This window comes from Nocardioides nanhaiensis (assembly GCF_039542785.1).
Taxonomy (GTDB): domain Bacteria; phylum Actinomycetota; class Actinomycetes; order Propionibacteriales; family Nocardioidaceae; genus Nocardioides; species Nocardioides nanhaiensis.
In genome coordinates, this window is the sequence record NZ_BAABIM010000001.1 from 1 (window position 1) to 57,072 (window position 57,072).

General features: G+C 73.4%; 52 protein-coding genes (1 of these 52 only partly in view). 26 read left to right on the forward strand and 26 right to left on the reverse strand.

The genetic code is table 11. From position 1 onward, the window contains the following. Positions 1 to 361 precede the first annotated feature (361 nt). Positions 362 to 1,147, reverse strand: coding sequence for a lysophospholipid acyltransferase family protein (locus tag ABD948_RS00005; protein ID WP_345261983.1), 786 nt, complete (start codon positions 1,145 to 1,147; stop codon positions 362 to 364). A 67-nt stretch (positions 1,148 to 1,214) separates the two neighbouring features. Further along, complete coding sequence (locus ABD948_RS00010) at positions 1,215 to 2,429, reverse strand: pyridoxal phosphate-dependent aminotransferase (RefSeq protein WP_345261984.1); 1,215 nt, start codon at positions 2,427 to 2,429, stop codon at positions 1,215 to 1,217. 45 nt (positions 2,430 to 2,474) lie between these two features. Between ABD948_RS00010 and ABD948_RS00015 the strand changes: the two genes are divergently transcribed. After that, positions 2,475 to 3,185, forward strand: coding sequence for a GNAT family N-acetyltransferase (locus ABD948_RS00015; protein ID WP_345261985.1), 711 nt, complete (start codon positions 2,475 to 2,477; stop codon positions 3,183 to 3,185). Here the strand turns inward: ABD948_RS00015 and trxA are convergent. From trxA to ABD948_RS00050, 7 genes are all read right to left on the reverse strand, one after another. Beyond that, entirely contained in the window at positions 3,175 to 3,501 is a 327-nt protein-coding gene (gene trxA, locus ABD948_RS00020; protein ID WP_345261986.1) for a thioredoxin, read from the reverse strand. The two genes, ABD948_RS00015 and trxA, sit on opposite strands and share 11 nt — an antisense overlap. 112 nt (positions 3,502 to 3,613) lie before the next feature. Next, positions 3,614 to 4,657: a thioredoxin-disulfide reductase gene (trxB, locus tag ABD948_RS00025; RefSeq protein WP_345261987.1), complete on the reverse strand. Its 1,044-nt coding sequence runs from the start codon at positions 4,655 to 4,657 to the stop codon at positions 3,614 to 3,616. Between the two features lie 118 nt (positions 4,658 to 4,775). After that, entirely contained in the window at positions 4,776 to 5,738 is a 963-nt protein-coding gene (locus tag ABD948_RS00030) for a hypothetical protein (RefSeq protein WP_345261988.1), read from the reverse strand. Positions 5,739 to 5,792: 54 nt separating this feature from the next. Continuing rightward, positions 5,793 to 6,491 carry an RNA polymerase sigma factor SigM gene (gene sigM / locus ABD948_RS00035; protein ID WP_345261989.1) on the reverse strand — a complete coding sequence of 233 codons (699 nt, stop codon included), beginning with the start codon at positions 6,489 to 6,491 and terminating at the stop codon, positions 5,793 to 5,795. Beyond that, a complete protein-coding gene (locus tag ABD948_RS00040) occupies positions 6,488 to 8,560 on the reverse strand; it encodes a protein kinase family protein (RefSeq protein ID WP_345261990.1) in 2,073 nt (690 codons plus the stop codon). Before ABD948_RS00040 ends, sigM begins: the two co-directional genes overlap by 4 nt. A gap of 79 nt (positions 8,561 to 8,639) precedes the next feature. After that, on the reverse strand, positions 8,640 to 10,367 hold the full coding sequence (gene murJ, locus ABD948_RS00045; protein WP_345261991.1) for a murein biosynthesis integral membrane protein MurJ: 1,728 nt from the start codon (positions 10,365 to 10,367) through the stop codon (positions 8,640 to 8,642). Further along, on the reverse strand, positions 10,364 to 12,808 hold the full coding sequence (locus ABD948_RS00050; protein ID WP_345261992.1) for a DUF6049 family protein: 2,445 nt from the start codon (positions 12,806 to 12,808) through the stop codon (positions 10,364 to 10,366). Before ABD948_RS00050 ends, murJ begins: the two co-directional genes overlap by 4 nt. 67 nt (positions 12,809 to 12,875) lie before the next feature. Between ABD948_RS00050 and ABD948_RS00055 the strand changes: the two genes are divergently transcribed. The 3 genes from ABD948_RS00055 to ABD948_RS00065 are packed head-to-tail and all read left to right on the forward strand — an operon-like array spanning position 12,876 to position 15,835. Further along, a complete protein-coding gene (locus ABD948_RS00055; RefSeq protein ID WP_345264423.1) occupies positions 12,876 to 14,342 on the forward strand; it encodes a CCA tRNA nucleotidyltransferase in 1,467 nt (488 codons plus the stop codon). Next, on the forward strand, positions 14,339 to 15,295 hold the full coding sequence (locus ABD948_RS00060; protein WP_345261993.1) for a 1-aminocyclopropane-1-carboxylate deaminase/D-cysteine desulfhydrase: 957 nt from the start codon (positions 14,339 to 14,341) through the stop codon (positions 15,293 to 15,295). Before ABD948_RS00055 ends, ABD948_RS00060 begins: the two co-directional genes overlap by 4 nt. A gap of 51 nt (positions 15,296 to 15,346) precedes the next feature. Continuing rightward, entirely contained in the window at positions 15,347 to 15,835 is a 489-nt protein-coding gene (locus tag ABD948_RS00065) for an SRPBCC family protein (RefSeq protein ID WP_345261994.1), read from the forward strand. A gap of 14 nt (positions 15,836 to 15,849) precedes the next feature. Here the strand turns inward: ABD948_RS00065 and ABD948_RS00070 are convergent, their stop codons facing one another. The 4 genes from ABD948_RS00070 to ABD948_RS00085 all read right to left on the reverse strand — a co-directional run bounded on the left by ABD948_RS00070 (position 15,850) and on the right by ABD948_RS00085 (position 20,157). Then, complete coding sequence (locus ABD948_RS00070; RefSeq protein ID WP_345261995.1) at positions 15,850 to 16,602, reverse strand: hypothetical protein; 753 nt, start codon at positions 16,600 to 16,602, stop codon at positions 15,850 to 15,852. After that, positions 16,599 to 18,263 carry a hypothetical protein gene (locus ABD948_RS00075; protein ID WP_345261996.1) on the reverse strand — a complete coding sequence of 555 codons (1,665 nt, stop codon included), beginning with the start codon at positions 18,261 to 18,263 and terminating at the stop codon, positions 16,599 to 16,601. Before ABD948_RS00075 ends, ABD948_RS00070 begins: the two co-directional genes overlap by 4 nt. Positions 18,264 to 18,383: 120 nt before the next feature. Continuing rightward, the gene (locus tag ABD948_RS00080; protein WP_345261997.1) at positions 18,384 to 19,469 is read right to left on the reverse strand and encodes an inositol-3-phosphate synthase; all 1,086 of its coding nucleotides are present in this window, start codon (positions 19,467 to 19,469) and stop codon (positions 18,384 to 18,386) included. Positions 19,470 to 19,536: 67 nt separating this feature from the next. Continuing rightward, positions 19,537 to 20,157 (reverse strand): PadR family transcriptional regulator, encoded by a 621-nt coding sequence (locus ABD948_RS00085; protein ID WP_345261998.1) that lies wholly within the window; start codon positions 20,155 to 20,157, stop codon positions 19,537 to 19,539. Positions 20,158 to 20,387: 230 nt separating this feature from the next. Between ABD948_RS00085 and ABD948_RS00090 the strand changes: the two genes are divergently transcribed. Then, positions 20,388 to 22,745 carry a transglycosylase domain-containing protein gene (locus ABD948_RS00090; protein ID WP_345261999.1) on the forward strand — a complete coding sequence of 786 codons (2,358 nt, stop codon included), beginning with the start codon at positions 20,388 to 20,390 and terminating at the stop codon, positions 22,743 to 22,745. Positions 22,746 to 22,749: 4 nt separating this feature from the next. Further along, the gene (locus ABD948_RS00095; RefSeq protein ID WP_345262000.1) at positions 22,750 to 24,231 is read left to right on the forward strand and encodes a glycosyltransferase family 87 protein; all 1,482 of its coding nucleotides are present in this window, start codon (positions 22,750 to 22,752) and stop codon (positions 24,229 to 24,231) included. On the opposite strand, the gene ABD948_RS00100 is transcribed toward ABD948_RS00095, so the two are convergent. From ABD948_RS00100 to ABD948_RS00120, 5 genes are all read right to left on the reverse strand, one after another. Beyond that, positions 24,224 to 25,291: an alanine racemase gene (locus tag ABD948_RS00100; protein ID WP_345262001.1), complete on the reverse strand. Its 1,068-nt coding sequence runs from the start codon at positions 25,289 to 25,291 to the stop codon at positions 24,224 to 24,226. The genes ABD948_RS00095 and ABD948_RS00100 overlap by 8 nt on opposite strands. A 16-nt stretch (positions 25,292 to 25,307) precedes the next feature. Further along, entirely contained in the window at positions 25,308 to 26,459 is a 1,152-nt protein-coding gene (locus ABD948_RS00105; protein WP_425576502.1) for a lipid II:glycine glycyltransferase FemX, read from the reverse strand. A 29-nt stretch (positions 26,460 to 26,488) separates the two neighbouring features. Next, positions 26,489 to 27,694: a bifunctional glycosyltransferase family 2/GtrA family protein gene (locus ABD948_RS00110; protein WP_345262002.1), complete on the reverse strand. Its 1,206-nt coding sequence runs from the start codon at positions 27,692 to 27,694 to the stop codon at positions 26,489 to 26,491. Next, positions 27,691 to 29,793, reverse strand: a complete 2,103-nt coding sequence (locus ABD948_RS00115; protein WP_345262003.1) for an ArnT family glycosyltransferase — start codon at positions 29,791 to 29,793, stop codon at positions 27,691 to 27,693. The genes ABD948_RS00110 and ABD948_RS00115 overlap by 4 nt, the downstream gene beginning before the upstream one ends. A 103-nt stretch (positions 29,794 to 29,896) precedes the next feature. Then, positions 29,897 to 30,703: a deoxyribonuclease IV gene (locus ABD948_RS00120; protein ID WP_345262004.1), complete on the reverse strand. Its 807-nt coding sequence runs from the start codon at positions 30,701 to 30,703 to the stop codon at positions 29,897 to 29,899. Positions 30,704 to 30,972: 269 nt separating this feature from the next. Here ABD948_RS00120 and rpsF point away from each other — a divergent pair, with 269 nt between their 5' ends. The 4 genes from rpsF (at position 30,973) to rplI (ending at position 32,904) form a co-directional block, all read left to right on the forward strand. After that, complete coding sequence (gene rpsF, locus ABD948_RS00125) at positions 30,973 to 31,263, forward strand: 30S ribosomal protein S6 (protein ID WP_345262005.1); 291 nt, start codon at positions 30,973 to 30,975, stop codon at positions 31,261 to 31,263. Positions 31,264 to 31,432: 169 nt separating this feature from the next. After that, a complete protein-coding gene (locus ABD948_RS00130) occupies positions 31,433 to 32,053 on the forward strand; it encodes a single-stranded DNA-binding protein (protein ID WP_345262006.1) in 621 nt (206 codons plus the stop codon). 143 nt (positions 32,054 to 32,196) lie between these two features. Next, positions 32,197 to 32,433: a 30S ribosomal protein S18 gene (gene rpsR, locus ABD948_RS00135; RefSeq protein WP_345262007.1), complete on the forward strand. Its 237-nt coding sequence runs from the start codon at positions 32,197 to 32,199 to the stop codon at positions 32,431 to 32,433. Positions 32,434 to 32,457: 24 nt separating this feature from the next. Continuing rightward, the gene (gene rplI / locus ABD948_RS00140; RefSeq protein WP_345262008.1) at positions 32,458 to 32,904 is read left to right on the forward strand and encodes a 50S ribosomal protein L9; all 447 of its coding nucleotides are present in this window, start codon (positions 32,458 to 32,460) and stop codon (positions 32,902 to 32,904) included. A 93-nt stretch (positions 32,905 to 32,997) separates the two neighbouring features. Here rplI and ABD948_RS00145 read toward each other — a convergent pair whose 3' ends face one another. Then, complete coding sequence (locus ABD948_RS00145; RefSeq protein WP_345262009.1) at positions 32,998 to 33,543, reverse strand: hypothetical protein; 546 nt, start codon at positions 33,541 to 33,543, stop codon at positions 32,998 to 33,000. A gap of 13 nt (positions 33,544 to 33,556) precedes the next feature. Further along, the gene (locus tag ABD948_RS00150; protein WP_345264427.1) at positions 33,557 to 34,861 is read right to left on the reverse strand and encodes an MATE family efflux transporter; all 1,305 of its coding nucleotides are present in this window, start codon (positions 34,859 to 34,861) and stop codon (positions 33,557 to 33,559) included. Positions 34,862 to 35,549: 688 nt separating this feature from the next. On the opposite strand from ABD948_RS00150, the gene ABD948_RS00155 reads away from it, so the two are divergent. Genes ABD948_RS00155 through ABD948_RS00165 form a run of 3 tightly spaced genes read left to right on the forward strand, consistent with a single transcriptional unit; the run spans position 35,550 to position 39,643 of the window. Beyond that, positions 35,550 to 38,273, forward strand: coding sequence for a replicative DNA helicase (locus ABD948_RS00155; RefSeq protein WP_345262010.1), 2,724 nt, complete (start codon positions 35,550 to 35,552; stop codon positions 38,271 to 38,273). A gap of 25 nt (positions 38,274 to 38,298) precedes the next feature. Further along, positions 38,299 to 39,033, forward strand: coding sequence for a sulfotransferase family protein (locus ABD948_RS00160; RefSeq protein WP_345264429.1), 735 nt, complete (start codon positions 38,299 to 38,301; stop codon positions 39,031 to 39,033). A 19-nt stretch (positions 39,034 to 39,052) separates the two neighbouring features. Continuing rightward, entirely contained in the window at positions 39,053 to 39,643 is a 591-nt protein-coding gene (locus ABD948_RS00165) for a hypothetical protein (RefSeq protein WP_345262011.1), read from the forward strand. Positions 39,644 to 39,859: 216 nt separating this feature from the next. Here ABD948_RS00165 and ABD948_RS00170 read toward each other — a convergent pair whose 3' ends face one another. Further along, positions 39,860 to 40,507 carry a TetR family transcriptional regulator gene (locus ABD948_RS00170; protein WP_345262012.1) on the reverse strand — a complete coding sequence of 216 codons (648 nt, stop codon included), beginning with the start codon at positions 40,505 to 40,507 and terminating at the stop codon, positions 39,860 to 39,862. Between the two features lie 141 nt (positions 40,508 to 40,648). Here ABD948_RS00170 and ABD948_RS00175 point away from each other — a divergent pair, with 141 nt between their 5' ends. Continuing rightward, entirely contained in the window at positions 40,649 to 42,139 is a 1,491-nt protein-coding gene (locus ABD948_RS00175; protein ID WP_345262013.1) for a DHA2 family efflux MFS transporter permease subunit, read from the forward strand. 18 nt (positions 42,140 to 42,157) lie between these two features. Here ABD948_RS00175 and ABD948_RS00180 read toward each other — a convergent pair whose 3' ends face one another. Then, positions 42,158 to 43,513, reverse strand: a complete 1,356-nt coding sequence (locus ABD948_RS00180) for an FAD-dependent oxidoreductase (RefSeq protein WP_345262014.1) — start codon at positions 43,511 to 43,513, stop codon at positions 42,158 to 42,160. 110 nt (positions 43,514 to 43,623) lie between these two features. Between ABD948_RS00180 and ABD948_RS00185 the strand changes: the two genes are divergently transcribed. The 7 genes from ABD948_RS00185 to ABD948_RS00215 all read left to right on the forward strand — a co-directional run bounded on the left by ABD948_RS00185 (position 43,624) and on the right by ABD948_RS00215 (position 49,590). Then, the gene (locus ABD948_RS00185) at positions 43,624 to 44,499 is read left to right on the forward strand and encodes a GNAT family N-acetyltransferase (protein ID WP_345262015.1); all 876 of its coding nucleotides are present in this window, start codon (positions 43,624 to 43,626) and stop codon (positions 44,497 to 44,499) included. Between the two features lie 26 nt (positions 44,500 to 44,525). Then, positions 44,526 to 45,626: an ArsO family NAD(P)H-dependent flavin-containing monooxygenase gene (locus ABD948_RS00190; RefSeq protein ID WP_345262016.1), complete on the forward strand. Its 1,101-nt coding sequence runs from the start codon at positions 44,526 to 44,528 to the stop codon at positions 45,624 to 45,626. 8 nt (positions 45,627 to 45,634) lie between these two features. Continuing rightward, positions 45,635 to 46,627, forward strand: a complete 993-nt coding sequence (locus tag ABD948_RS00195; RefSeq protein WP_345262017.1) for an arsenic resistance protein — start codon at positions 45,635 to 45,637, stop codon at positions 46,625 to 46,627. Positions 46,628 to 46,729: 102 nt separating this feature from the next. Next, positions 46,730 to 47,098, forward strand: a complete 369-nt coding sequence (locus ABD948_RS00200) for a metalloregulator ArsR/SmtB family transcription factor (RefSeq protein WP_345262018.1) — start codon at positions 46,730 to 46,732, stop codon at positions 47,096 to 47,098. After that, complete coding sequence (gene arsB / locus ABD948_RS00205) at positions 47,095 to 48,207, forward strand: ACR3 family arsenite efflux transporter (RefSeq protein ID WP_345262019.1); 1,113 nt, start codon at positions 47,095 to 47,097, stop codon at positions 48,205 to 48,207. Before ABD948_RS00200 ends, arsB begins: the two co-directional genes overlap by 4 nt. A 39-nt stretch (positions 48,208 to 48,246) precedes the next feature. Continuing rightward, on the forward strand, positions 48,247 to 48,921 hold the full coding sequence (locus tag ABD948_RS00210; protein WP_345262020.1) for an arsenate reductase ArsC: 675 nt from the start codon (positions 48,247 to 48,249) through the stop codon (positions 48,919 to 48,921). 24 nt (positions 48,922 to 48,945) lie between these two features. Next, a complete protein-coding gene (locus tag ABD948_RS00215; RefSeq protein WP_345262021.1) occupies positions 48,946 to 49,590 on the forward strand; it encodes a SanA/YdcF family protein in 645 nt (214 codons plus the stop codon). Positions 49,591 to 49,593: 3 nt separating this feature from the next. On the opposite strand, the gene ABD948_RS00220 is transcribed toward ABD948_RS00215, so the two are convergent. Then, positions 49,594 to 50,529: a hypothetical protein gene (locus ABD948_RS00220; protein WP_345262022.1), complete on the reverse strand. Its 936-nt coding sequence runs from the start codon at positions 50,527 to 50,529 to the stop codon at positions 49,594 to 49,596. 101 nt (positions 50,530 to 50,630) lie between these two features. Between ABD948_RS00220 and ABD948_RS00225 the strand changes: the two genes are divergently transcribed. After that, a complete protein-coding gene (locus ABD948_RS00225; RefSeq protein ID WP_345262023.1) occupies positions 50,631 to 51,488 on the forward strand; it encodes a sensor histidine kinase in 858 nt (285 codons plus the stop codon). A gap of 33 nt (positions 51,489 to 51,521) precedes the next feature. Here the strand turns inward: ABD948_RS00225 and ABD948_RS00230 are convergent, their stop codons facing one another. After that, positions 51,522 to 51,686 carry a hypothetical protein gene (locus ABD948_RS00230; RefSeq protein ID WP_345262024.1) on the reverse strand — a complete coding sequence of 55 codons (165 nt, stop codon included), beginning with the start codon at positions 51,684 to 51,686 and terminating at the stop codon, positions 51,522 to 51,524. 54 nt (positions 51,687 to 51,740) lie between these two features. Continuing rightward, a complete protein-coding gene (locus tag ABD948_RS00235) occupies positions 51,741 to 53,930 on the reverse strand; it encodes an MMPL family transporter (protein WP_345262025.1) in 2,190 nt (729 codons plus the stop codon). A 163-nt stretch (positions 53,931 to 54,093) separates the two neighbouring features. On the opposite strand from ABD948_RS00235, the gene ABD948_RS00240 reads away from it, so the two are divergent. Beyond that, entirely contained in the window at positions 54,094 to 54,243 is a 150-nt protein-coding gene (locus ABD948_RS00240; RefSeq protein WP_345262026.1) for a hypothetical protein, read from the forward strand. Here ABD948_RS00240 and ABD948_RS00245 read toward each other — a convergent pair. Then, a complete protein-coding gene (locus tag ABD948_RS00245; RefSeq protein WP_345262027.1) occupies positions 54,240 to 55,613 on the reverse strand; it encodes an MBL fold metallo-hydrolase in 1,374 nt (457 codons plus the stop codon). The two genes, ABD948_RS00240 and ABD948_RS00245, sit on opposite strands and share 4 nt — an antisense overlap. A gap of 116 nt (positions 55,614 to 55,729) precedes the next feature. On the opposite strand from ABD948_RS00245, the gene ABD948_RS00250 reads away from it, so the two are divergent. The 3 genes in view from ABD948_RS00250 to ABD948_RS00260 are tightly spaced (each overlapping or abutting the next) and all read left to right on the forward strand, a layout consistent with a single transcriptional unit that may run on beyond the window. Next, positions 55,730 to 56,527, forward strand: a complete 798-nt coding sequence (locus ABD948_RS00250) for a GntR family transcriptional regulator (protein ID WP_345262028.1) — start codon at positions 55,730 to 55,732, stop codon at positions 56,525 to 56,527. Continuing rightward, a complete protein-coding gene (locus ABD948_RS00255; RefSeq protein ID WP_345262029.1) occupies positions 56,524 to 56,889 on the forward strand; it encodes a rhodanese-like domain-containing protein in 366 nt (121 codons plus the stop codon). The genes ABD948_RS00250 and ABD948_RS00255 overlap by 4 nt, the downstream gene beginning before the upstream one ends. Continuing rightward, positions 56,889 to 57,072, forward strand: the 5' portion of a protein-coding gene (locus ABD948_RS00260; protein WP_345262030.1) for a TSUP family transporter. 1,034 nt of this gene lie beyond the right edge of the window; 184 of the gene's 1,218 nt are visible here — the first part of the coding sequence; its start codon is at positions 56,889 to 56,891; the stop codon falls past the right edge of the window. Before ABD948_RS00255 ends, ABD948_RS00260 begins: the two co-directional genes overlap by 1 nt.

Sequence of the window (57,072 nt, forward strand, 5' to 3'; positions counted from 1 at the left end):
CTTCGTGGAAAGGGAAGAGATGACCTTCCAGGTCGGGCGGACAAAACAGTGATGAGACTGTGCAGACCAAGGTCCTATGAGGTCACACCCGCCCGGCCTGGTCATCAGATCGAGCACCCGGTCCAGGAGCCGACAGGTCCCTGTGAAGGACAGCCACCAGGGGTGTCAGTTTCGACATAGGTCAGACCCCTGGACCGGGTGCCTACATCCTCACTGTTTCGACACGGGCTCGCTGGCGCTCGCCCGGCTCAACCAGCGGTGAGGCCGGCCCACCAGCGGTGGTGACGGCTCACCAGCGGATCCACCCGATTGTCGACAAACCGATACCTCGACTCGTCGACAGGTCGATGAACCGACGAATCTACGAGTCGCCGGACGCGCGCTTCTCCTCGGCACGCAGACGACGCCGCTCGGCGCGCTGGCGCTTCTCCTCCTCGTCGAGTCGCTCGGCCTCCTCGGGGGTGGGGGCCGAACCACCGAAGCGCGCGGGGAGCCACCAGGAGCCCGGGGGCTGCTCGGCGGCGGGGTAGGCCGCGATCGTGTCGTCGAGCATCTGCGACATCCGGTCCTTCAACTCGGCGGTCTCGGCCACCGGGTCCGCGCCGGTGGGGTGCAGCGGCTCGCCGACGCGGATGGCGATGGTCTTGCCGCGCGAGAAGTCCTTGGGGTGGTCCTTGGTGAGCATCCGCTGGGTGCCCCACAGGATCACCGGCACCAGCGGGACGCCGGCCTGGGCGGCGATGCGGACGGCCCCGGTCTTGAACTCCTTCAGCTCGAAGGAGCGGGAGATGGTGGCCTCCGGGAAGATGCCGACCGCCTCGCCGCGCCTGAGGTAGTCGATCGCGGTCGCGAAGGAGGCGGTGCCGGCTCCGCGGTCGACCTCGATGTGGTGCAGCGAGCGCATCAGCGGGCCGGAGAGCTGGTGGTCGAACAGCTCCCGCTTGGCCATGAACCGCACCTTGCGACCCGAGGGGTTGGCGGCGAGCCCGCCGTACACGAAGTCGACGTAGCCGATGTGGTTGACGGCGAGCAGGACACCGCCCTTGCGGGGCACGTGCTCGGTGCCCGTCATGTCGAAGCGCTGGCCGAGGGCGCGGAAGCCCAGCTTGGCGGTGACGATGATCGGGGGGTAGGTGAGGTCGAGCATCGTGGGCGTCTCCTGGGAGGGGGCGGACCGTGTCGCTGCCGATCCAACCAGCCGCCCGGGCGGGGCTCTACCGACGGGTGGCCAGGAAGTCCGCGATCCGGCCGATCGCCTCCTCGAGCACGTCGACGTCGGGGAGCGTGACGAGCCGGAAGTGGTCGGGCTCGAACCAATTGAAGCCGGTGCCGTGGGTGACCAGGATCTTCTTGGCGCGGAGCAGGTCGATCACGAACTGCTGGTCGTCGTCGATGGGGTAGATCTCGGGGTCCAGGCGGGGGAAGCAGTACAGCGCGCCACGCGGCTTCACCGAGGAGACGCCGGGGATCTCGTTGAGCAGCCGGTGGGCGAGCATGCTCTGCTCGTAGAACCGACCTCCCGGCACGATCAGCTCGTTGACCGACTGGTAACCGCCGAGCGCGGTCTGGATCGCGTGCTGGGCCGGCACGTTGGCGCACATGCGCATGTTGGCCACCAGGGTGAGCCCCTCGAGGAAGTCGCTGGCGAGCTCCTTGGGACCCGAGATCATCACCCAGCCGGCGCGGTAGCCGCACACGCGGTAGCTCTTGGAGAGCCCGCTGAAGGTCAGGCACAGCACGTCGCTGCCGGCCGCGGCCGCCGCGTGGTGGTGCACGGCGTCGTCGAAGAGGATCTTCTCGTAGATCTCGTCGGCCATGACGACCAGGTCGTGGCGCCGCGCGATGTCGACCAACCCCCGCACGATCTCGGGTGAGTAGACCGCACCCGTGGGGTTGTTGGGGTTGATGATGACGATGGCGTGGGTGTTCTCGGTGATCTTGGCCTCGACGTCGGCCAGGTCGGGGTTCCAGTCGTCGGCCTCGTCGCAGCGGTAGTGCACGGGCACCCCACCCGAGAGCGTGACCGCGCCGGTCCACAGCGGGTAGTCGGGCGCCGGCACCAGGATCTCGTTGCCGTCGTCGACGAAGGCCTGCAGCACCATCGAGATCAGCTCGCTGACCCCGTTGCCGATGAAGACGTCCTCGACGTCGACCTCGCGCAGACCGCGGCCCTGGTAGTACTGCGCGACGGCGGTGCGCGCGGAGTAGATGCCCTGGCTGTCGCTGTAGCCCTGCGAGGCGGGCAGGTGGTGGATGACGTCGGCGAGGATCGCGTCGGGCGCCTCGAAGCCGAACGGCGCCGGGTTGCCGATGTTGAGCTTCAGGATGCGGTGGCCCTCGACCTCCAGCCGCTGGGCCTCCACGAGGATGGGACCCCGCACGTCGTAGCGGACGTCGTGCAGCTTGCGGCTCTGCTTGATCTGGCGCACCCGCCGATCTTCCCAGGTGCGCCCCGGGGCGCGACACTGGATTCCATGGGACGCCGCATCGAGCGGCTCACGCTCGACCACCTCGGTGCGCTGGAGGACGCCCTGCCCGCGTGCCGCAGCTGCCTGTTCTGGGAGCTGGACCCGGTGCGGGCCGGGCGGCTCGCGGAGGACCGAGGGGCCCGTTGCGAGGAGAAGGACGCCTGGCTGAGCGAGGTGCTGCGCGAGTGGGGCTCCTGCGGGAGGGTCGCGCTGGTGGGGGAGAGGCCGGTGGGGTTGGTGGTCTACGCACCGCCGGCGCACGTGCCGGGCGCCGCGGGGTTCGCCACGGCCCCCGTCTCGGGCGACGCGGTGCTGATGACGACGCTGCGTGTCGCGCCCGAGCACGCCGGCGGCGGGCTGGGCCGCATGCTGGTGCAGGGCATGGCCAAGGACCTGATCGGGCGGGGCGGCGTGCGCGCCGTCGAGGCGTTCGGCAGCCGGGGTCCGGGGCGGGCCTGCACGGTCCCCGCGGCGTTCCTGGACGCCGTCGGGTTCCGCACCCAGCGCCCCCATCCCACGACACCGCGGATGCGGATGGACCTGCGGTCGCTGCTGACCTGGCGCGACGAGGTGGAGGCGGCGCTCGAGCGTCTGCTCGGGGTGGTACGACCGAAGCCCGCCCCGGCCCCCGAGACGGGGGTGGGACGGGCTCCAGGGTCTGCGCGGCGGGCCGGCGAGGAGCCGGACGCGCCAGTGGGGTGCTGGGTCAGCCGATGAACTCGGAGAGCTCGTTGAGCAGCGCGGCCTTGGGCTTGGCGCCGACGATCGAGCGGACGACCTCGCCGTTCTGGTAGACGTTGATCGTCGGGATGCCGGTGACCCGGTAGGAGGACGGCGTCACCGGGTTCTCGTCGACGTTCATCTTGACGAAGGTGATCTTGTCGCCGTGGGCGGTGGCGATCTCGTCGAGGATCGGGGCCACCTGGCGGCACGGGCCGCACCACTCGGCCCAGAAGTCCACGAGGACGGGCTTCTCGGACTGGAGGACCGTCGACTCGAACTCGGCGTCGGTGACGGCTGCGATGTTGGCCATGCTGTGCTCCTAGGGGTCTGTTCGCGGATGTCGCGGATGTGCGTGGGTGATGCGCGGGTCGTGGTGGGAGAACACGCCGGGTCGGCGCGGTGTTCCCGCCGGGCCGGCTGCCTCAGGCGACGCCGTCGGCGTGCAGCTGCTCGGCCATCTCGGCGGCCAGCTCGCGGGTCTGCTCCGGGGTGCCCGCGGTCGAGGCGGCGTGGTCCAGCGCCGCGAGGTAGCGCTCGGCGTCGAGGGCGGCCGCGCAGCCGGTGCCCGCGGCGGTGATGGCCTGGCGGTAGTGGTGGTCGACCAGGTCGCCGCAGGCGAAGACGCCGGTGAGGTTCGTGGCCGTCGAGGGGTGCTCGACGAGCACGTAGCCCTCGTCGTCGAGGTCGACCTGGCCCGTGAGCAGCTCCGAGCGGGGGTCGTGGCCGATGGCGATGAACAGGCCGGTGGCGTCCAGCTGGCGGGTCTCGCCGGTGACGGTGTCGCGCAGCGTGACTCCCTCGAGCCGGTCCTCGCCGTTCAGCTCGGCGACCTCGGAGTTCCAGATGATGTCGAGCTTGGGGTCGGCGAGCGCGCGCTCCTGCATGATCTTGGAGGCGCGCAGCTCGTCGCGGCGCACGATCATCGACACCTTCGAGCCGAACCGGGTCAGGAAGGTGGCCTCCTCGACGGCGGAGTCGCCGCCGCCGACCACGGCGATGTGCTGCTCGCGGAAGAAGAAGCCGTCGCAGGTGGCGCACCACGAGACGCCGCGACCCGAGAGCTCCTCCTCGCGGGGCAGGCCCAGCTTGCGGTAGCCGGAGCCCGTGGCCAGGATCACCGCACGCGCGGTGTGGGTGCCGGTGGCGGTCTTCACGACCTTGGTCTCACCGGTCAGGTCGACCTCGACGGCGTCGTCGGGCACCAGCTCGGCGCCGAAGCGCTCGGCCTGGGCGCGCATCTCGTCCATGAGGGCCGGGCCCTGGATGCCGTTCTGGAAGCCGGGGAAGTTCTCGACCTCGGTGGTGTTCATGAGCGCCCCGCCGGCGGTGACGGAGCCCTCGAAGACGAGGGGCTTCAGGCCGGCGCGGGCCGCGTACACGGCGGCGGTGTAGCCGGCCGGGCCGGAGCCGATCACGATGACCTCGCGGGGGTCGCTGCCGGTGGTGCCGGGGCTGTCCTGGGACATGACGCTGTGCCTCGCTCTGCGCCCGTCGCGGGCGCGGTCGGTGGTGGGACTGGTGACGGCGACCTCGCCGTCATCGTGCTCAACCGATCGTAGGGCAGGCGTGTTCCCGCCCCACGGGTCAGGAGCGAGGGGTGGCGAGCGTGGTGGAGCGCAGCGTGCGCCCGGTGCCGCACTGGAGCAGGTCGACGACCTGGGCGTCCTCGCTGGCGGGTCGGAAGACCAGCAGCCCGGGCGTGGAGTCCAGCAGCACCAGCAGCGCGGCGCCCTCGCCGACCACCGTCGCGCGGCACTCCACGACGCGCCGGGCACGCAGCGGAGCCGGCACCGCGGCGCGCGGCAGTCGGGCGCGCGCGACGTCGAGCCGGGGCAGTGAGCGCTGCAGCAGCCGGACGTCGTCGACGAACTGCGCGGAGCGCACCCGCACCTGGGCGACGGGCGCAGCGGCCGCCGTCGGGGGCGGCTGCACGCGGGGACCGTCGGGGACGGCGGTGGGGGAGGGGGCCTGCGGCGGGGGCACGGACTCGGACCCCTCGCCCTGGTCGAGGTCGCCCCCGGAGGCTCCGGGAGCCGACTCGGGGGCCGCCTCCGCCGCGGTGTCACCCTCCTCGGCGCGACGCTGCGCGCCGTCGCCGGAGTCGACGCTCTCGGAGGCGACGCTGCCGGCACCGGTGTCGTCCCCGCGGTCGACGACCTGGCTGACGCCGACGCCCGCGACCACCACGGCGGCCGCGGCCAGCAGCAGCGCCCCGCGGCGGCGTCGCGTGTGGGCGAGGTCCCGCACGGGAGCCACGCTCTCGGCCCCGGACGACGAGGCGGGCTGGCCGGTGGGTCGGCCGGGGGGCTGGCCGGTGGGTTGGCCGGTGGTCTCGTCCGTGCCCCGGTGGGCCACCAGGTCGGCCAGCGTGGCGTCGAGGCGGGAGGCCACCTGCGGCGGCAGCCCCTCGGTGGCCGGGTCGACCCGGGCCTGGCCCAGCAGCCGGCGCACCTGCGCCTCGCGAGCCGGCGCGAGCGGCGCGGGCTCGCCCGGCTCACCGGGCCCGGTGGGCTCGGCTGCGTCGGGCTGGTCGGGCTGGTCGGTCACGAAGGGGCTCCGGTGCGTGGTGGGAGGGGCGGGCGGCGTGCGGGTGAGGGCGGCTCAGCCGGCCGGTGGCCCGCGCGGCGGCGTCGCGGATCCGACGTGCCCGCCCGCCGGGCGGTTCCCCGCCGCGGGTGCGGGGTCCCCGACGTCCTCGCTCTGCATCAGGGGTGCCAGCAGCGGTGCCAGCCGCGCGCGACCGCGCGAGCACCGCGACTTCACCGTGCCCTCGGCGCACTCGAGCACCGCGGCCGCCTCGGCCACCGAGTGCCCCTCCAGGTCGACGAGCACCAGCGCCGCCCGCTGCTCGGGCGGCAGCGTCCGCAGCGCGGCCACCACCTGGTCGCGGCGCTCGCGCCGCACGCTGGCCAGGGCCGGGTCGCCGTCATCGGGGGAGGCATCGGTGCCTGCGGGGCCCACCAGGGTCAGGCCGCGGTCCTCGAGGTCCTCGGGCAGGGCCTCGGCGCGGCGCACCTTCGCGGCCCGCAGCCGGTCCAGGCAGGCGTTGACGACGACGCGGTGCAGCCATGTGGTCACCTGCGCCTCGCCGCGGAAGGAGCCGGCGCGTCGGAACGCCGCGACGAGGGCGTCCTGGAGCCCGTCGGCGGCGTCCTCGGGGTTGCCCATGGTGCGCAGCGCCACCGCCCACAGGCGCTCGCGGTGCCGGGTGAACAACACCCCGAAGGCGGCGGCGTCCCCCGCGACGTGGGCGGCCAGCAGCGCGGCGTCGTCGAGCTCCTCCAGCGGGACCGAGGTCACGGTGCGGTGCTCTCCCCGTCAGCCCCGTCGGCCCCGTCGAGCACCGCCTCGACGGCGACCTCGGCCACGGTGCCGCGCCACCCCGACCCGTCGTTGGGCAGCGACGTCAGCCACACCACGAGGTAGCGGCCGGTCGCAGGCTCCTCGAGCGAGAGCTGCAGCCGCTCGTCCTCTGCGGTGGCGCCGGCCACGGGGGTCAGGCCCTCGACGTCGGTGGGCTCCTCGGAGGTCAGATACAGGGCGACGCCGGTGGGGCTGCCGACCAGGGTCAGGTCGGCGGCGGTGACCTCGCGCTCGGCACCCAGGTCGACCACCAGGCCGACGCCGGTCTTCAACCCGCCCGGACCGAGCTGCTGCTCGTAGGTGGAGGTGGACCAGGAGGTGGTGGGGTCGCCGTCGACGGCCAGCGGTGCGTCGTCACCGTTCTCGTCGCCGTCCTCGCCCTGGGGGTCGAGGTCGGTGGCCACCAGTCCGGTGAGCGGGCCGGTCTCGGGCGGCGCCTCCGGCTGCTCGGTGGCCGAGGCGCTCGACTCCGGTGCGGCCGGCTCGGCCCCCAGGGGGGTGCGACCGCGGCCGAGGTTGTAGGCCACCACGACGGCGACCAGCAGCAGCACGGCGGCGCCGATGATGCCCGCCACCCGCAGCGCGGTGCGCCCGGGCACCTCCTCCTCGGCCGGTACCGCCCGGGTCGAGCCCGTGCCGGTGTGCACCGCAGAGACCCGTGAGTCGCCGGTGGCGCCGGCGCCGGTGGCCTCCCAGGGCCAGTAGCCGTCGGGGTCCCGCTCGGGCGGCGGGGCCGCGCCGGGGCGACGACGGCGGTGGGGCTCGCCGTCGTCGGGCTCCGGGGCGAAGAGCGGGCGCTCCGGCGGCTCCTCGAAGGGCGGCGGCGGGGGCACCGGCTGGCTGCGCTTGGACAACCACGAGACGTCGTCGGGTTCCTCGCCGAAGATCGGCAGGCCGGCCTCGGTGGGCAGCTCGGTCGCGACCTCGGGGGCCGGCACCGGCTCGGTCTCGGGCTCGGTGGCCGGGGTGGGCGGGATGGGCGAGGTGGCCGGCGGCGAGACCGTGCCCACGGTCCGGGTGGGTGCGTCGGGATCCGCCTGCGTGCCGGCGTCGGGCGCGGGCTCCGTGGGGAGGGCCAGGGGGGCGGTGACCGCCTCCGTGGGTGGGAGCTCGGGCTCGGGCGTGGGATCGGGCTCGGCGTCGTGCGGCGCGGGGTCGGGGGGCAGCGGCGGCAGCGCGGTGGTGCGGCTGCCGGGCAGCAGTGCCGGCACGACGGCACGCCAGCTCTCGGCCATCCCGGCGGGGCTGCCCACGTAGTCGGCGAGCAGGTCGGCGATGCCGCGCGCCGAGCCGAGGCCCTCGGCGCGGTGGGTGTGGTGCTGGGCGCGCAGCACCTCGTCGCACAGCGCGTCGAGCTGCCCGGGGATGCCGGCGCGGACCCGGCGCGGGCGCAGCGCGTGGCCGTGGTGCTCGGGTGCCGCGGGCACCGCGGAGCCGCCGCCACCGGGCCAGCGGCCGGTCAGCGCGCAGTAGAGCAGCCCGGCCAGGTCGGCCACGTCGGCCGCGGCGCGGTCGCCGGCGCGACCGTGCATGGCGGCGTCGACGCAGAGCCCGATGATCTTGACCTCGCCGTGCCGGTCGACCAGGACGTTCTCGGGCACCAGCCGGCCGTGCGCCACCCCGGCGGCGTGGGCGGTGGCGATGCCCTCGGCCACCTGCCCCACCAGCCAGGCGCTCTGCCGGGCGGCGACGGGCCCGCGGGAGGCCACCAGGATGTCGAGCGAGACGCCGTCGCCCCACTCGTTGACCACGTAGCAGATCGCCTCGTCCCGCTCGGCGTCGAGCACGCGCAGCAGCCGCGGGTCGAGGACCGTCGCCGAGCGGCGGGCGGCCTCGAGCAGCGCGGAGGAGCGCTCGTCGTCGGCGGGGATCACGTGCAGCGCCACGTAGCGCTGCAGGATCCGGTCGTGCGCGCGCCAGAACCGGGCCCCGCCGCTCTCGTCCAGCAGGTCCACGAGCCGGTAGCGACCGGCCAGCACGTCGCCCGAGCGGGTCGAGTGCGGCACGTCGGGGGACCTCTCTTCCTCTGGCTGGTCTGGCCGGCTGGCCTCGGTTGCGGGAGCGCGGCCCCCATCGTAGGGCGGGTCAGCGCCCCCGCAGGACCGGAACCCGGCGGGCGACCAGCGCGAGGACCGAGGTGACCTCGCGCAGGCGCAGCCAGCGGGCCACGAGCACGAAGACGACGACTCCCACCAGCGCGAGGCCGGCGCCGCGCACGGCGGCCACCGACCAGTGCGGGTCGGGCAGCCAGGTGCCCAGCAGCCAGCCCAGGGGGAGCACGACGGCGGCCGCGGCCGCGGTGCACAGCAGCAGCACGACGCCGAAGCCCACCAGCGCCGGGGTCTCCAGACCCCCGAGGCGGTGGCGCAGCACCTGGTAGGAGATCGCCGACCCGACCACGTAGGAGGTGGTGTAGGCCAGCACCAGGGCCGGGGCGGTGTCGGCCGCGTCGGCCATCGCGACCAGCACCAGCGCGGCCACCACGTTGGTGGTGCTCACCGCGCACTGGATCAGGAACACCGTGCGGGTCTGCTCGAGCGCGTAGAACCCGCGCAGCATCAGGTAGTGGACGGTGAAGAAGACCAGGCCGGCGCCGAACAGCGTCAGGGTCGGCACCGCGTTGCGGTAGGTCTGCGCCGCCGCGCCGTGGCCCCACACCACGTTGGCGATGTCGGGCGCCAGCGCCGGCAGCAGTGCCGCGAACGGCACCACCACCACGAGCGCGGTGCGCAGCGTGCCGGCCAGGTCGCGCGCCAGCGCCGGCAGCTCGTCGGCGGCGGCCCGCCGCGAGAGCTGGGGCAGCACCGCGGTGGTGAGCGAGACGGTGATGATCGAGTGCGGCACCATCACGATGAGGAACGCCGCGGCGTAGACGGCGTAGCCGGTGCCCTCGGTGCCGCCGCCGGTGGTGCCGCTCGAGGCCAGCCGCACCACCACGGTGTAGGCGACCTGGTTGACCACGACGAACAGCAGCGACCACACGCCCAGCCGGGCGGTGTGGCCCAGGCCGGCGCCGCGCAGGTCGAGACGGGGGCGGAAGCGGAACCCGGCGCTGCGCAGGTAGGGCAGCAGGATGAGCAGCTGGGCGGCGATGCCGACGGTGGCACCGAGCCCCAGCAGCGCCTCCTGCCCGGAGGTGAACGCACCCTCGGCGTCCGCGCCCCGTGCCGGTCCGAACACCACCAGGTAGACGACGAGCACGACCACCGAGATCACGTTGTTGGCGATCGGCGCCCACATCATCGGGCCGAACCTGCCCCGGGCGTTGAGGATCTGCCCGACCAGCACGAACATCCCGTAGAAGAAGACCTGGGGCAGGCAGAACCGCGCGAAGTCGATCACCGACTGCCGCTGCTCGGCCAGCGCCGGGTCGTTCCACGACCCGTCGAGGTAGACCGCCATCACCAGCGGTGCCGCGGCCACCAGCAGCACGGTGACCACCAGCAGGAACAGCCCGGCGACGGTGACCACGCGCTGCGTGTAGGCCTCGCCGCCGTCGGGGTCGTTCTTCTGGGCGCGCACCAGCTGGGGCACCAGCACCGCGTTCAGGACGCCGCCGGCCAGCAGGATGTAGAGCATGTTCGGCACGGTGTTGCCGATGTTGAAGATGTCGGCGTGCAGCGAGAGCCCGAGCGCCGCGGCCAGCAGCGCGGAGCGGACGAAGCCGCTCAGCCGCGAGACCACGGTGCCGGCCGCCATCACGGCGCTGTTGGCCAGGATGCCGGCCTGGGTGTCCTCGGGGGGCACCGCCGGGCCGGACGCCGGGGGTGCGGGGTCGGTGGGGGGCCGGTCGGTCAGGGGGCGGTCGGTCACGGGGTGCTCCCCACCGGCCGGCTGTCGGGAGCCGGCTCGACGGTGGGCAGGGCCTGGCCGGTGGCCCGCCGCACGCGGCGCACGAGGCGCACGGCGATCGCCAGGAACAGCAGGCCCAGGCCGGTGCCGATGATCAGCCAGATGACCTCGCTCACCTGCGCCGAGCGCACGGGAAGCCGGTCGGTGGCACCGAGCGGGTTGCCCTCGACGTCGACCAGGCTCAGCGTCACGTTGGTGACGCCGGCGGTCTCGGCGTGCGCGTCGAAGAGCACGGTGGCGCGGCTGCGCGGCCCCATCTCGAGCGGTTCGACCGGGTCGACGCTCACGCCGCCGTCCTCGGAGGTGGTGGTGGCCAGGATGCCGACGGTGATCGGCTGGTCGAGGTCGTTGGTCACCACGGCGTTGAACTGGCCGTCGCTGCCCGAGAGCGTGACCCCCGGGCCGGCGTCGATGCCGACCTGGCCGAGCTCGGCCCGCACCTGGTCGGTCGTCCGCGCCAGCGTGGTGCGAGCGGTGACCGCGGAGGAGCGAGCGCCGTAGGAGAGAGAGGTGAGCCCCTCGTCGGTGACCAGGCTCGCCACCTCGCTGTTGCGGGTCAGGAGGTTCTGCAGCGTCTCCCCGGCGCGCAGCAGATCGGCGAAGGAGGTGAAGACGCTCTCGTCGAGCTCGCGTCGCGCCTGGCGCGCCGGGTAGACCAGCTCGTCGGCCGCCACCTCGCGCCCCTCCCGGTCGGTGGCCGCCTCGAGGTCGCTGAGGTCGAGCCACGGCACGTCGTCGAGGCCGGCGAAGAAGCCGGTCGGGTCCTCACCCGCCCACTGCTGGGGCATGACGACGACCAGCGGCGGGCGGCCTGGCTCCACGGACCGGGCGAGCGCCTCGGCGAGCAGGCGCTGGCGCAGTTGCAGGGAGGTGAAGCGGTCGCCGGGGCCGGGGCCGCCGGCCGCGACCGCGGAGGAGGTGACGACGCCGCGGCGGCCCTCGAGGTCGGCGACGCCGGGAGCCTCCTCGCGGAACGCCTCGTCGGTGACGAGCGCGGTGGCGCCGGGCTCGAGCAGCCGCACCGCGGCGGCGTCGAGGTACCCCGACGGCGCCCCGGCCACGGGCAGCAGCGTCGCGGGCGCCCCCTCGGGCGGGGCGACGGAGGTCTCGGGTGAGGCGTCCCCCTCGTCCCCGGCGTCCCCCTCCTCGGGGTCGACGGCGTCGTCAGGTGTCGTCTCGCGCACGGGGGCGGTGCCGGCCAGCTCGGCGAGCACCCGGCCCGTGCGCGCGCGGGCGAGGTCGTAGGCCAGCGGGTCGTGCGCGGCCGCGGCGGGCAGGTCCAGGTCGCCGTACGGCAGCACCAGCACCTCGCGGTCCTCGACCGCGGCCGCGAACCGGCCCAGCCACGCGGTCGCCGCCTCCGAGGTGGCGCGCTGCTCCTCGGTGAGCTCGGGCGCCTCGCCCGCCTCGCCGGCCTCGTCTCCCCCGCCTGCCTCGTCTCCCTCGTCGGAGGGGGTGGACCCCTCGCCGGCGGTCGGCTCCTCCTGGGGGGCGGCCGTGGGCTCGCCGGACGGCGCGGCGTCCGGGTCGTCGGGGGTGGGGTCGGTGGGCGCCAGGGAGCGTGGCGGGTTGCCACGCGAGAGGCGGCGGACGGCGTCGGGGAGCGCGGGGTCCACCATCACCGAGACCGGCCGGTCGCCGGCGGCTGCGGCGAAGTCGACCAGTGCCCGCAGGCGGCCCTCGGCGCCGAGGGTCTCGCCCAGCTGCTCGGGCTGGTCGAGCGACCCGTCCTCGGCGTAGGCGAGCTCGCGGCGCAGCGGCAGGACCAGCGAGGTCCTGACCGCACCGGCGCCGCCGGTGCTCGCCCCACCCGGGTCGCGGTAGGGCAGGAACGTCCGGGCCCGGCCGTCGGAGAGGTCGTCGCGACCGTCGAGCTCGGTCTCGCCGAGCGCCTGGACGCCGAGCCAGTACGTGCCCGACCCGGCCAGCACGATCCGCTCCCGCGGGAGGCTGAGGGAGTAGGGCTGCGACTCCCCGGGCGCGAGCTCCTCGAGGGTGTCGTAGGGGCCCGGGTCGGTGATGCGCTCGCCCAGGTAGAGCTCGGGGTCCGAGGCGGCGGCCGCGGCCAGCTCGGCCCGGGTCGTCATCGGCGCCTCGGAGACCACCGGGTAGAGGTTGACCCCCCGCCACGGCACGTCGTCGACGTTGGTGACGGTGCCGGTGATCCGCACCGGGGGCGCGCCGCGCGTCTGCGCGGTGAGCGTCGAGGGGCTGAGCGTGTCGATGGTCAGCTCCAGCGCGGGGTCGTAGCGCGCCGCGGCGGGGGCCGCCACGGGTGCGGCCGCGAGGGATGCCGGCGCCGCGCCGGCCGGGGTGGCCGGGGTGCCGAGCACGAGGGTGCCGGCGGCCACCGCCGTCGTCAGGCCCGCCGCGAGGGCAGGCAGGAGACGACGACGGACCACGGCACGAGGGTAACGGTGCCGGGCCCGCCTTCTCGTAGACTCCTCCGCCGTGCCCGCCCCCCTCAACATGGCCTCCGCCCAGCAGGCCGTCGCCGCCGAGCTCGCCCGCATCGAGCCCGTCACCGGCGAGCTCGGCCGCCTCTTCGCCGCGGCCGGCCACGAGCTGGCGCTGGTGGGTGGCCCGGTGCGCGACGCGATGCTCGGCCGCAAGCACAACGACCTCGACCTGACCACCTCGGCCACCCCCGAGGAGACCGAGAGGATCCTCGGGCCCTGGGGCGACGCGCTGTGGGACATGGGCCGCGACTTCGGCACCATCGGCTGCCGCAAGGGCCCGTGGGTCGTGGAGGTCACCACCTACCGCACCGACGCCTACGACCCGTCCTCCCGCAAGCCCGCGGTGGCGTTCGGCGACTCGCTCGAGGGCGACCTGGTGCGGCGCGACTTCACCGTCAACGCGATGGCGGTGCGGCTGCCCGGCCAGGAGCTCGAGGACCCCCACGGCGGTGTCGTCGACCTGGCCCACGGCGTGCTGCGCACCCCCGGGCGCCCCGAGGACTCCTTCTCCGACGACCCGCTGCGGATGATGCGCGCCGCCCGCTTCGCCGCCCAGCTCGACTTCGAGGTCGACGAGGCCGCGGTGGCCGCCATGACGGCGATGGCCGAGCGCATCGACATCATCTCCGCCGAGCGGGTACGCGACGAGCTGGTCAAGCTGGTCTGCGCGCCGCACCCGCGCCGCGGCCTCGCGCTGCTCGTGCAGACCGGCCTGGCCGAGCGGGTGCTGCCCGAGCTGCCGGCGCTCAAGCTCGAGCGCGACGAGCACCACCGCCACAAGGACGTCTACGAGCACACGCTCACCGTGCTCGAGCAGGCCATCGACCTCGAGCCGCGCCTGGGCGGCGAGGGCCCCGACTTCGTCTCGCGGTTCGCGGCGCTGATGCACGACGTCGGCAAGCCCCGCACCCGCCGCTTCGTCGGCGACGGCACGGTCACCTTCCACCACCACGACGTCGTCGGCGCCAAGATCACCCGCAAGCGGATGCAGGCGCTGCGCTTCTCCAAGGACGAGACCGAGGCGGTCTCACAGCTGGTAGCGCTGCACCTGCGCTTCCACGGCTACGGCTCGGGGGAGTGGACCGACTCCGCGGTGCGGCGCTACGTGCGCGACGCCGGCGACCAGCTGGAGCGGCTGCACGTGCTGACCCGCGCCGACTGCACCACCCGCAACCAGCGCAAGGCCGACCGGCTGCGCCGCACCTACGACGACCTCGAGGAGCGGATCGAGCGGCTGCGGGAGGCCGAGGGTCGGGCGGCCGTCCGGCCCGATCTCGACGGCAACCAGATCATGGAGATCCTCGGCATCCCGGCCGGCCGTGAGGTGGGCGAGGCCTACCGGTGGCTGCTGGAGAAGCGGCTGGACGACGGCCCGATGAGCGAGGAGGCCGCGCGCGAGGCGCTGCTGGGGTGGTGGGCCGAGCGGGCCGACGGGGCCGACGGAGCCGAGACGTCCGAGGGGTCCGAGTCCGGGTGAGCGAGCTGGCGTCGCGGACCTCGCTGCCGCACCTGCGGCTGGGCAGCGCCCCGACGCCGGTGCGGCGCCTGGACGCCGACCTCGACCTGCCGGTGGAGACCTGGCTCAAGGACGAGTCGGCCTTCGGCGACGGCGCCTGGGGCGGCAACAAGGTGCGCAAGCTGGAGTGGATCATCCCGGCCGCGCACGCTCGCGGCGCCTCCACGCTCTTCACCGTCGGTGGCATCGGCACGCACTGGGGGCTGGCGTGCGCGCTCTACGGCGCCGAGCACGGGCTGCGCACCGTGCTGGGGCTGGTCGACCAGCCCGTCGACGACCACGTGCGCGCCCAGCTGGCGCGGCTGGAACGGTCCGGGGCGCGGCTGCACCGCTACCCGAGCACGACCCGCCTCAAGCTCGCCGCGCCGTGGCTGCTGGCCCGCTACCACCCCTGGTACCTGCCGGCGGGCGGGTCCAACGCCGTCGGCACGCTGGCCTATGTCGACGTCGCGCTCGAGGTGGCGGCGCAGGTGGCCGCCGGTGAGCTGCCGGCCCCGGCGTCGGTGGTGGTGCCGGTCGGCTCCGGCGGCACGGTGGCCGGCCTGGCGCTGGGCTTCGCGCTCGCCGGCCTGCCGGTGCGGGTGCTCGGCGTCGTCGTCAACGACATGGTCCGGCTCGACGCGCCGACGCTGGTGCGGCTCGCGGGCCGCACCAGCGACCGCCTCGCCGCGCACGGGCTGGCCGACCCGCCGCGGCTCACCGAGCGCGACCTCGACCTGCGCACCGACTGGCTCGGCCGCACCTACGGGGACCCGACGCCGGCCTCGGTGGCCGAGGTGGAGCGGGCCGCGACGGCCGGGCTCGAGCTGGAGCCCGTCTACACCGGCAAGGCGCTGGCCGCGGTGCGCGACCTCGGTGCGCGCGGTGGGCTGGCCGGCCCCGTGCTGTGGCTGCAGACGCACGGCCCGCGGTGATCACCGTCACGCTGCACTGACAAGCCCGATACCCGTCGGTATCGTCCCGGCATGGCCCAGACCCAGCACGCCCAGCTCGAGTCCACCGTCGAGATCGACGCCCCGCCCGCCGAGGTGTGGAAGCTCGTGAGCGACCTGCCGCGGATGGCGCAGTGGAGCCCCCAGGTGGTCCGCTCCAAGGTGAAGGGCGGGCAGGTGCGCCAGGGCGCGAAGTTCAGCAACCTCAACCGCCGCGGTCCGCTGTTCTGGCCCACCAACGGCAAGGTCGTGCGCTTCGAGCCGCACCGCGACCTCGCCTTCCGGATCGCGGAGAACAAGACCATCTGGAGCTTCGAGCTCACCCCGCTCGACGGCGGCACCCGCACCAGGGTCGTGCAGCGCCGCGAGCTGCCCGACGGCATCTCGCAGGTCTCGCTGGTGCTCACCAAGTACGTGCTCGGCGGTACCGACAAGTTCGCCGGGGAGCTGCGCGAGGGCATGGCCCAGACGCTGCAGCGGATCAAGTCCGAGGTCGAGGCCGGCCCCGCCCGAGCCGCCTGACGACGAGCCTCGGCTCAGCCGCCGGTGCCGTCGCGGTAGAACTGCGTGAACCCGCCCGCCTCCATGGCCTCCCACCAGTCGGTGTCGTAGACGTCCTCGGACTGCTCGGCCTCCAGGGTCTGCTCGCCCGAGGGCAGCGCGTAGGAGTACACCGGACCGGCGGCGTCCACGTAGGCGCGCTCCTCGGTGACCGCGAAGACGGTGGGGTCGGACTCCGCGTACACGGCCTCGAGGTCCTGGCCGGCCTCGCCCATGCCGTCGGGGCTGCGCACCACCTCGGTGCCCTCGGTCAGGTCGACCACGACCGCGTCCGCGGGCTCGGCGTACGGGTCCTCGCCGAGGTCGATGAAGCCGAGGTAGCGCCCGTCGGGAGAGGTGCGCAGCGACTCCGGCAGGGGGTGGGCGCCGGTGCCCCCGACGCCGTCGGTGGTGGCCAGCACCAGCTCGGCGAACCGGTCGTCGTCCGCGCCGCCGTCGAGCCCCGGCAGCACCGGCACGGCGTAGACGCCCTCGCCCGCGACGACGAAGGTCTCGGGCGGCTCGCCCAGGTCGACCACGGTGCCGTCGGCGAGCTCGACCTCGGTCCCGTCCAGGCTGGCCTCGCCCATCACGACGTCCTCGTCGAGGGGGTCGGTGGCGATCGCCCAGCCGTCGGGCCCGGTGCCGTCACCCCCGTCACTCCCGTCGGTCGGGTCGTCGCCACACGCTGGCAGCAGCAGCGCGATCAGCAGCGCGGCACCGAGGGGCGCCCTGGTCGGCGGAGTCACGTCAGCCCCAGCAGGTCGGAGAAGTCGTCCTGCGAGCGGTGGTCGCTCTCGTCGTAGCCGGCGGCGGCGGAGAGCAGCCCGTCGACGGTGAGGTGGGCGCTGAGGTGGCCGTTGCGCAGCCACCGGGCCGTCTGGTCCAGGTGACAGTCCAGCTGGGAGGCCACGTGCCCGGCCGAGGGCACCTCGCCCAGGGCGGACGCCGGGAGCGTGAGCGCACGGATGCGCTGCTCGCTCCCCTCCAGTCGCTGCTGCGCCTCTGCGAACCGCTGGGCCGCCTGCTGCAGGGTGTACGTCTCGACCTCGACCTCTCCCGCCGGCCCTTCCGTGCCCAGCTCGGAGTAGGGGGTGACGGTCATCGAGGGGGAGGGGAACAGGTCGCCGAACTCCGCGTCGCCCTGCTGGTCGTACATGTCCGAGCCGGACTCGTAGGTGACCACGATGCCCTGGTCGGTGAGCGCGAGTCCCTCCGCCATGTGCGGCAGCGGCACGGTCTCGAGCGGCTCACCCGTGGTGGCGTCGACGGCGTGCAGGGTGCTGGCACCCGGACTGTTGCCCCGGCCCAGCGAGGAGGTGAAGTACATGGTGTCGCCGTCGACGCCGATCCCCTGCGCGTACCGCGGCGCGGGGATGCGCGGCCCGTTCTCGACCCACTCCCCACCGCGGCGCACGTAGGGCTGCACGAAGCCCTCGCCCTCCTTGTTGTGCGTGCCGACGTAGAGCACCCCGTCGGAGATGGTGGAGTAGGCGCCCGCGTCGAGGCCCTCGGTGACGTGCTGGACCGGCACGGTCTCGCCGGGGGCGGCACCCCGGACGTCGTCGAGCGAGTACTCGTACATCGAGGGGGGCTCGGTGGAGGACATGACGTACACGGTGTCGCCGTCCACCATCACCCCGCCGGCGTGGTCGGGGGCCTGCGTCACCGGCATGCCGTCGTGGAGCACGGTGCCCTCGCCGAGGTTGACGGTGCTGATCACCTCGCCCGTGTCGGTGTCGATCACCGACAGCACCGCCTCGCCGTCGTCGTTGTAGCTGGTCTGCAGCAGGTTGCCGTCACCGTCGACGCCGAGACCCTGCGCGGCGTGCCCACCCTCGTCGTCGCCGCCCAGCAGGGAGTCGGGGATCGGCGGCCCGAGGTTGGTGGGGAACTGCTGGTCGAACTGCATGAGCTTGAGCAGGCCCATCCCGAACCACGCCTCCTGGTACTCGGTGAGCTCGTCGCTGTCGGCGAGCTCCAGCGCGTCCGGCAGGCCCTGGTCGTAGTCGTCCTTGATGTCCCCCAGCGCAGAGATCGCCGCCGTGCGGAGCAGCTGGTAGAGCAGCGGGATCGGCTGGTACTGCGGCTTGAGGGTGCGCCAGGTCGTGATCACCTGCTCCGCCCGCCCGTGGGCGTCCTCCTGCTCGGCGAGCATCCGCTCGACGCCGAGCTTGGCGCGGTCGCAGCGCACCCCCGCCACCTGGGCCGTCGCCTCCGTGGCCCAGCAGCGACGTCCGAACGACTGCGCGCCGAGCCCGAACCACGAGGGCACCTCGGTGGCCTGCACGATGTGGTCCACGCACCAGTCGAGCCCGCGGACGGCGTCGCGCAGGTCGGAGACCAGCGTGCGCAGCGTGCCCGGGTTGCCGCTGATGATCTGCGCGTGCAGCGCCTCGGGCCCGGTCATGGGAGCCAGGTTGCCCGGCACGCCGCGGGCTCAAACGCCGGCTCGAGCGCAGACCGGACGCACGCGACCCCGGGCGGCCTGGCGGCTGCCCGGGGTCGGGTGGGTGGTGCTGGGGTGCGCCTACTCGTCCCCGGCAATGAAGGCCTCGACGCGGCGGTGACCCTCGTCGTCGGGCAGCTGCACCGGCGGGCTCTTCATCAGGTAGGAGGAGGCGGAGATGATCGGGCCGCCCAGGCCGCGGTCCTTGGCGATCTTCGCGGCGCGCACGGCGTCGATGATGATGCCGGCGGAGTTGGGGGAGTCCCAGACCTCGAGCTTGTACTCCAGGTTGAGGGGGACGTCGCCGAACGCGCGACCCTCGAGGCGCACGTAGGCCCACTTGCGGTCGTCGAGCCACGCGACGTGGTCGGAGGGACCGATGTGCACGTTGTGGTCGGAGACCTTGTTGGCCAGCTCGCCCTGCAGGTTGGAGGTGACGGCCTGGGTCTTGGAGATCTTCTTGGACTCCAGGCGCTCGCGCTCGAGCATGTTCTTGAAGTCCATGTTGCCGCCGACGTTGAGCTGGTAGGTGCGGTCCAGCGCGACGCCGCGGTCCTCGAACAGCTTGGCCATCACGCGGTGGGTGATGGTGGCGCCGACCTGGCTCTTGATGTCATCACCGATGATCGGGACGCCGGCGGCGCGGAACTTCTCGGCCCACTCGGGGTCGGAGGCGATGAAGACGGGCAGGGCGTTGACGAAGGCCACGCCGGCGTCGATCGCGCACTGGGCGTAGAACTTGTCGGCCTGCTCCGAGCCCACCGGGAGGTAGGAGACCAGGACGTCGGCCTGGGTCTCCTTGAGCACCTGGACGACGTCGACCGGCTCGGCGGCCGACTCCTCGATCATCTCGCGGTAGTACTTGCCGAGGCCGTCCATGGTCGGGCCGCGCTGCACCTCGATGCCGAGCGTGGGCACGTCGGCGATCTTGATGGTGTTGTTCTGGGAGGCGTTGATGGCCTCGGAGAGGTCCTTGCCGACCTTCTTGTCGTCGACGTCGAACGCGGCGACGAACTCGACGTCACCGACGTGGTACTCGCCGAACGCGACGTGCATCAACCCGGGGACGGTGCCCGCCGGGTCGGCGTCTCGGTAGTACTCGACGCCCTGGATGAGCGACGTGGCGCAGTTGCCGACGCCGACGATTGCTACTCGAACCGAACCCATCGGGGTTTCCTTCCTGCTGGTTCCCCGGGGTGGGGAGCTTCTGTGGTGGTGCGGCGGCGAGCGGGAGCTACGCGCCGCTGGTCTGGCTGGTGGTGCTGGTGCCCTCCTCGCGGGGGGCGGGTGGTACTGGTGGTGTGGGTGCCGCGGGCGCTGCCTGCCGCTCGGAGTTGATCAGGTCCGAGAGCCAGCGGACCTCGCGCTCGACCGACTCCACGCCGTGGCGCTGCAGCTCGGCCGCGTAGCGGTCGACCTCCGCCTCGGTCATGGAGAGCTGGCTCTGCACGCGGTCCAGGCGCTCCTGCAGACGCATCCGACGGCCCTCGAGCACCCGCAGGCGGATCTCCATGTCGGTGCGGCCGAAGAAGGCGAACCGGATGTCGAAGGTGTCGTCCTCCCAGGCGGCCGGGCCGACCTCGGACATCAGCCGCTCGAACTCGGCGGTGCCGGCCTCGGTGACCTGGTAGACGATCTTGGGGCGCCGGGAGACCGGCGTCTTGGTGGGCGCGGTCTCCTCGATGAGCTGCTGGCGCAGCATCTTCTTCAGCGCCGGGTACAGGGAGCCGTAGGAGAGGACCCGGCTCCAGCCGAGCATCAGGTTGAGCCGCTTGCGCAGCTCGTAGCCGTGCATGGGTCCCTCGTGCAGCAGTCCGAGGACTGCCAGCTCGATGGTCTCTCCACGACGTGCCACGCGACCTATCGTAGCGATATATCCGCCGGATCCGAATCGCCGCGCGTGTGACGTGGCGCGCGGGCTGCGGCGGGACGGGGGTCGCGACGGCGTGGCGTCCCGGGTGCCGGTGCGTACCCTGGGGGGTCGCGTGGCGTGCACACCCAGCGGTGTGCCGCGCCCGCACGTGCGCGTCCACCCGGCCTCGGGTGCTCCGCACGGTCCCCGTCCCCGATCCAGGAGCATCCAGGGTGGTAGGCAAGCGCAGGGCGGCCGGTCCGGCCAGCACCAAGACCCCGGCCAAGGGCCCGGGCAAGGGCTCGGGCAAGGGTTCAGGCAAGGGGAAGATCAAGAAGACCCCCAAGCAGCGGGTGCTCGCCCTCCTGAAGTGGAGCACCGTCACCGGCGTCGTGCTCGCGCTGATCGGCGTCGGCGCCTTCGTCGTGGTCTACAACATGGTCGAGATCCCCTCGCCCAACGAGGAGTTCCAGACCGCGCGCACCGAGGTGTACTACGCCGACGGCAAGTCCGAGCTCGGCGGCTTCGCCATCCAGAACCGCGAGCCGCTGGCGCTAGCGGACATGCCGGACTCCATCAAGGACGCCGTCGTCGCCGCGGAGAACCGCTCCTTCTACGAGGACGAGGGCATCGACCCCCGCGGCATCATCCGCGCGGCCTTCAGCAACGCCTCGGGCAACGCCACCCAGGGCGCCAGCACGATCACCCAGCAGTACGTGAAGATCCTCTACCTCACCCAGGAGCGCTCCTACACGCGCAAGATCAAGGAGGCGATCCTCAGCCTCAAGATCCAGCGCAAGCTCAGCAAGGACGAGGTCCTCGAGGGCTACCTCAACACCATCTACTTCGGGCGCGGCGCCTACGGCATCGAGACCGCCGCCCAGGCCTTCTTCTCCAAGCCGGCCGCCCGGCTGGACCTGCGCGAGTCCGCGGTGCTGGCCAGCGTGCTGAACAACCCCAGCGGCTTCGACCCCGCCAACGGCCGCGCCGCGCGGCAGAACCTGCGCGAGCGCTACGACTACGTGCTGCGCAGCATGGCCGAGATCGGGTCGATCACCTCCGAGGAGGCCGAGCAGGCGCAGAAGCGGTTGCCGAAGTTCCCGAAGCCGGACGCCGAGGACGCCTACGGCGGGCAGCGGGGCCACGTGCTCAAGCTGGTGCGCCAGGAGCTCGAGCGCCTGGGCTTCAGCAGCCAGGAGATCGACGGCGGCGGGCTGCAGGTCACCACCACCTTCACCCAGCAGGCCATGGACGCTGCCGAGCAGGGCGTCGTCGAGGGCCGCCCCGAGGGCTTCGGTGACAAGGAGCTGCACGTGGGCGTGGCCAGCGTCGAGCCCGGCACCGGCGCGGTGCGCGGCATGTACGGCGGCCAGGACTACCTGCAGTCGGAGATCAACTGGGCCGTCGCCGGCGGGCTGGCCGGCTCCACGCTCAAGGCCTTCGCGGTGGCCGCGGCACTGAACGCCGGCTTCGAGTTGCGTGACTCCTTCGACGGCGACAGCCCCTACACCATCCCCGGCTCGGACCGCCCGGTCGAGAACCAGGGCAACGAGAGCTACGGCCGCGTCGACATGGTGAAGGCCACCGAGAGCTCCATCAACACCGCCTTCATCGACATGACGCTCGGGATGGGCGACGAGGGCCCCCAGCAGATCGTCGACATGATGAACAAGATGGGCATCCCGCCGGCCGAGGCCCCGGGCCGCAGGGCCCCGGGGTTCCCCAGCAGCACGCCCGGCCTGCAGCCCAACGTCGGCGTCTCGCTGGGCTCGGGCACGGTGAGCCCCATCAACATGGCCAACGCCTACGCGACCATCGCCAACGGCGGGGTCTACATGCGGCCCTACATCATCGAGAAGGTCGTCGACGCCGACGGCGAGGTGCGCTACAACCACAAGGCCGGCAAGGGGGAGCGCGCCGTCAGCGAGGACATCGCGGCCGACACCTCCTACGCGCTGCAGCAGGTGGTCTCCGCCGGCACCGGCACCGGCGCCCTCGCGCTGGGCCGCCCGGCCGCCGGCAAGACCGGCACCGCCACCAACGACGACGGCGACGTCGTCTCGGCGTGGTTCACCGGCTACACCCCGCAGCTCTCGACGTCGGTGATGTACGTGCGCGGCAACGGCACCGGCAAGCTCGACGACTGGCTGCCCTCGTTCTTCGGCAGCGGCTACCCCCTCGACACCTGGCTGCTCACCATGCAGGGCGCGATGGAGGGCCTGCCCGAGGAGGACTTCCCCGAGCCGGTCTTCGTCGACGGCGAGGCGCCCTCCGACGGTTACGAGCCCTACACCCCGCCCCCGCCCCCGCCGCCGCCGAGCTCGCGGCCGCCGCGGCCCAGCGACCCGCCGCCCTCGTTCACCACCGACCCGCCCTCGGCGGAGCCGAGCGAGGAGCCCGAGCCGTCCGAGGAGCCCGAGCCCACGCAGCCGCCTGAGCCGAGCCAGCCGCCGGTGTCCGAGCCGCCCGCGCCCGAGCCGTCCGAGCCCGCGCCCACCGGTGGCGGTGGCGGCGGTGGCGGCGGTGGCGGCGGCCCGGGTGGCGGCGGCATCGTCCCGCCGGGCCGTGAGGCCGGGTCGACCGAGCAGTGAGTCGGTGAGCCGGCCGGGGGCAGGTGACCCCCCCGGGGAGGGCCAGGTCCACCCGACGCTCGACGACCCCGTGGTGGCCTCGCTCAGCGAGGGCGTCGGCGGTCCGATGGGGTCACGCGCCGGGCGGCACCGGTGGTGGACGCCGGCTGCCGTGCTGCTGGTGCTCACCGGCGTCGCGATGGCGCTGGGCATGCTGCAGAAGACGCCCTGCTACACCGACACGTGGTCCGACGGCCAGGTGCGCTACAGCGCCATGTGCTACTCCGACCTGCCCTACCTCTACACCGGGCGCGGCATGGTGGAGCGCACCTGGCCCTACTCCGACGACCCCCAGGTGCGCGACCGCTTCGAGGTGATGGAGTACCCGGTCGGGATCTCCTACTGGGCGTGGGGCACGGCGTGGGTCACCCACGCCCTGGTCGGGATGCCCGACCTGGAGGACCGCTACGACCGCGACCCCGGCGCGCTGTTCAGCGACCCCGCCGTCCAGCGCGAGATCCGCGGCTACGTGATCGTCAACGCGCTCGGCTTCGCGCTGCTGGCGCTGCTCGCGGTGTGGCTGCTGGCGCGGGTCAACCCGGGCCGGCCCTGGGACGCCGCCGCGGTCGCCGTCAGCCCGGCGCTGGTGCTCACCGGGTTGGTCAACTGGGACCTGCTCGCCGTCGCGTGCGTGGCCGGCGCCCTGTGGGCGTGGTCGCGGGACCGGCCGGTGCTCACCGGCGTCCTGATCGGTCTGGGCACCGCCGCCAAGCTGTACCCGCTGTTCCTGCTCGGCGGGGTGCTGGTGCTCTGCGCCCGACGGCGGCGCTGGCGCGAGCTGGCGCTGGCCTCGGCGGCCGCGGCCGTCGCGTGGCTGGTCACCAACGCCCCCGCCTACCTCTCCGGGCGTGACGAGTGGCTGGTCTTCTGGGGATTCAACTCCGACCGCGGCGCCGACCTCGGCTCGATCTGGCTGGTGGTCTCCCAGGCCACCGACACCGTCATCGACCCCGGCACCATCAACGACGTCAGCGCCGTCTTCTTCCTGGCCTGGTGCCTGGGCGTCGCGGTGATCGGGTGGCTCGCGCCCTCACCGCCGCGGCTGGCGCAGCTGGGGTTCCTGGTCGTCGTCGGCTTCCTGCTGGTCAACAAGGTCTACTCGCCGCAGTACGTGCTGTGGCTGCTGCCGCTCGCCGTCCTGGCCCGCCCCCGCTGGCGCGACCAGCTGGTCTGGCAGGGCACCGAGGTGCTGTACGTGGCGAGTGTGTGGTGGTACCTCGGCGGCTACCTGGCCCCCGGCTCCGGCGACGACGCCGGCTTCTACTGGCTGGCCATCGTCGTGCGGATGCTCGGCGAGCTCTACCTCGTCGTCCTCGTGGTCCGCGACGTGCTCCGCCCCGCGCACGACCCCGTGCCCCGGGAGGCGTCGTGGGAGGTGGACCCGGGTCAACCTCGCGGTGCACCGGTACCGCCTGTCGGGGCGACGCCGGGCGGGCGAGTCAGCTGACGACGACGCGGTCCACGACGGTGGTGGTGAACCGGACCCGCACGCCCACCTGCTCGCCCACCTCGGGCACGCGCGCTCCCGCGGGGAGGAAGAGCATCGACGCCTGCATGTGCGGCGGCTCGGCGAAGAGGCGCTGCTTGCCGTCGATGGTGAACGGCGAGCGCACGAACCCGGCGGCGTCGAGGCCGCCGCGGGCGAGGGTGGCGGCGCGGGCGCGCAGCGAGGAGTCACCGGTGGGGGACTCCAGCCCGATGCCGTGCGCGGTGCCGCCGCTCACGATCAGCAGGTGGCCGGCCTTGGGCACGGTGCGCGAGCGGTAGCCGAAGTCGTCGCCGCGCTCGACGGGGTGCACGTCGAGCACGGTCGAGGTCACCTCGAGGGCGTCGCGGTCGCCCAGCCACAGCGCGGTGCCGGTGCGCGGGCGGATGGTGAAGTCGGGGTAGGCGGCGCGCAGGGACGCGAGCTCGCCGCCGGTGAGGTGGCTGACCCACACCGTGAACGGCCGCTCCGCGGTGGGCCCCAGCCCGGCACCGACGACGTCGTTGAGCAGCCGGGTGGCCTCGGCCAGGTGTCCGCCGTGCTGCAGGGGCAGGTGCAGCGCCACCCCCTCGAGCCGGCCGCCGCCCGAGCCCCCGCGCGTGCGGGGAGCGAGGTCCCAGAGCTCGCGCGCGGAGAGACCGTGACGACGCATGCTCGTCATCCGCTCCAGCACGTACCGGGCTCCGGGCTGCTGGGCGAGCAGGCCGGCGAGGTCCTCGGGCCGGCTGACGGTGTGGATCACCCGGTCGCGCAGCGACTCCTCCAGCGGCGGCGTGAACGGCCGCCACGGCGTCAGCACCAGCAGCCGACCGCCGTAGCGGGTGGCCAGCTCGGGCAGCTCGGCGTAGGTGCCCACGGCGATCGTGTCGACGCCGAGCCAGGCGGCCCGCCGGGCGAGTCGGCCCAGGGTGAGGCCGTAGCCGTTGCCCTTGCACACGGGCACCAGCGCGGGCTCGGCGTCCAGGGTGGCGCGCAGGTGACGGCGCCAGCGCTCGCCGTCGACGGTCAGGGTCAGGCTCATCGCGCAGTCACCAGCCTCATCGTCGGGTCATGTAGAGGTCGAAGGCCTTGTACAGCAGCCGGTTGAGCGGCAGGTCCCACTCGCCGGCCAGCTCGACGGCCTCGCCGCCGGTGCCCACCTTGAACTGGATCAGCCCCACGTGGGAGTCCTCGGAGTCGAGGGTGTCGGTGATGCCGCGCAGGTCGTAGACGACGGCGCCCTGCGCCAGCGCGTCGCGCATCATCTCCCACTGGACGGCGTTCGAGCCCCGCACCTCGCGCTTCTCGGTGGAGCTGGCACCGTAGGAGTACCAGGCGTGCTCGCCCACGCGGACGGCGATCGTGCTGGCCACCAGCGTGCCCTCGTGGCGCGCGAACCACAGGGTGATCCGGCCGGGGTCCTCGGCGCCGAGCGCTGCGAGCATGGTGCGGAAGTAGCCGAGCGGACGCGGGGTGAAGTGGTCGCGCTCGGCGGTGTGCACGTACAGGTCGTGGAACTCGCGCAGCGCGGCCTCGTCGACCCCGCCGGCGGCACCGCGGACGGAGGTGACCTCGACGCCCTCCTTGGCGGCCTTCTTGATGTTGCGCCGCCACAGCTGGTTCATCCCCTTGAGCACCGCCTCCTCGGTGAGCGGCTCGCCCGTGGCGCGGTCGGCGAGCGGCACCTGGAAGACGTACTGCGGCTGACCGGCCGCGAAACCGCCCTCGCCGGCGCCCTGCTGCTGCCAGCCGAGCTCGGTCAGCTGGGCGACGACGCGCGCCCCCAGCGGGTCGCGGTCGGTGGGGGGCAGGTCACCCAGGCGTGCGACGGCGTCGTCGGCGATGCCCTCCTTGACCTGCGCTGCGCTCCAGCGGCGGCACACAACCGGCGGGCCCATCCGGACGCCGAACGCGCCCTGCGCCTTGAGGTGGCGGGTCATCGGGGTGAGCCAGTCGGCGAGCCGCTCGGCGTCCCAGTCGATCACCGGACCCTCGGGCAGGTAGGCCAGGTAGCGCTTGACCTTCGGCACCTGGCGGTAGAGCACCAGCGCCGCGCCCACCAGCTGCTCACCCTCGAACCACCCCAGTGACTCGCGGCGCCACTCGCTCTTGACCTGCCCCCACGCCGGGGTCTGCAGGAAGCTCGCCGACGGCTGGCGCTGCAGGTGGGCGAGGTGCTCGGGCTCGGTGATCGGGCGGCAGGTCAGCACCCGCCCACGCTAGCGGCCCGGCCCCCCGCTCACCGCCGCCGGGCGAACACCCAGGTGCGCAGGGCCACGAACCGCAGCACCGTGACGCCGAGGTTGACGCCGGTCAGGACGGCGACCTCCACCCCGCGGTGCCCGGTCCCCGCACCGTCCAGCAGCCACAGCGCCGCCGAGGTGAGCGCCAGCCCGACGGCGAGCACCACCAGCCCCTGGGCCTGGTGGGTGAGCGCCCGCGCCCGGCCGCGCACGCCGAAGGTGAGGCGCCGGTTGGCGGCGGTGTTCGCCACGGTGGTGACCAGCAGCGCCGTCGCGTTGGCCCACAGCGGATCCATCGGCCCGCGCAGCGCGAGGTAGAGCAGGGCGTAGGCCACCGTGGAGCAGACGCCGACGACGGCGAACAGCCCCAGCTGCATGCCCAGGCGCCCACCCCCGGCGTCGGCGGAGGCGCGGCCGAGCCGCTCGCCGACCTCGGTCAGCGGCAGCCGGCCGCTGACCAGGCTGCGGCCCACCCGGGCGAGCCCGCGGACGTCGTCGATCGCAGTCCGCACGATGGCCACCCGGCTGTCGGGGTCGTCGACCCAGTCCACCGGCACCTCGTGGATGCGCAGACCGGCACGCTCGGCGAGCACCAGCAGCTCGGTGTCGAAGAACCACGCCTCGTCCTGCACGTGGGGCAGCAGCTCGCGGGCCACGTCGGCGCGGATCGCCTTGAAGCCGCACTGGGCGTCACTGAACCGTGAGCGCAGTGCCCCCCGCACCAGCAGGTTGTAGCCGCGTGAGATCACCTCCCGCTTCGGGCCACGCTGCACCCGCGCGGCGTGCTGCAGCCGGCTGCCGATCGCCAGGTCGGAGTGCCCCGAGAGCAGCGGTGCCACCAGCGGCAGCAGCGCGTTGAGGTCGGTGGAGAGGTCGACGTCCATGTAGACGAGCACCGCCGAGGCCGACTCGCTCCACGCCCGGCGCAGCGCGCGGCCGCGCCCCTTCTCGGCCAGGTGCACCACCCGGACGCCGGGCAGGCGGTGGGCCAGCCGCCGTGCCACCACCGCGGTGCCGTCGGTGCTGGCGTTGTCGGCGATGGTGATCGTCGCCGACCACGGCAGCCCGGCCAGGTGGGCGTGCACCCGCTCCACCGAGGCCTCGAGCACCGCCTCCTCGTTGTAGACGGGGATGACGACGTCGAGCGTGGTGGCGGTAGCGGGCAGCACCCCCGCCGCGGGCTCCCACGAGGCCGCGCTCATGTGGCGGTCCCGGTCGAGCCGGTGGTGACCGACGTCGGAGCCGTCAGGTCGTAGAGCGTGACGCCGTCGACGGTGGTGGCGGTGAAGTTCTCCGCCACCCAGGCCGCGATCTCGCTGCTGGCGTTGCTCCCGCCGTTCTGGCCCGTCTGGCCGCCGAACCCGCCACCGCCGACGAACCAGTGCACCTCGCCGTCGGCGACGTAGGCCTGGAACTGGGCCAGGGTCGGGGAGGGGTCGGAGCCGTTGAAGCCGCCGATCGCCATCACCGGCTCCTCGGTGGCCAGCTGGTAGCCGCTCGCCTGGTTGGAGCCGACGGCCGCGGCGACCCAGGTGTAGGAGGAGGCGTCGGCCTCCAGCAGCGCCGTCAGCTCCGCCGAGGGCTCGCTGCCGGTGAGCAGGCCACCCATCCCGCCGGTGCCACCCGGCATCCCACCCGGCATCCCGCCCGCTGTCCCGCCCGCTGTCCCGCCCGGTGTCCCACCCGGCATCCCGCCCGGCGGGGCCTGACCGGGCGCGGGCAACCCGCCGGCGCCGGGGAAGCCCTGTCCGGGCCGACCGCCGGGCTGACCACCCGGGACGCCACCGGGGATCCGACCACCCGGCCCACCACCGAGCCCCGTCCCCGTGCTGGGCCCGGCGGTCACGATCGACCCGGTGTGCGGAGTGGCAGCGGTCTGCACGGCGTAGGCGCTCGGCCCGGCCAGCGTGGCGATCAGCGTGGCCGCCGCGACGGCCAGCACCGCGCGGCGGGGCAGCAGCCGCAGCACCGCCCAGGCGAGCGCGGCCCCGAGGCCGAGCACCAGCACGACCCAGCGCAGCCAGGGCAGGAAGTCGGCGCTGCGACCCAGCAGCACGAAGGACCAGGTGGCGGTGACGGCGACCCCGAGCGCGGCCGCGCCGGCGGCGACCGGCGTCGAGCGGTGCTCCCACAGCAGCCAGCCGCCGATGCCCACGAGTGCCGCGACCGCGGGGGCGAGCGCCACGGAGTAGTAGGCGTGGAAGATGCCGGCCATCAGGCTGAAGGTCAGGGCGGTGACGACGAGCCAGCCACCCCAGGCCACCAGCGCGGCCCGGGTGCGGTCGGTGCGGGGGGCGCGGCGGGTGAGCCACACCCCGGCCCCGAGCAGCAGCAGGGCGAGCGGGATCAGCCAGGAGGCCTGTCCGCCGTTCTCGGCGTCGAACAGCCGCAGCAGACCGGTCTCACCCCAGCCGCCACCTCCGCCGACCGAGCCCACCTGCTCGCCGGTCAGCCGACCCAGCCCGTTGTAGCCCAGGGTCAGCTCGAGCACCGAGTTGGTCTGCGAGCCACCGATGTAGGGGCGGTCGGCGGCGGGCCAGAGCTCGACCAGCGCGACCCACCAGCCGGCGCTGGCCACCAGGGCGGCGAGGGCCACGAGCAGGTGTCCCAGCCGGCGCAGCAGCGGGGCGCCGGCGGCCAGCAGGTAGACCAGTGCCAGGGCCGGCACCACCAGGAAGGCCTGCAGCATCTTGGTCAGGAACGCCAGCCCCACCAGCGCACCGGCCAGGGCCAGCCAGCGTACCGGGTGCCGGGTCGGCTCGACGGCGCGCAGGGTCGCCGCGGTGGCGCCCACGAGCAGCAGCACCAGCAGCGCGTCGGGGTTGTCGAAACGGAACATCAGCACCGCGACCGGGGTCAGCGCGAGCACAGCTCCGGCCACCAGCCCGGCGGCCGCCGAGCCGGTGCTGCGCCGCACCGTGCGGTGCAGCAGCGCCACCGTGGCGACACCGATCAGCGCCTGCGGCACCAGCAGGCTCCACGAGGAGAGCCCGAAGACGCGGATCGAGAGCGCCATCGGCCACATCGAGAGGGGGGTCTTGTCGACGGTGATGGCGTTGGCGGCGTCGGAGGAGCCGAACAGGAAGGCCTTCCACGACTCCGAGCCCGCCTGCGCGGCGGCGGCGTAGAAGCTGTTTGCCCAGCCCGACTCGCCCAGGCCCCACAGGTAGAGCAGGGCGGTGGCGCCCAGCAGGACGGCCAGCGCCGGGCGCTCCCAGCGGGGGCGGGCGGGTCGTGGTGGGGGTGCCGTACGGGGGTCGGGGGTGGCGGCGTCGGCCGGTCGGTCGTGCAGCGTCGTCATGCGGGCCACGCTGCGCCGCGACGCCGTCCGTGGGCCGTGGTCGGGCTGTGCGTGACCTGTGGATGCGCGCCGAGCGCCCTCGCGGCCGGCGCCCGCGGTCAGCTCAGAGGCGCTCGCGCAGCCACGCGAAGTCGGCGGTGTGCTCATCGGCCCCGCCGGGGGTCTCGCACACCACCGGGGCGCCTGCCTCGCGCACCACGGCGGCGAGCAGCTCGGGGTCGATCTGGCCGGCGCCGAAGTTGGCGTGCCTGTCGGCGCCGGAGTCGAAGGCGTCGCGGCTGTCGTTGGCGTGCACCAGGTCGATGCGGCCGGTGATGGCGAGCACGTCGCCCACGACCGTCTCCATCGCGTTGCCGCCGGCGTGCGCGTGGCAGGTGTCGAGGCAGAAGCCCACCATGTCGGCCCCCTCGGCGGAGGAGATCGCGTCCCACACCCGCGCGATGCGCTCGAGGTAGCGGGTCATCGCGTTGTCGCCGCCCGCGGTGTTCTCGATCAGCAGCGGCAGCGTCAGGTCGGTGGCCTCGATCGCCTTGCGCCAGTTGTCGAAGCCCTTCTCGGGGTCGTCGGACTTGTTGACATGGCCGCCGTGGACGATCAGGCCCTTGGCACCGATCTCGGTGGCGGCGTCGACGTGCTTCTGCAGCAGCTTGCGGCTCGGGATCCGGATCCGGTTGTTCGTGGTGGCCACGTTGACGATGTACGGCGCGTGGACGTACAGGTCGACGCCGGCCTCCTCGGCGTCGCGACGCAGCGCCTCGGCACCGCCGGCGTAGGCGATCTCGGGGCCCTGGTAGCCCTGCGGGTCGCCGAGGAAGAACTGCATCAGAGGCGCCTGGCGCGCCCTCGCCTCGGCGATCGGGTCGGTCTGGTCGACGTGTGCGCCGATGGCGAGTGCGGTGCCGGTGCTCATGGCCGTCATCGTAGGAGGGGCCGCCGACGGGGCATGTTACTGACCGTTGCGACTAGTTCATGGGGTCTCCGCGACCCCATGAACTAGTTCCCGGGGTCAGTAACATGCGCCGGGGCCGGCTTCGATTCACGCGCCACCCCGGCCCGCTGCTAACCTGCCGTGTCCTTCCGCGCCCGCCCACCGACGGGATCCCGGTCGCGCAGGACATGCAGAGCCCTCCTGCCACGGAGATGCCGTGGCCGCCGAGTCCGAAGGAGGTGGAGACCGCTTTGCGCGCTTACGAAGTCATGGTCATCCTCGACCCCAGCCTTGAGGAGCGGACCATCGAGCCGTCCCTCGACAAGTACCTCAACGTCATCCGCAAGGACGGCGGGAGCGTCGACAAGGTCGACGTGTGGGGTCGCCGTCGCCTGGCCTACGAGATCAGGAAGAACGCCGAGGGCATCTACGCCATCGTCTCCCTGCAGGCCGAGCCGGCCACGGTCAAGGAGTTCGACCGCCAGCTCACCCTGAACGAGTCCGTGCTGCGCACCAAGGTCATCCGGCCCGACGCACGCTGACCCCGGGCCCGCCCCGGCGGCACCGGCTGGCCCGTCCCTGTGGACGGGCACTGGCCGATGTCGGTGGTGCGGGCTTTGATGGGGCCACCGCGACGTCGCACCCGCGCGTCGCCCGCCCCGTCCACCACCGGCCCCCGCGGGCCGCACCGCCCCACCCGAGGAGATCCCCATGGCAGGCGAGACCGTCATCACCGTCGTCGGCAACCTCGTCGACGACCCCGAGCTGCGCTTCACCCCCTCGGGGGCGGCCGTGGCCAACTTCCGGATCGCCTCGACGCCGCGCATCTTCGACCGCCAGAGCAACGAGTGGAAGGACGGCGAAGGCCTGTTCCTCTCCTGCGCGGTCTGGCGCCAGGCGGCGGAGAACGTCGCCGAGTCGCTCCAGAAGGGCATGCGCGTCGTCGTGCAGGGCCGCCTCAAGCAGCGCCAGTACGAGACCCGCGAGGGCGAGAAGCGCACCGTCATCGAGCTCGAGGTCGAGGAGGTGGGCCCCTCGCTGAAGTACGCGACGGCGAAGGTCGCTCGCGTCTCCCGCAGCGGCGGCGGTGGCGGTGGCGGCTACAACGCCGGCGGCGGTGGCGGTGGCGGCTACAACGCCGGCGGCGGCGGCGGCGGCGGCTACAACAGCGGCGGTGGCGGCGGCGCTCCGGCCGAGGACCCCTGGGCCACCGGCCCCGCGGGCGGCGGCCAGTCCTCCGGCGGGGGTCGCCCCCCGCAGCAGGGTGGCGGCGCCCCGGCGAACGACCCGTGGGGAGCCCCCGGCGTCGGCAGCGACGAACCGCCGTTCTGAGTCGCAGCCGACCACCTCGGCTCCACCCGGAGCCACCAGCGGTACCAGCACCACCCGCTCGACCTGCACCACCCGTCCCAGACACCCCCCGACCATTCCGGCCACGCTCACGCGGGCCGGGCTCTTGAGAGGAGAGCACCACAATGGCCAAGGCAGTGATCCGCAAGCCCAAGAAGAAGGTCTGCCAGTTCTGCAAGGAGAAGTCGACCACGGTCGACTACAAGGACACCGCGCTGCTGCGCAAGTTCATCTCCGACCGCGGCAAGATCCGTGCCCGCCGCGTCACCGGCAACTGCGTCCAGCACCAGCGTGACGTCGCCATCGCGGTCAAGAACGCCCGCGAGGTGGCCCTGCTGCCCTACACGTCCACCGGTCGCTGACCCGAGAGCCGAGAGGAGCACACCATGAAGCTCATCCTGACCCAGGAGGTCGACGGCCTCGGTGCCGCCGGCGACGTGGTCGAGGTCAAGGACGGCTACGGCCGCAACTACCTCGTGCCCCGCGGCGTCGCGGTCCGCTGGACCCGCGGCGGCCAGAAGCAGGTCGACCAGATCAAGTCGGCCCGCAGCAGCCGTGCCGTGCGCGACACCGACCACGCCAAGCAGGTCAAGTCCGCGCTCGAGCAGGGCACGGTCGACGTCAAGGTCCGCGCCGGTGAGGGTGGCCGACTGTTCGGCGCCGTCACCGTCACCGACATCGCCGAGGCCATCTCCGGCGTCACCGGCGAGAAGATCGACAAGCGCACGATCGTGGTCACCAACCCGATCAAGTCGCTCGGCGCCCACCAGGTCGCCGTCCGGCTGCACGACGACGTCGACGCCTCGGTGTCGCTCAACGTCATCCCCAGCTGAGCACCAGCAGCTCTGCACCGTCGCGAGCCGTCCTCCCCTCGGGGAGGGCGGCTCGTGGCGTTCCCGGGCTCGCCCGGTCGCCGGGTGGGCGGGTCAGCCGGTCTGCTCGGCCGCTGCCTGCACGGGGTCGGCCCACGGGCGGGTGCCGTACCAGAACAGCACGCCCACGAACGTGATCGGACCGAGCAGCACCAGCACCGAGGCCAGCCCGTCGAGGCTCACGATGCCGGCGCCGAAGACCAGCACCGGCAGCACCACGATGCCGACGGCGACCGCCAGCAGGGTGCGGAACCACGCGGCGGGCACCAGCTCGCCGGCGCTGCGCGCGGCGTTGCCCGCCGCCCAGCAGAACAGCGCGAGCCACCCGAACTGCGGCAGGTTGGCGGCCCACGCGACGGCGGGGTCCTGGTCGCGCAGCCAGGAGTCGACGCTGGGCAGCCACAGCAGCACCGCGGTGGTGCCGGCCACGCCGCCGAGGGTGAGCAGGGCGCTGCGCGAGGGGAAGGCGGCCGGGAGCAGCCGCACCCCCAGCATCACCAGCAGCCACCCCAGCGGGTCGGCGTAGAGGTCGAACCCGTTGACGTCGGCCCGCAGCGCCAGCAGGATCCATCCCAGGGCCACGGCCCACAGCGGCTTCACCCGGGTGAGGATGTCACCGCGTCGCGCCGGTGACCAACCAGGCCTCCCCACGCGCCCGGTGCAGCAGGGCCACGAGGCGGGCACCCATGAACACCGCGCAGAACGACACCCAGACGCCGACCAGGCCGGTGCCCAGCGCGGCCAGCAGCAGCGCCACGGGCGCGTAGGCCACCAGCACGAACGCACCTGCCCAGGCCAGGTAGCGTCCGTCGCCGGCGCCGATCAGCACGCCGTCGAGCACGAAGACCACGCCCGCCACCGGTTGGCCGAGCGCCGCGACGAGCAGCACCGGCACCAGTGCTTGCTGCACGGCCGGGTCGGGGCTGAACAGCGGGCCCAGCACGGGCGAGGCGGCTGCCAGGAGCACGCCGGTGACCACGCCGGTCAGCACGCCCCAGCGCACCATCCGCCGGGTCAGCGCACGCGTGCCCGCCACGTCGCCGGCCCCCAGGTAGCGCCCGGTGATCGCCTGGGCGGCGATGGCGACGGCGTCGAGCACGAAGGCCAGGAAGGTCCACAGGGTCATCGCCAGCTGGTGGGTGGCGACATCGATGGTGCGTCCCTCACCGGTGTCGACGCCGGTGGCCACGGCGTAGGCGGTCACCAGCAGGGCGGCGCGCAGGGTCAGGGTGCGCACCACGAGCGGGACGGCGGCCGCACCCGCGGCCCGGATGCCGGGCAGGTCCGGGCGCAGGGAGGCCTCCTCGCGGCGGGCCGCGCGCACCACCACCCACAGCAGGGCGGCGGCGCTGCCCACCTGCGCGATCACCGAGCCGAGCGCGGAGCCGGCGATGCCGAGGTCGAGGCCGAAGACCAGCACCACGTTGAGCACGATGTTGGCGCCGTTGCCCACGATCGCGACCACGAGGGGCGTGCGGGTGTCCTGCAGGCCGCGCAGGACGCCGGTGGTGGCGAGCATGACCAGCAGCGGCGTGACGCCGAGCAGCGCGATGCGCAGGTAGGTCGTGGCGTGGCCCGCGACCTCCTCCCCGACGCCGAAGAGCGCCACCACGGGGTCGGTGAGCACCAGTCCGGCGGCAGTGGCCAGCACGCCGATGACCACGGCGAGCCAGACGCCGTCGATGCCCTGGGCCAGCGCGCCGCGCAGGTCGCCGGCGCCGAGGTGGCGGGCCACCGAGGCGGTGGTGCCGTAGGCCAGGAAGACGCAGAGCCCGACGACGGTCTGCAGCACCACTGCCGCGACCCCGAGACCGGCGAGCTCGGGCGTGCCGAGGTGACCCACCACCGCGGCGTCGCTGAGCAGGAAGAGCGGCTCGGCCACCAGCGCCAGGAAGGCCGGCCAGGCCAGCCGCAGGATCTCGCGGTCGCGCTGGCGCGAGCTGCTGGGACCGGTCGACGGGTCGCACGTCTCGGCACCGGCGGCGGTCTCACGGGGCTCCGTCGCACTCACGCCACCATTCTCGTCCCGGGTCCTCCCGTGGCCGCTCCGGGTGGTCCCACCTGGCCCGTCCGGACCATTTCGCTGCGCCGATCGCAAAGTCCGTGCAGAACCCTCGCGCGGGCCGGCGGAGGCAGGTAGCCTCCCTGCGGCGCCAGGTGTGGTGAGGATCCCCAGCCTGTGGATAGAGCGGGGGACAACTCGCCTCCGCGGCGCAGGTGCCGCCCTGTCGGGCGTGTCGGACCGCGCGGGTGCCCCGCGATCGAGAAACCTGTCAGGTATTTCCTGTCCACACCGGTGGAACCGCGTTGTGCCAGGTCAGCGACCTGATGGCGAGCCGTGTCCGCGACTTCTCCACAGGCTTCTCCCCACCCTGTGCACAGGTGCTGGGCGCGTCGTCCACCTGTCACTCCGAGTTATCCACAGAGCCTGTGCACAACGGGCTGTCCCCGGGGGCCGCCGGGCACCTACGGTCACGGCCTGACCTTGGCACGACCCTGCCCCCACCGGCGGCCAGCACGACCAGATCGCACTGTCGGTGGTCGCGCCTAGCGTCAGCGGCACGACCAGACCCCCCACCCACCGACCAGCCCGGGAGTGCCCCACCGTGAGCGTCGCCGACTCCGACACCCGCTTCCCTCCGCCCGAGGAGGGTCCGGCCTACGACGCCTCCCTCGACGGCTGGGGCGACGGGCCGGCGGCGTACGCACCGGGCGAGGCGCCGCGAGGCGGTCCGGGCGACCGCACCCCGCCGCAGGACATGGCCGCCGAGCAGTCGGTGATCGGCTCGATGCTCATCTCCAAGGACGCCATCGCCGACGTCTCCGAGGTGCTGCGCGGCAACGACTTCTACCGCCCCGCGCACGAGACCGTCCACGACGTGATCATCGACCTGTTCGGTCGCGGCGAGCCGGTCGACATGATCACCGTCGCGGCCGAGCTGCAGCGGCGTGGCAGCCTGGACAAGATCGGCGGGGCGCCGTACCTGCACACGCTGGCCGCCAACGTGCCGATCGCGGCCAACGCGGAGTTCTACGCCCACATCGTGCGCGAGAAGGCGATCCTGCGTCGCCTGGTCGACGCCGGCACCAAGATCGCCCAGTTCGGCTACGCGGGGGAGGGTCAGGTCGACGACATCGTCGACCGGGCCTCGGCCGAGATCTACCAGATCACCGACCGCCGCTCCTCGGAGGACTACGTCCCGCTCTCCGACATCATGGACGGCGTCCTCGACGAGATCGAGGCCATCGGCAACCGAGAGGCCGGCCTCTACGGCGTCCCCACCGGCTTCGCCGACCTCGACGACCTCACCAACGGTCTGCACTCGGGCCAGATGGTGATCGTGGCGGCGCGCCCGGCCATGGGTAAGTCGACTCTGGCACTCGACTTATGTCGAGCAGCCTCGATCCAGAACAACCTGACCAGCGCGTTCTTCAGCCTGGAGATGACGCGCTCGGAGATCACCATGCGCCTGCTCTCCGCCGAGGCGAAGGTGCCGCTCAACCACATCCGCAACGGCAAGATGGACGATGCCGACTGGGAGAAGATGGCCCGCCACATGGCCAAGGTCTCCGGGGCGCCGATGTTCATCGACGACTCGCCCAACATGACGATGATGGAGATCCGCGCGAAGGCACGGCGCCTCAAGCAGCGCCACGACCTCAAGCTCATGGTGATCGACTACCTGCAGCTGATGAGCTCGGGCAAGAAGGTCGAGTCCCGCCAGCTGGAGGTCTCGGAGTTCTCCCGCCAGATCAAGCTGCTGGCCAAGGAGCTGGAGATCCCGATCATCGCGCTCTCCCAGCTCAACCGTGGCCCCGAGCAGCGCGGCGACAAGCGGCCGATGATGAGCGACCTGCGCGAATCGGGTTGCCTGAGTGCGGACACGCGCCTCATGCGTGCGGACACCAACGCGGAGATCACCCTCGGCGAGCTCATGGCCCAGGACGTCCGTGAGATTCCTGTGTGGTCCCTCGACGACCGGCTCAAGCTCGTGCCCCGCACGCTGACCCACGCCTTCCCCTCCGGCACCAAGCCGGTCTTCGACCTCACGCTCGCATCCGGCCGGCGCATCCGAGCCACGTCGAACCACAAGTTCCTGACCTACGACGGATGGGTCCCGCTGGCAGAGCTCACTTCAGGCTCACGGATCGGGTCGCTGCGACACGTCCCGCCGCCGCTCCAGGTCGCGCAGCGCGACGACGACGAGGTGGTCCTGCTCGCGCACATGCTGGGCGACGGCTCCTTCGTCAAGCGCCAGCCGATCCGCTACGCGTCCATCGACGAGGAGAACCTGGCGGCGGTCGGAGGTGCCGCCGAACGCCTCTTCGGGATCACACCGGTGCGCGACGAGTACCCCGCGGCACGGGTGACGACGCTGCGGCTGCCGGCTCCCTTCCGGCTCACTCACGGCAAGCGCAACCCCATCGCCGCGTGGCTGGACCAGGACGCGCTCTTCGGCCTGCGAAGCCACGAGAAGTTCGTCCCCGACTGGGTCTTCGGCCTCTCGAAGAAGCAGGTCGCCCTGTTCGTGCGTCACATCTGGGCCACTGACGGCAGTGTGTACATCGACGAGAAGCGACGCGGCGGTCGGGTCTACTACGCCTCCACGAGCCGACGTCTGGTGGACGACCTGGCGCGACTCCTGCTGCGCTTCAACGTCTTCACCCGGATCAAGCGCACGACCAAGGAGGGTTACCGCGACGGGTGGCACCTCGATGTGGTCGGGTCGGAGAACCAGCTGCGGTTCCTGGATGACATCGGTGTCCACGGCGCACGCGGCCGCAAGGCGGAGCGCCTGGCCGAGGTGCTGCGCGACGTGCGGCCCAACACGAACCTCGACACGATCCCCGTGGAGGTCTGGACCCGCGTGAAGTCGCTGCTCTCCGACCAGGGGGTCACTCACCGTGAGTTGCCCTCGCGCATGGGCACCTCCTTCGGTGGCAGCACCATGTGGAAGCACGCCCCGAGCCGCCAGCGGCTGTCGCGCGTGGCCGAGGTGCTCGACGACGCCGACCTCGACGTGCTGGCCACCAACGACGTCTTCTGGGACGCCATCGTGTCGGTGGAGCCAGCCGGTGAGGAGGCCGTCTACGACGCGACAGTGCTGGGGACGCACAACTTCGTCGTCGACGGGATCGCCGCGCACAACTCGATCGAGCAGGACGCGGACATGGTGATCCTGCTGCACCGCGACGACGTCTACGAGAAGGAGTCGACCCGCCCCGGCGAGGCCGACCTGATCGTGGCCAAGCACCGCAACGGCGCCACCCGCGACATCGTGGTGGCCTTCCAGGGTCACTACTCGCGCTTCGTCGACATGGCGCACTAGGGGCACGCGTCCGCGGCTGCGCCTCATCGGCGCCGGCCTCCCGCGCACCGGTACGTCGTCGTTGCGGGAGGGTCTGCGTCATCTGCTCGACGCCCCGACCTACCACATGAGCGAGGTCTTCGCGCACCCGGAGCACGCGGCCACCTGGGTGGACGCGATCGCCGGGAGGCCGCCGGACTGGGAGTCGTTCCTCGCCGGGTACGCGGCCGGTGTGGACGCCCCGTTCTCCCTGTGCTGGCGCGAGCTGGCCGATGCCTACCCCGACGCTCCCGTCCTGCTCTCGCACCGGGGCGACGCCGAGCTCTGGTACCGCAGCATGGCGGCGACCGTCCTCCCGCGCACGCGCGAGCTGCGGCGGCGCAGCCGGGCGGACCCCCTGGTCGCGCTGTTCGAGGTGCTCTTCGACCGGGTCTGCCCCGACATCGACGACCACGACCAGCTCGTGTCCGGCTACGACCGGTGGCTGGCACAGGTGCGCGAGGGGGTGGCGCCGGGCCGCCTGGTCGAGTGGCAGCCCGGGGACGCGTGGGCGCCCGTCTGTCGTGCCCTGGGGCTGCCCGTCCCCGCCGTGCCCTTCCCGCACGAGAACAGCAGCGCCTCCTACCGTGCGCGGCAGGGCGAGCGGACCCGCAGGGACCGGGCGCGACTCGCCACGGCCTCCGGCGAGCCACCGACGCCGGCGATCGGTGGTCCCGGTGACCGCGAGGCATCGCCCCGCCGTCGCGGCCCGGTCCGGACCACCAGGATTGACGGCGCGTGACCGGGGCACGATCCGAGCCATGTCGCTCCCGCAGTCGCCCGACCAGACGCCCCGCCGCGCCGAGGTGACCGGCGCACCCACGGTCGCGCAGGTCGGCCGAGCACTCGTCGCGGCCCTCGCCACCCTGACCCTGCTGGTGCTGGGGTTCTCGCTGGTGATCCCGGTGATGGTCATCCAGACGTCGACCGGCACCGTGACCGAGACCCCCGGCACGCTCTGGCAGGAGGGCATCGACCACGGGTTCACCGACGGCGGTGGCGCGAACGCCTTGGTGCCAGCCGCGATGCTGACCGTCGTCGTGCTCGCCACCGTGACGGCGATGTACCTGTGCGCGCTCCTGATGGGTGGGTCGCTCGGGCGGCGCGGTGCCCTCGCGCTGCGGATCTCCTCGGTCGTGCTGCTGCTGGGCGGGGCCTGGATGGCGCTCCGCACGACCTGGCTGGTCGAGCTGGCCGAGGGGTGGAACGAGCGTGACCAGGCGGCGACCGGGGGGCCCGGAGCCTGGTGGGTGCTCGCCGGCGCGGTCGTCCTGGCTGCGCTCTGCTGGCCCCGACCCGTGCGCGAGCTGTGGACGGCGCGCCCCCGCGGGACAGTGCTGACCGAGGGCTGAGCAAGGCTGGGCGATGGCGGAGCCCGAGGATCGAGGGCGCCGCACCACCGCGGGCAGGGTGTCCGCCGTGCCGCGCCGCAGGACCCTGGTCGTGACCGCCGCGCTCGCCGTGTCCCCGACGTGGTGCGCGAGCCGGAGCTCGGCGGCGTGCCCCTCGACGACTTCAACGAGTACCGCAGTCTCTCGGCGAGCTCGACCGCGGCAGGTCCTAGCCGGCTAGCGCCCAGCCGCCAGCTCGGCTCGCACCGCGGTCGACGCAGCCTCGTAGGCGGCTAGCAGGTCGAGGTGCTCGTCCCGCTCGGCGGCCGTGGCCCACCGGTCCAGGGCGTGACGCACCACGGCACTGCCCAGCTCGACGACGAGCCGGACGTCGTCGTCGGGCCGTCCGGTGATCTGGGCCAGGCGTGACGCCAGCGCCGACACCCGCTCCTCGTCGAGCTGCAGACCGGCCAGGCGCAGCGAGGGCTCGTGCTGCATCAGCCGGCGCACGCGCAGCAGCCGGGTGCCCTCCTCGCCCTCGGCGATGACGCGGAGGACCTCGCGCCAGATCACCTCCAGCTGCGGCAGCAACGGCTGCTCGGGGCGGGTCGCCTCGACCATCGTGCCCACCCGCTCCTCGAGGTCGGCATTGCCCAGCAGCGCCGCGCTCTCCTTGGTGGCGAAGTAGCGGAAGAAGGTCCGCGGCGAGACACCGACCCGGCCCGCGATCTCGTCGACGGTGGTGTGGTCCAGGCCCCGCGACTCGAACAGGTCCAGGGCGACGTCGCTGATCTCGCGCTCGGTCTGACGACGGCGCCGCTCGCGCAGGCCCGGCTCGGCGGGCCCGGCGGACGGCGCGACGGACGGCACGGCGGTCTCAGGCACGTCGTCGATCCTAGACCGGCGGACGGGAATAGCGGCGGACACCGCCGTGTTGGCAGTCACTGTCACGATGGCGCAGGCTGTCCCACGCAGCAGCAGCGCCGTCGATCCGCCCGTCCGTCCCGAGCACCCCCAGGAGCACGCGTGTCCAGCCCCGCCACGAGCACCAGCCCGGCCAGCCCGACCAGCCCGCCGACCGCGGACGCCCCCGGGGCATCGCGCGGCCCCGTCGTCGAGCGGCCGGGTCGCCTGATCGCCCTGCTCGTGGGCGCAGCGTTCGTCGTCATCCTCAACGAGACGATCATGGGCGTGGCGCTGCCCCAGCTCATGGCGGAGTTCGGCGTCACCGCCGCCACCGCGCAGTGGCTCACCACGGCCTTCCTGCTCACGATGGCCGTCGTCATCCCGATCAGCGGGTTCCTGCTCACCCGACTGCCGCTGCGCACCGTCTTCGTGCTCGCGATGAGCAGCTTCACGCTCGGCACGCTGACCGCCGCCACCGCGCCGGTCTTCGAGGTCCTGGTGGCCGGCCGGGTGATCCAGGCCGTGGGCACCGCCCTGATGATGCCGCTGCTGATGACCACGATCCTCACCATCGTCCCGGCCGAGCGCCGCGGGCAGATGATGGGCACGATCTCGATCGTCATCTCCGTCGCGCCGGCCGTCGGGCCGACCATCTCCGGCATCGTGCTCGACCAGCTCAGCTGGCGCTGGATCTTCTGGCTCGTGCTGCCGATCGCCGTGCTCGCCCTCGCGCTGGGCGCCACCTGGGTGCGCAACGTGACCGAGCCGCAGCGCGTGCCGATCGACGTGCCCTCGGTGCTGCTCTCCGCCGTCGCGTTCAGCGGCCTGATCTACGGCCTGTCCAGCATCGGCGAGGCTGCCGCTGGCGAGACCCCGGTCGCGCCGTGGGTGCCCGTCGCGGTCGGCGCCGTCGCCCTGGCCCTGTTCGTGCGGCGTCAGCTGCGGCTGCGCTCCGCGGCCCTGCTCGACCTGCGCGCCTTCGGCACACCCACCTTCAGCGTGGCGGTGCTGCTCGTGGCCGTGAGCATGATGGCGCTCTTCGGCACGCTGATCCTGCTGCCCATCTACCTGCAGGACGTGCTGGGCCTCTCGACGCTGCGCACCGGTCTGCTGCTCCTGCCAGGCGGTCTGACCATGGGCGTGCTGGCGCCGTTCGTCGGCCGGCTCTTCGACCGGGTGGGCCCTCGTCCGCTGGTCGCACCCGGCGCCGCCCTCGCCAGCGTGGCGCTCTGGCTCATGGCGACCAACCTCGACGCCCAGACCACGAGCGGCACGGTCATCGCCGTCCACGTGCTGCTGAGCATCGGCCTGGCCTTCATGTTCACCCCGCTGCTCACCAGCGCTCTCGGCTCCCTGCCCCAGCACCTCTACTCCCACGGGAGCGCCATCGTCGGCACCGTGCAGCAGGTGGCCGGCGCCGCCGGCACCGCCCTGTTCGTGACCGTGATGACGCGCCAGTCCACCGCGGCGATCTCCTCGGGCACCAACCCCGTGCAGGGTCTGGCCGAGGGCGTCCACGCGGCGTTCCTGTGGGGCGGGGTCATCTCCGCCGCCGCGGTGCTGGTGGCGCTGATGGTGCGCCGACCGCGCGAGGTGCAGGTCGCGGGCTGACCGGGCGGGCTGCCGGCGTCAGCGGGTGGACGACGTGAGCACCGGCGCCGGCGCGCAGCAGCCCCCGCCCTCCGAGCCACCCTCGACGCCGACCGCCGGGTCGCCGTCGAAGGTGCCGGATCCACCGCAGACGCCGGACTCCGGCAGCACCAGCTCCACGCGGGCCGCGGCCTCATGGTCGCCGGCGACCGCGGCCACCACGCTGCGCACCTGCTCGAAGCCGGTCATCGCCAGGAACGAGGTGGCCCGGCCGTAGCTCTTTATCCCGGCCAGGTAGAGCCCCTCCTCGGGCTGCGCCAGCTCAGCGGCACCGTGCGGGTAGACGGTGCCGCAGGAGTGCACGTTGGGGTCGATCAGCGGAGCCAGCCGGCTGGGCGCGGAGAGCACGGGGTCCAGGTCGAGGCGGACCTCGCCCAGCATCGTCAGGTCGGGGCGGTAGCCGGTGACCACCACGACCTCGTCGACCCCGGTGAGCACCTGCCCGCCGAGGTCGGTCAGCCGCAGCGTGCTCCCCGGCTCGGAGTCCACGGCGGCGGTGCGGAACGAGGTGACGACGCGCACTGGCCCGCTCTCGACAGCCTCGCGGGCGTGGCTCCCGAGCGCGCCGCGGGCGGCCAGCTGGTCGGCGTCGCCGCCCCCGAAGGCGTCGTCGGCAGCGGCGCGACGCACCAGCCAGGAGACGGTGGTGCCCTCCCCGGCGAGCCCGGCCAGGCCGACCAGCACGTTCTGCGCCGAGGCGCCGGTGCCGGCCACGGCCACGTGCCGGCCGGCGAAGCGGGCCCGGACGACGGGGTCGGCCAGGTCGGGGATGCCGTAGGTGATCCGCGCGGCGTGCTCGGCCTCGCCGACGGCGGGCAGCCCGTCGCCTCCCAGGGGGCTGGGCGTGCCCCAGGTGCCGGAGGCGTCGACGACGGCGGAGGCCGGGTGGCGCTCCAGACCGGCGGACGTCTGCACCAGCACGGTGAACGGTGCCTGCTCGCGACCGGAGTCGACCAGCCGGTCACGGCCGGCGCGGGTCACCCCCACCACCCGGTGGCCGTGGCGCACCTGCACCTGGCCGGTCTCCTGCAGCGCCGCCGCGAGCGGCGTCAGGTACCGATCGGCCCAGTCGTGGCCGGTGGGGTAGGACGACGGCTCGGGGGCCGTCCAGCCGGTGGTGGCCAGCAGCGCGGCGGCCGCGGGGTCGACCACCTCCGACCACGGCGAGAACAGGTGCACGTGGCCCCACGCGCGCACGGTGGAGCCGGCGTCCGGGCCGGCCTCGAGCACCAGGGTGGGCAGGCCCCGGGCCTGGGCGTGCGCGGCGGCGGCCAGGCCGACGGGGCCGGCGCCGATGACCACCAGGGGTTGTTCGGGCGTGGGGGTCAGCGTCATCTCAGAACCTTTCATCGATGGCGGTCGATCAAGTGGCCCGACCGTAGGGCACCGGATCGTCACCGCGCAACCATCGACGCAGATCGATGTAGCCGCGGTAGTCTGCCCGGGTGCCGATCGCGACCACAGACACCACCGACACCGCCGACACCGCCCCGCAGCCCGCCGTCCTCGACGGCGACGCCGCCGCCACCTACGCCGCCTGGTTCGCCACCCTGGCCGACACCACCCGTGTGCGGCTGCTGCACGCCGTGGCCACGGCGCCGTCTGGCAGCCTGCGCATCGGCGACCTCGCCCAGCTGCTCGGCATCGGCCAGGCCACCGCCTCCCACCACGTGCGCCGCTTGGCCGAGGTGGGCTTCGTGGCCGTCGACAAGGTCGGGACGGCGTCGGTGGTCTCGGTCAACGCCGCCTGCTGCACGGGCCTGCCGCACGCCGCCGACGTGGTGATGGGCGCGCTCGCCACGCCGCCGTGCTGCCCCGAGGACCTCCCGGCCGACGTCAGCACCCGCGCCATGACCGAGGCCGATCGCCCCCGCGTGCGCGAGATCTACGCCGAGGGCATCGCCACCCGCAACGCCACCTTCGAGACCCAGGTGCCCGCGCTCGCCGACCTCGGCCGCAGCTGGCTGCCCGAGCACCGTTGGGTTGCCGAGCGCGCGGGCGAGCTGGTCGGCTGGACGACGCTCTCACCGGTGAGCCCTCGCGCCTGCTACGCCGGCGTCGTGGAGAACGCGCTCTACGTGGCGGCCGAGGCCCGCGGCAGCGGCGTCGGCAAGGCCCTGCTGCACCGCCAGGTCACCGAGGCCGACGCCGGTGGGCTCTGGACGCTGCAGAGCACGATCTTCCCGGAGAACCGCGCGTCCCTCGCGCTGCACCACGCCGCCGGGTACCGCACCCTCGCCGTGCGCTCGCGGATCGCGCAGCTCGACGGCGTGTGGCGCGACACCGTGCTGCTCGAGCGACGCCGCCCCGACAACGCGTGAGCACCGCTCTCGTAGAATCACACGAGGTGTCGGAAGACCTGCCGGTCGTCGTCATCGGGGGCGGCCAGGCGGGCCTGTCGGCAGGGTTCTACCTGCAGCGTGCCGGGCTGGAGCCGGCTCGTGACTTCGTCATCCTCGACGCTGGTGAGGAGCCGGGTGGGGCCTGGCCGCGCATGTGGCCGAGCCTGCGCCTGTTCTCCCCGGCGGGCTACTCCTCCCTGCCCGGGTGGCAGATGCCGCCGACCCAGGGCTACCCCAGCGCCGCGCACGTGCGCGACTACCTGGGCGAGTACGAGCAGCGCTACCGCCTCCCGCTGGTGCGACCGGCGCGCGTGGTGGCCGTGCGGTCCGACGGCGAGGGTCCCGACAGACCCCTGCTGGTCGAGACGGCAGAGCGCACCTACCGCGCGAGAGCAGTGATCTCGGCAACCGGTACCTGGGACCGGCCGTTCTGGCCGGCCGTCCCCGGCATGCGCGAGTTCGCCGGCGAGCAGCTGCACGCCGCGCAGTACCGCGAGCCCGGGCCGTTCGTCGACCGGCGCGTGCTGGTGGTGGGCGGCGGCAACACCGCCGCCCAGCTGCTGGCCGAGGTCTCCACCGTGGCCGAGACCACCTGGGTCACCCGCCGTCCGCCGCGGTTCATGGCCGACGACGTGGACGGGCGGGTGTTGTTCCAGGCGGCCACCCGGCGCACGCGCGCCGTGCAGCAGGGTGGGCGGTGGGACGAGGGCGCGGAGGCCGGCGTCGGTGGGCTCGGCGACATCGTGATGGTGGCCTCGGTGCTGGAGGCGCGCGAGCGCGGCGTGCTGCACGCCGAGCCGATGATCGAGCGGCTGACCCCCGAGGGAGCCGTCTGGCCGGACGGAACACGGCGTGAGCTCGACGTCGTCCTGTGGTGCACGGGCTTCCGCCCGGCCCTGGCCCACCTGGCACCGCTGCAGCTGCGCGGTGGACGCCACCCGGTACGCACGGAGCCACCCGGCGGGACCCGCAGCGCCGAGGAGCCGCGGCTGCACCTGCTGGGCTACGGGGACTGGACCGGCCCGGCGTCGGCCACCCTGATCGGCGTCGGCCGGACCGCCCGCGACGCCGTCGCCGAGGTGCTCGACGACCTCGGGCTGGCATGAGCGGGGCGGTGGCGTCCCCTGCCGTCGCCTGGCTGGAGCGCCACCAGGTGGCGCTCTACGTGCTGGCGATCGCCGCCGGCCTGGCGATCGGCGTCGGGGTGCCCGGCGCCCACCGGCTCGAGGTCGCCATCACGCCGGTGCTCGCCGCGCTGCTGCACGCGACCTTCCTGGCCGTCCCCTTCCACCGCCTCGGATCCGCCCTGCGCGACCTACGTTTCCTGACGGCGCTGCTGGTGCTCAACCTGGCGGTGGTGCCGCTCGTGGTGCTGGCGCTCAGCCGCGTGGTGGCCGGCGAGCCGGCGCTGCTCGTGGGGGTGCTGCTGGTGCTGCTCGCACCGTGCATCGACTACGTGATCGTCTTCGCCGGGCTCGCCGGCGGTGCCGCCGAGCGTCTGCTGGCCGCCGCCCCGCTGCTGATGCTCCTGCAGCTGGTGCTGCTGCCCCCCGCCCTGGTGCTGCTGCTCGGTCCCCAGCTGAGCGAGGTCGTGAGCACCGGTGCGCTGGCCGGCCCGCTCGTCGAGGCGCTGGTGCTGCTGGTGCTCGCGCCGCTCGCGCTGGCCGTGCTCGTGCAGGTGCTCTCCGCGCGCGAGGGGTCCGCGGCCCGCGCGTCCCGCCGCTGGGAGGGGTGGTCGGGCGCGGCGATGGTCCCCCTCATGGTGGCGACACTCGCCGTCGTCGTGGCCTCCCAGGCGGGGGCGGTCGACGACCGGCTGCCCGAGCTGCTGCCGGTGGTGCCGATCTACGCGGGCTTCCTGGTGGTGATGGCGCCGCTCGGCCTGCTGGTCGCGCGCCTGGCGCGGCTCGACGTCGGCGCCGGTCGCGCGCTCGTCTTCAGCGGCGCCACCCGCAACTCGCTCGTGGTGCTGCCGATCGCGCTCGCCCTGCCCGCGGAGCTGGCCCTGGTGCCGCTCGTCGTCGTCACCCAGACCCTGGTCGAGCTCGTGGGAATGCTCGTCTACCTGCGCGTCGTGCCGCGGCTGCTGCCCCATCCTCGCCGATAGTCCGCAGCAAACTGGTCGTCATCCGGGCCTCGCGACGACCACTTTGCTGCGGACTATCGGCCCTGGTTGCGTATAGAGATAGATACCTGTCAATATCGACGCATGTCGATGTCTGCCGGAGCCGGGTGCGACCCGGACGACCCGCTGGCCTGCTGCACCCCGCTCGCCCGCGAGCCGATGAGTGCCGCCGACGCCGAGCAGGTGGCGCCGCTGCTCAAGGCCGTCGCCGACCCCGTGAGGCTGCGGCTGCTCTCGCTGGTGCTGAGCCACGAGGGCGGCGAGGCGTGCGTCTGCGACCTGCTGCCCGCCTTCGACCTCTCCCAGCCCACGATCAGTCACCACCTCAAGGTGCTCCACGACGCCGGTCTGCTCGACCGAGAGAAGCGCGGGGTCTGGGTCTACTACCGTGCCCGCCCCGCCGCGATGGCCGCCATGCTCTCGCTCTTCGCCGACGCCGGGGTGCCCGCGTGAGCGCCCCGACCCAGGCCTCCCAGCACCCGCAGGACGCGGCGGTCCTGCAGCGGCTCTCGACCCTCGACCGCTTCCTGCCCGTCTGGATCATCGTCGCGATGGTCGGGGGTCTGCTCCTCGGCCGCCTGGTCCCGGGCCTCGACGAGGCGCTCGCCGCCGTCGAGGTGGGGTCGGTGTCGCTGCCGATCGCCATCGGCCTGCTGGTGATGATGTACCCGGTGCTCGCCAAGGTGCGCTACGACGAGCTGGGCAACGTCACCGCCGACCGACGCCTGCTCGTGGCCTCCATCGTCCTGAACTGGGTGCTCGGCCCCGCACTGATGTTCGCGCTGGCCTGGCTGATGCTCCCCGACCTCCCCGAGTACCGCACCGGCCTGATCATCGTCGGGCTCGCGCGCTGCATCGCGATGGTCCTGATCTGGAACGACCTCGCCTGCGGCGACCGCGAGGCGGCGGCCATCCTGGTGGCCATCAACTCGGTCTTCCAGATCATCGCCTTCGCCGGCCTCGGCTGGTTCTACCTCGAGCTGCTGCCCGGCTGGCTCGGCCTGGAGGACGACGCCGCCGGCGGCGGGCTGGACATCTCGGTGTGGCAGATCGCCGTCTCGGTGCTGATCTTCCTCGGCATCCCCCTGCTGGCGGGCTTCCTGACCCGCACGCTCGGCGAGAGGGCGCGCGGTCGGGAGTGGTACGAGGGCACGTTCCTGCCCAAGATCGGTCCCACCGCCCTCTACGGCCTGCTGTTCACCATCGTGGTGCTCTTCGCGCTCCAGGGCGACACCATCACCAACCAGCCCCTCGACGTCGCTCGCATCGCCCTGCCCCTGCTGGCCTACTTCGGCCTCATGTGGGCCGGCTCCTTCGCCCTCGGCATGGCGCTGCGGATGAGCTACGAGCGCACCACCACGCTGGCCTTCACCGCCGCCGGAAACAACTTCGAGCTCGCCATCGCGGTGGCGATCGGCGTCTTCGGGGTCACCTCCGGCCAGGCGCTGGCCGGCGTGGTCGGCCCGCTGATCGAGGTGCCGGTGCTCGTGGCGCTGGTCTACGTCTCGCTGTGGGCCCGCCGTCGCTTCTACGCCGACGGCTCCACCCGCAGCCGCACCTGACCCCTCATCCCGCTGGCCCGCCGACCGAGAGGCACGACCGTGACCACCCACGACACCCCGCCCGCCACCCGGGTCCCGCGCCCGCCGGGCGTGGACTCGCTGCTCGACAGCATCGCCGCCGACCTCGCCCCGATGTTCGCCGGCGTCTTCGGCCCCGAGACCGTGCGGGCCCACGTGGGCGACGCGTTCGACCGGATCAGCGACCAGGCCCGCATCCAGACCTACCTGCCCATCCTCACCGGGCGCATCGCCCGCGACCAGCTCGTCCGCCTCGCTGCCGAACAGGAGAACATCCGCGTGACCACCACCCCCGAGGTCCTCTTCGTGTGCGTCCACAACCAGGGCCGCTCCCAGATGGCCGCCGCGCTGCTGCACCACCACGCCCAGGGTCGCGTCCACGTGCGCTCGGCCGGCTCCGCACCTGCCGACTCGGTCAACCCGGCCGTGGTAGAGGTGATGGCCGAGCTCGACATCGACATCAGCCAGAACCTCCCCAAGAAGCTGCTCACCGAGGACGTCGCCGCCTCCGACGTCGTCATCACCATGGGCTGCGGCGACGCCTGCCCGATCTTCCCCGGCAAGCGCTACGAGGACTGGGCGCTCGCCGACCCCTCGGGCCAGGGCGCCGACGCCGTGCGCGCCATCCGCGACGAGATCGACCAGCGGGTGCGAGCACTGCTCTCCGAACTGGTGCCCGACGCTGCCTCTGCCTGACCGGAGCGCCGCTACGCTCGAGGCGTGAGGTCTCGACGCTGGCCGGTGCTGCTGCTGGCCGCACTCGGTGTGCTGGCGGGCGGGGCTGTCGTGGTCTCGAACCTCGTCGTCGTGCTGCGCACCGGCGACCAGGTGGTGCGTGAGCCGGACGCCGTCCGGCCCGCGCAGGTGGCGATCGTGCCGGGGTCGCTGGTGCGGCCCGACGGCTCGCTCGGCGACGTCGTGCAGGAGCGCCTCGACGCCGCCGTCGCGCTGCACGAGGCCGGCACCGTGGAGAAGATCCTGGTCTCCGGCGACAACGGGGATCCCTCCTACAACGAGCCCGACGCGATGCGTGACGCCGCACTCGCGGCCGGGGTGCCGGCCGAGGACGTGTTCACCGACTACGCCGGGTTCAGCACCTGGCACACGATGCGCCGCGCCCGCGAGGTCTTCGAGGTCGAGTCCGCGGTGGTGGTGACGCAGGGCTTCCACACCGCCCGGGCCGTCGACCTCGGCGTGGCCGCCGGCCTGGAGGTGCAGGGACTCGCCACCGACGACGGCAGCCACACCGCCCGCGAGCTGCTCGCGCGTGTGCGGGGACTCTGGGAGGCCACCGTGGAGCCCCGGGTGACCCCGGGCGATCCGCTTCCGATCACCGGCGACGGCCGCACCTCCTGGGCGCAGTAGCCCTCACCAGCTCCAGCGCAGACCGAGCGTGCCCGGCCCGAAGCCGTGCCGGATCGTGCTGAGGGAGCACAGGCCGTGGACGTCGAGCGGCGTGGCGGTCTCCTCGCCGTCGTTCACCTCGTACACCTCCGCCGAGGCGGGCGGTCGCCGTGCGTCGAAGCGCGCCCACAGCATCAGCTCGCGCACGGGCTGCTCGGCGTAGTACTCCACGTGCTGGTGCCGGGTGGGCGGCAGGCGCAGCGCGTGCTCGATGACGTGGCTCTCACCGACGCGCAGCGGGCGGTCGAGGTCGAGCAGCCAGGCCTGGACGCCGAGTGAGGACAGGTGGGCCTCCCGGCCGACGCGCGCCCCGTGCACCTCCAGCAGCGCGGCGGTCTCTCCCTCGGTCAGACCGCCGAGGCCCATCGAGTAGCTCTCCAGTCCCTCGACGATGGCTCGGATCGCGGTGCGGGCGCTGATCCGCACGTCGTCACCGTGCTCGTCGACGTCGACGACCAGGTGCGCGAGCGTCACGCGCTGTCGGCGGTGCGCGCCCTCGAACCCGAAGGTGGCCAGCGTGGCGGACTCCTCGGCGGTGGGGTCCTGGGGTGGGTCCACCAGGTCCACGAAGTCGACCAGCGGTCCGGGCGGCCCCGGTCTGCGCACCGCCGGGAGAGCGGAGAGCAGGTGGTCGGCCGGCAGGCCGAGCAGGCTCTCCATCGCACGCACGGCGTCGAGCGAGGGTTGCCGCTCGGGGACCCGTTGCCCGCTGCGCCAGTAGGAGAGGGAGGTGAGGCTCGTGCGGTGGCCCTCGGCGGCGAGCCGGTCCCGGACCCAGGTGAGCGTCACCGCGCGAGCCCGCAGCGCCTCGTCCAGCAGCTCACTGAAGGCCGTCGTGGGCGCACGGCGCTCGCCCGCCCGCGGCCGCACGGGCCGGGCGTCCGCGAAGGGAGGCGTCATCTGGGCCACCAGTGAACTTTCACATCTGGACCGTCCGGTAGGTGAAGGGCCGAACCGTACCGTGAGGCGACGCCTGCCAGTGGACGACGGAAGGATCACCGATGACCGCGTGCCACCGCGTGCCACCGCCGTCGAGCGAGGGTGCCGCTCCCGACGCGGATCCCCCGGAGCTCCCGGAGCTCCCGGAGCTCCCGGAGCTCCCGGAGCCGGTGGTACGACGCAGCTCCCGCCGTCCTCCCACGCGCTCGTGGGCTGCGAGGCCGGCGTCACCGTGGGAGGCCGAGCACCTCGGGCTGGCCCACGAGCCGGGCAACCGGGTCATGGCGGTCTCCGCCCAGCTCCAGCTGGTGGCCGGTGGAGGCCAGCTGGCGCAGGAGCAGGTCGACGCGGTGCGTGCCGCGGAGCGCGCGCTGGAGGCGCTCGTCGCCACCGGCGAGCGTCTGGTCGCGCTGGCCGGGCTGGCACCACCGGCCGTCCCCGAGGTGGTGGACCTGCAGCGACTGGCTCGCGACGTCGTGACCGAGGCGGAGTCCGTCGCCGCGGCGGGGAGATCGCGGGTCACGGTGCTCGGCTCCCGGCCCGCCCCGGTGCTGGCGGTGCGCTCGCAGCTGCGCCTGCTGGTCGACAACCTCGTCGAGAACGCACTGAAGTACTCCCCGGCCGGCTCCCCCGTCGTGGTGGAGGTGCGGCCGCACCGCGGCGGCGTCGTCCTGCGCGTGCTCGACCGTGGTGTGGGGATCGCGGCGCGCGACCTGCCGCACGTCCAGGAGCCCTACTTCCGCTCACCGGAGGCGCAGGAGTCCGACCGGCAGGGAGCGGGGATGGGCCTGGCCATCGCCCGCGCGCTGGTCGAGCGGCACGGCGGTCACCTGGGCATCGACTCGCGCCTCGGCCTCGGAACCCGGGTCACGGTGCTGCTGCCGCCGCACCTGCCGGGGTCCGACGTCGAGCAGGGCTGACCGCATCGGCGTCCCGTCAGCCGATCACGGGCCTCACGCGCGCCCCGTGAGCTTCTGGAACAAGCCGGCGCTCGGGTCGGGCTCGTGCCCGCCGCACCACTCGCCGGCGGGCACCCGGGCCTTGACCTGCGCCACGTGCTGGCCGCAACCGGCCCAGGTGGTCTTCTGGCACTTCTTGCAACGGACGGGACGGCACATCGGGTTCTCCTCGGTGTCGGGTTCGGATCGGGTGGGTAGGACGGACCGGAGGGGTCAGCCGTGGCTGAAGGTGATGGTGGGCAGCACCCGGCGTAGCCAGGCGGGGCTCCACCAGGCGGCGTGGCCGGTGAGGCGCAGCAGCACCGGCAGCAGCACCAGGCGCACCAGGAAGGCGTCGAGCAGCACGGCGATGCCCAGGATGATGCCCATCTCCTTGGGCGGCAGCGGGCCGGAGAGCGCGAAGGTGAAGAACACCGCCACCATCACCGCGCCGGCGGCGAAGATCACCCGACCGGAGTGGGCCAGCGAGCCCACCATGGCCTCGCGCGGGTCGCCGCTGCGCTCGTAGTGCTCCTTGGCCGAGGCCAGCAGGAAGACGGTGTAGTCCATGGCGATGGCGAAGATCATGGCGAAGAAGAAGATCGGCGCCCATGCGTCCAGGAAGCCCTGGGACTCGAAGCCGAAGAACCCGGCACCCCAGCCCTCCTGGAAGATCAGCCGGGCGACGCCGAACGCGGCCGCGGTGGAGAGCAGGCTCGCCAGCGTGCCGAGCAGCGAGATCAGCGGTGCCTGCAGCGCCACGAGCAGCAGCAGGAAGCCGAGCACCAGGATGATGCCGATCGCGAGCGGCGTCGAGTCGTCCAGCTGCGTCTTGAGGTCGAGGTTCTCGACGGCCGCGCCGCCCACGAGGGCCGACTCGGGCAGCTCGGCACGCAGCCGGTCGACGGTCGTGGAGAGCTCGGGGTCGGAGGGGTCCACGGTCGGCACGGCCTGGATGAGCACCTGGTCGGCTCCCGCGCCGGAGCCCTCGCTCGAGGGCTGGGGCGGCATGGCGCCCGCGATGCCGGGGTCGGCGGCGAGGGCCTGCGCGACGGCGGGGGCGTCGCCGCTGTCGGTGATCACCTGCAGGGTGCCGGGGGCACCCTCGCCGAAGGCTGCCTGCACCTGGTCGTAGCCCTGGCGGGCGCTGGCGTCCTCGGGGAGCACCTTGATCGAGGGCATGGCGGTGGAGAGGCCGATGATCGGGGCGGCGAGCGCCACGAGCAGCACCAGCGAGCCGGCACCGAACAGCACGGGCCGGCGCCACAGACGCTCACCCCAGGCGGCGAACCGGGCAGAGCGGTGCTCTCCGGTCTTCACCCAGGGCAGCGCCAGCTTGTTGATCCGCAGGTCCAGCTTCAGCAGCACCAGTGGCAGGAGGGTGAGTGTGGCGGCCAGCACGAACACCACCGCGAGCATGATCCCGCCCGCCATCGACCGGAAGGACGGTGAGGGCACCACCATCACGGCCGAGAGCGAGATCAGCACGGTCAGGCCGGAGAGCAGCACCGCCTTGCCGGCGGTGTCCATGGTCTCGGCGATCGCCGCGCGTGGCGCCAGCCCACGGCCCATCCGCGCGGCGCGGTAGCGCACCACGAGGAAGAGGGCGTAGTCGATGCCGAGCGCCAGCGCGAACATCATCGCGAAGTTCATCGCCCAGATGGAGACCGGGACGAGCTCGTTGATGAGCACCAGCGAACCGGCGGAGGCGACGAGGCCGGCCAGGGTCAGCAGCAGCGGCAGGCCCGCGGCCACGAGGGCGCCGAAGGCCAGCACCAGGATGGCCATCGTCACCGGCCACGACATCATCTCGGACTTGAGCATGGCGTCGAGGTTGGCCTCGTTGAAGTCCGACCAGAGCAGCGAGGCTCCGGTGGGGTTGACCTCGACGCCGTCGCCGGAGAGCTCGCCGAGCGGGCCCTTGAGATCGTCGGCGGCACGGACCATCTCGTTGGTGTCGGCCCCCGCGCCGGCCAGCACGACCGCCGTGCGGAGATCCTCGGTCACCGTGACACCCGGCTGCGGTGCGAAGACCTGGGCGATGCGCGGGTCGGCCTCGAGGGTGGTCATGACCTCCGCGAGCACCTCCTGACCGCGGGCGCTCGTCAGCGGCTCGTCGGCCTGCACGACTACCTGGATGGCGGAGCTGGCGTTGCCGCCGAAGTAGGTCTGGGCGGCCTCGCGGACGGCGACGGACTCGGAGCCGTCGGCCTGCCAGCCGGCTCCCGAGAGGTTGTGCTCGACCTTGGGCGCGAAGATCCCGAGTCCCACCACCAGCAGCACCCAGACGGCGGCGGTGAGGCGGCGGTGGTCGTCGACCCAGAGACCCAGGCGGCCCAGCGGGCCGGAGCGACCGGGCTGGTGGGAGCGGTGCGGGGCGGCGTCGGGGCCGTGGTCGGCCGCGCGCTCGGCGGTGGTGGTCATTGTTCTCCTCTGCGAATAACCCCCAGGGGGGTTCCATGAATGAAGGTTAACAACCCCCTGGGGGGTTATGGCAAGTCGTCGGTGGATCGTGGTCGGCGTGCTGCGCCGCCCACGTGGCGAGACGTGGTCGGGGGCGCCCCGGCCGGCGGGTTCTCATGGACGGGTGAGCAGCACCGACGCGCTCCCGCCGCACCTCGAGCAGGCCGAGGACGGGGAGCAGCCCGAGGAGCCCCCCGCACCCGCGCGGCGTGGGCGGTGGTCGCGACTGCTGGATGCCGGCGCCCTCGCCGACCGCAGCGGCGTTCCGTTCTAGCTCGGCTCGGCGACGAGGCCCAGCTCCTCCGCGGCCGAGAAATCGTCGGCGACCAGCACGACCTCGTGGCCGGCGCGTGTCAGCAGGCTGGCGGCGATCGAGGCGCGGTAGCCGCTCGCGCAGTGGACCCACAGCGGTCCGTCGGGCACCTCGTCGAGCCGCTCGAGGAGCGCGTGCAGGGGGATGTGAGCCGAGCCGGGGATCGCGCCCTGGGCGCGCTCGTCGTCGCGACGGGTGTCGAGCACGGTGAACCCGGCTCGCTCCGCGTCCGGGACGGCGGCGAGGTCCTCGAAGGACACGACGCGGTAGGACGCGAGGTCGGCGGGTCCGGTCGCGAGCTCTCGCGGGGTGCCCACGGCCGCGCCGTCGGGCCGGTCGAGGCCGATGCGCACCAGCTGACGCTGGGCCTGGGCCACCTGCTCGGCGCTGTCACCCACCAGGGTCAGCGAGGAGCCCCAGGGGATGAGCCAGCCGAGGTAGGTCGAGAACTGGGTGCCGAGCTCGATGCCGATGCTGCCGCGCAGGTGCTCGGCCGCGTAGGCCGTGCGGGTGCGCAGGTCGACGACCCACTCGTGGGCGTCGATGCGCCGGCGCAGCTGCTGGGGGTCGACCGGCTCGGGGGCGCTGAGGTCGACGGGGCCGGGGCCTGCGAGGTTCCGCGGCCCCATGTGCGCGTAGTAGGCCGGGTAGGCGGTCAGGTTGGCGATCAGCGTCTCGACGAAGGCGTCCTCGTCGGTCGCGGTGAGCGCGTCGTTGCGGGTGCGCTCCTGCGCAATGGTCGACGCCTCGCCCCCGGAGGCGGAGCCCGAGGAGCAGAAGCTCCCGAAGCCGTGGGTGGGGAACAGCCGCGTCTCGCCCGGGAGCTCGGCCAGTCGCCGGGCGGAGTGGTACTGCGCCCGGGTCAGCTCCTCGGTGCGGTCGGCGTCGACCAGGTCGGTGCGGCCCACGGACCCGAAGAGCAGTGACCCGCCGGAGAACAGCGCGGGGTCCGTCTCGCCCGCGGTGTCCTCCAGGTAGTAGGCCAGGTGCGTCACCGTGTGGCCGGGCGTGGCCAGTGCGGTGATGCGCATCCGGCCGTGGGTGAGTACTTGGCCGTCGGTCACCGGCTCGCGCTCGAAGGCCACCGGGTCGGCGGCGTTGACGACGTAGGCGGCGTCGGTGCGCCGGGCCAGCTCGTGGCCGCCGGTGACGTAGTCGTTGTGGATGTGTGTCTCCAGCACCGCCACGCAGCGCAGCCCGCGCTCGGCGAGCACTGCCTCCACACGGTCGATGTCGCGCTGGGGGTCGACGACGACGGCCTGCGCGCCGTCGTGGGCCACGTAGCTGCGGTCGCCCAGGTCGCTGGTGTCGAGGACCTCGATGGTGAGCACGTTCTCTCCTTGTCCGTACGGATGTCCGTACATTTCGTGGGACCGTACGCCTCCGGGGGGCGCACGGCAAGCCTCAACGCTTGCCAGTCACGGTTTATGTCCGTACATTTCGAGCCATGCCTCCCGCAGACCTTCCGCCCGCCGCCGGCATCGACCGGCGCTCGGCCCTGCCGCTGTGGGCCCAGGTGCGGGCCGACGTCGAGCGGCGCCTGCGCCGTGGCGAGTTCGCCAGCGCCTTCCCGGGCGAGATGGCGCTGGTCGCCGAGTACGGCGTCAGCCGGCACACCGTGCGCCAGGCGCTGCGCTCGCTGCGCGAGTCCGGCCTGGTCGAGGCGGGCCGCGGGCGGGCCCCGCGGGTGAGTGCCGACGAGATCGCCCAGCCGCACGGCGCTCTCTACAGCCTCTTCTCCTCGGTCCGAGACTCCGGGCACGCCCAGCGCAGCCTGGTGCGGGCGCTGGACGCCCGCGCCGACGGCACGGTCGCCACGAGGCTCGGCCTGGAGGAGTCGACGCCGCTGGTCTACCTCGAGCGGATCCGCCTGGCCGACGACGAGCCGCTGGCCATGGACCGCGTCTGGCTGCCCGCCCGGCTCGCGGCGCCGCTGCTCGAGGCCGACTTCACCGAGACCTCCCTCTACGACGAGCTGGATCGGCGCTGCGGGGTGCGCCTCACGGGAGGTCGCGAGCGCGTCCGGGCCGTGGTGCCGACCCCCGCCGAGCGGGTCCTGCTCGGCATCGGCCAGGACACCGCGGCCCTGGCCATGGAACGCACCGGCGAGCTGCGCGGACGGCCTGTGGAGTGGCGCCAGACCCTCGTGCGCGGCGACCGCTTCAGCCTGCTCACCGAGTTCGCCGGCGGCGACCGGGTCTCCCTCACCGTCTCCGACCGCGCGACCGCGGGGGCCGACCGATGAGCGCGGCCCACTCGTCCACCCCGCCCCAGGGGCCGCCCGCCGTGCCGGAGATCGACGTCCACCGGGCGGCACGGCTGGCTGCCGAGGGCGTGCTGCTGCTCGACGTCCGCGAGGACGCCGAGTGGGAGGCCGGGCACGCGCCCGGGGCGCGCCACGTGCCACTGGCTGAGCTGGACCCCGCGTCGCTGCCCGTGGGGGAGCCGATCGTGGCCGTGTGCCGCTCGGGCAACCGCTCGGGCAAGGCCTCGACCGTCCTGGCCGCGGCGGGGCACGACGTCGTCAACATGACCGGTGGCATGCAGGCCTGGCAGGCGGCGGGGCTTCCGGTGCAGGCGCCCGGTGGCGGCCCGGGGAGCGTGTGATGGACCTGCTCCTGGTGCTGGCGCTCGGCCTGCTGATCGGCGCGGTCCTCGGCGGGCTAGGGGGCGGCGGCGCGATCCTCACCGTCCCGGCCCTGGTCTACGTGGTCGGCCAGCCGGCGCAGACCGCCACGACCGGCAGCCTGGTGATCGTCGGGCTGACGGCGCTCGTGGGCGCCGCCTCCT

Coding starts and splice junctions, on each gene's coding strand:
- ABD948_RS00180 (WP_345262014.1), bottom strand. CDS start 43,513: ATGACGCTGACCCCCACGCCCGAACAACCCCTGGTGGTCATCGGCGCC.
- ABD948_RS00225 (WP_345262023.1), top strand. CDS start 50,631: ATGACCGCGTGCCACCGCGTGCCACCGCCGTCGAGCGAGGGTGCCGCT.
- ABD948_RS00100 (WP_345262001.1), bottom strand. CDS start 25,291: ATGAGCCTGACCCTGACCGTCGACGGCGAGCGCTGGCGCCGTCACCTG.
- ABD948_RS00015 (WP_345261985.1), top strand. CDS start 2,475: ATGGGACGCCGCATCGAGCGGCTCACGCTCGACCACCTCGGTGCGCTG.
- rplI (WP_345262008.1), top strand. CDS start 32,458: ATGAAGCTCATCCTGACCCAGGAGGTCGACGGCCTCGGTGCCGCCGGC.
- ABD948_RS00220 (WP_345262022.1), bottom strand. CDS start 50,529: ATGACGCCTCCCTTCGCGGACGCCCGGCCCGTGCGGCCGCGGGCGGGC.
- ABD948_RS00255 (WP_345262029.1), top strand. CDS start 56,524: ATGAGCGCGGCCCACTCGTCCACCCCGCCCCAGGGGCCGCCCGCCGTG.
- rpsR (WP_345262007.1), top strand. CDS start 32,197: ATGGCCAAGGCAGTGATCCGCAAGCCCAAGAAGAAGGTCTGCCAGTTC.
- trxB (WP_345261987.1), bottom strand. CDS start 4,657: ATGTCCCAGGACAGCCCCGGCACCACCGGCAGCGACCCCCGCGAGGTC.
- ABD948_RS00200 (WP_345262018.1), top strand. CDS start 46,730: ATGTCGATGTCTGCCGGAGCCGGGTGCGACCCGGACGACCCGCTGGCC.
- trxA (WP_345261986.1), bottom strand. CDS start 3,501: ATGGCCAACATCGCAGCCGTCACCGACGCCGAGTTCGAGTCGACGGTC.
- ABD948_RS00115 (WP_345262003.1), bottom strand. CDS start 29,793: ATGACGACGCTGCACGACCGACCGGCCGACGCCGCCACCCCCGACCCC.
- ABD948_RS00130 (WP_345262006.1), top strand. CDS start 31,433: ATGGCAGGCGAGACCGTCATCACCGTCGTCGGCAACCTCGTCGACGAC.
- ABD948_RS00235 (WP_345262025.1), bottom strand. CDS start 53,930: ATGACCACCACCGCCGAGCGCGCGGCCGACCACGGCCCCGACGCCGCC.
- ABD948_RS00080 (WP_345261997.1), bottom strand. CDS start 19,469: ATGGGTTCGGTTCGAGTAGCAATCGTCGGCGTCGGCAACTGCGCCACG.
- ABD948_RS00110 (WP_345262002.1), bottom strand. CDS start 27,694: ATGAGCGCGGCCTCGTGGGAGCCCGCGGCGGGGGTGCTGCCCGCTACC.
- ABD948_RS00250 (WP_345262028.1), top strand. CDS start 55,730: ATGCCTCCCGCAGACCTTCCGCCCGCCGCCGGCATCGACCGGCGCTCG.
- ABD948_RS00005 (WP_345261983.1), bottom strand. CDS start 1,147: ATGCTCGACCTCACCTACCCCCCGATCATCGTCACCGCCAAGCTGGGC.
- ABD948_RS00075 (WP_345261996.1), bottom strand. CDS start 18,263: ATGACCGGGCCCGAGGCGCTGCACGCGCAGATCATCAGCGGCAACCCG.
- ABD948_RS00165 (WP_345262011.1), top strand. CDS start 39,053: ATGTCGCTCCCGCAGTCGCCCGACCAGACGCCCCGCCGCGCCGAGGTG.
- ABD948_RS00120 (WP_345262004.1), bottom strand. CDS start 30,703: ATGAGCACCGGCACCGCACTCGCCATCGGCGCACACGTCGACCAGACC.
- ABD948_RS00065 (WP_345261994.1), top strand. CDS start 15,347: ATGGCCCAGACCCAGCACGCCCAGCTCGAGTCCACCGTCGAGATCGAC.
- ABD948_RS00055 (WP_345264423.1), top strand. CDS start 12,876: ATGGCCTCCGCCCAGCAGGCCGTCGCCGCCGAGCTCGCCCGCATCGAG.
- ABD948_RS00230 (WP_345262024.1), bottom strand. CDS start 51,686: ATGTGCCGTCCCGTCCGTTGCAAGAAGTGCCAGAAGACCACCTGGGCC.